Source organism: Mycolicibacterium arcueilense, from assembly GCF_058536225.1.
Map to the genome: position 1 here is coordinate 172118 of NZ_JBZTYL010000036.1, position 46874 is coordinate 218991.

The 46874-nt window shown below is 65.0% G+C and carries 57 protein-coding genes and 11 tRNA genes (1 of these 68 cut by a window edge); 27 read left to right on the forward strand and 41 right to left on the reverse strand.

Annotated features, from left to right (window positions below; translation table 11 throughout):
• Positions 1-570, forward strand: the 3' portion of a protein-coding gene (locus tag AC4LGL_RS31290; protein ID WP_491842149.1) for an SDR family oxidoreductase. Its footprint begins 99 nt before the window's first position; only the last 570 of its 669 coding nucleotides appear in the window; its start codon lies beyond the left edge, outside the window; the stop codon is at positions 568-570.
• A gap of 12 nt (positions 571-582) precedes the next feature.
• Here AC4LGL_RS31290 and AC4LGL_RS31295 read toward each other — a convergent pair whose 3' ends face one another.
• The 3 genes from AC4LGL_RS31295 to AC4LGL_RS31305 all read right to left on the reverse strand — a co-directional run bounded on the left by AC4LGL_RS31295 (position 583) and on the right by AC4LGL_RS31305 (position 2861).
• Complete coding sequence (locus AC4LGL_RS31295; RefSeq protein ID WP_491842150.1) at positions 583-1677, reverse strand: tartrate dehydrogenase; 1095 nt, start codon at positions 1675-1677, stop codon at positions 583-585.
• An 83-nt stretch (positions 1678-1760) separates the two neighbouring features.
• A complete protein-coding gene (locus tag AC4LGL_RS31300; protein ID WP_088305190.1) occupies positions 1761-1928 on the reverse strand; it encodes a hypothetical protein in 168 nt (55 codons plus the stop codon).
• Positions 1929-2117: 189 nt separating this feature from the next.
• The gene (locus AC4LGL_RS31305; protein WP_491842151.1) at positions 2118-2861 is read right to left on the reverse strand and encodes a helix-turn-helix transcriptional regulator; all 744 of its coding nucleotides are present in this window, start codon (positions 2859-2861) and stop codon (positions 2118-2120) included.
• A gap of 109 nt (positions 2862-2970) precedes the next feature.
• Here AC4LGL_RS31305 and AC4LGL_RS31310 point away from each other — a divergent pair, with 109 nt between their 5' ends.
• Both AC4LGL_RS31310 and AC4LGL_RS31315 read left to right on the forward strand, forming a co-directional pair.
• Positions 2971-4134 carry an LLM class flavin-dependent oxidoreductase gene (locus tag AC4LGL_RS31310; protein ID WP_135360523.1) on the forward strand — a complete coding sequence of 388 codons (1164 nt, stop codon included), beginning with the start codon at positions 2971-2973 and terminating at the stop codon, positions 4132-4134.
• Positions 4135-4288: 154 nt separating this feature from the next.
• The gene (locus AC4LGL_RS31315; RefSeq protein ID WP_491842152.1) at positions 4289-4840 is read left to right on the forward strand and encodes a VOC family protein; all 552 of its coding nucleotides are present in this window, start codon (positions 4289-4291) and stop codon (positions 4838-4840) included.
• Positions 4841-4849: 9 nt separating this feature from the next.
• On the opposite strand, the gene AC4LGL_RS31320 is transcribed toward AC4LGL_RS31315, so the two are convergent.
• Positions 4850-6013, reverse strand: coding sequence for an aromatic ring-hydroxylating oxygenase subunit alpha (locus AC4LGL_RS31320; protein ID WP_491842153.1), 1164 nt, complete (start codon positions 6011-6013; stop codon positions 4850-4852).
• Positions 6014-6082: 69 nt separating this feature from the next.
• Between AC4LGL_RS31320 and AC4LGL_RS31325 the strand changes: the two genes are divergently transcribed.
• Positions 6083-6703: a TetR/AcrR family transcriptional regulator gene (locus AC4LGL_RS31325; RefSeq protein ID WP_491842154.1), complete on the forward strand. Its 621-nt coding sequence runs from the start codon at positions 6083-6085 to the stop codon at positions 6701-6703.
• Here AC4LGL_RS31325 and AC4LGL_RS31330 read toward each other — a convergent pair.
• Entirely contained in the window at positions 6679-7185 is a 507-nt protein-coding gene (locus AC4LGL_RS31330; RefSeq protein WP_491842155.1) for a hypothetical protein, read from the reverse strand. The two genes, AC4LGL_RS31325 and AC4LGL_RS31330, sit on opposite strands and share 25 nt — an antisense overlap.
• 486 nt (positions 7186-7671) lie before the next feature.
• Here AC4LGL_RS31330 and thiD point away from each other — a divergent pair, with 486 nt between their 5' ends.
• Positions 7672-8478, forward strand: coding sequence for a bifunctional hydroxymethylpyrimidine kinase/phosphomethylpyrimidine kinase (thiD, locus tag AC4LGL_RS31335; protein WP_055110875.1), 807 nt, complete (start codon positions 7672-7674; stop codon positions 8476-8478).
• A 6-nt stretch (positions 8479-8484) separates the two neighbouring features.
• On the opposite strand, the gene AC4LGL_RS31340 is transcribed toward thiD, so the two are convergent.
• The 3 genes from AC4LGL_RS31340 to AC4LGL_RS31350 form a co-directional block, all read right to left on the reverse strand.
• Complete coding sequence (locus AC4LGL_RS31340) at positions 8485-9366, reverse strand: TIGR03620 family F420-dependent LLM class oxidoreductase (protein ID WP_491842156.1); 882 nt, start codon at positions 9364-9366, stop codon at positions 8485-8487.
• A 102-nt stretch (positions 9367-9468) separates the two neighbouring features.
• Positions 9469-9753, reverse strand: coding sequence for a hypothetical protein (locus tag AC4LGL_RS31345; RefSeq protein WP_491842157.1), 285 nt, complete (start codon positions 9751-9753; stop codon positions 9469-9471).
• A gap of 96 nt (positions 9754-9849) precedes the next feature.
• Positions 9850-10431 carry a TetR/AcrR family transcriptional regulator gene (locus AC4LGL_RS31350; RefSeq protein ID WP_491842158.1) on the reverse strand — a complete coding sequence of 194 codons (582 nt, stop codon included), beginning with the start codon at positions 10429-10431 and terminating at the stop codon, positions 9850-9852.
• 117 nt (positions 10432-10548) lie between these two features.
• Here AC4LGL_RS31350 and AC4LGL_RS31355 point away from each other — a divergent pair, with 117 nt between their 5' ends.
• Entirely contained in the window at positions 10549-11487 is a 939-nt protein-coding gene (locus tag AC4LGL_RS31355; protein ID WP_491842159.1) for an SMP-30/gluconolactonase/LRE family protein, read from the forward strand.
• On the opposite strand, the gene AC4LGL_RS31360 is transcribed toward AC4LGL_RS31355, so the two are convergent.
• On the reverse strand, positions 11480-11881 hold the full coding sequence (locus tag AC4LGL_RS31360; protein ID WP_491842160.1) for a RidA family protein: 402 nt from the start codon (positions 11879-11881) through the stop codon (positions 11480-11482). The genes AC4LGL_RS31355 and AC4LGL_RS31360 overlap by 8 nt on opposite strands.
• Before the next feature lie 55 nt (positions 11882-11936).
• Positions 11937-12419, reverse strand: a complete 483-nt coding sequence (locus AC4LGL_RS31365; RefSeq protein ID WP_491842161.1) for a VOC family protein — start codon at positions 12417-12419, stop codon at positions 11937-11939.
• Between the two features lie 188 nt (positions 12420-12607).
• Between AC4LGL_RS31365 and AC4LGL_RS31370 the strand changes: the two genes are divergently transcribed.
• Positions 12608-13237 carry a hypothetical protein gene (locus AC4LGL_RS31370; RefSeq protein WP_491842162.1) on the forward strand — a complete coding sequence of 210 codons (630 nt, stop codon included), beginning with the start codon at positions 12608-12610 and terminating at the stop codon, positions 13235-13237.
• Positions 13238-13243: 6 nt separating this feature from the next.
• Here the strand turns inward: AC4LGL_RS31370 and AC4LGL_RS31375 are convergent, their stop codons facing one another.
• The 3 genes from AC4LGL_RS31375 to AC4LGL_RS31385 all read right to left on the reverse strand — a co-directional run bounded on the left by AC4LGL_RS31375 (position 13244) and on the right by AC4LGL_RS31385 (position 16653).
• Positions 13244-14221: a glycoside hydrolase family 6 protein gene (locus AC4LGL_RS31375; RefSeq protein ID WP_491842163.1), complete on the reverse strand. Its 978-nt coding sequence runs from the start codon at positions 14219-14221 to the stop codon at positions 13244-13246.
• Between the two features lie 63 nt (positions 14222-14284).
• Positions 14285-15547: a sulfotransferase family protein gene (locus tag AC4LGL_RS31380; RefSeq protein ID WP_491842164.1), complete on the reverse strand. Its 1263-nt coding sequence runs from the start codon at positions 15545-15547 to the stop codon at positions 14285-14287.
• Positions 15544-16653 carry a DUF1214 domain-containing protein gene (locus AC4LGL_RS31385; protein WP_491842165.1) on the reverse strand — a complete coding sequence of 370 codons (1110 nt, stop codon included), beginning with the start codon at positions 16651-16653 and terminating at the stop codon, positions 15544-15546. The genes AC4LGL_RS31380 and AC4LGL_RS31385 overlap by 4 nt, the downstream gene beginning before the upstream one ends.
• 67 nt (positions 16654-16720) lie before the next feature.
• Here AC4LGL_RS31385 and AC4LGL_RS31390 point away from each other — a divergent pair, with 67 nt between their 5' ends.
• Complete coding sequence (locus AC4LGL_RS31390) at positions 16721-17383, forward strand: TetR/AcrR family transcriptional regulator (protein ID WP_491842166.1); 663 nt, start codon at positions 16721-16723, stop codon at positions 17381-17383.
• Here the strand turns inward: AC4LGL_RS31390 and AC4LGL_RS31395 are convergent.
• Complete coding sequence (locus tag AC4LGL_RS31395) at positions 17323-17886, reverse strand: TetR/AcrR family transcriptional regulator (protein WP_491842206.1); 564 nt, start codon at positions 17884-17886, stop codon at positions 17323-17325. The genes AC4LGL_RS31390 and AC4LGL_RS31395 overlap by 61 nt on opposite strands.
• Positions 17887-18003: 117 nt before the next feature.
• Positions 18004-19263 carry a lipase family protein gene (locus AC4LGL_RS31400; RefSeq protein ID WP_491842207.1) on the reverse strand — a complete coding sequence of 420 codons (1260 nt, stop codon included), beginning with the start codon at positions 19261-19263 and terminating at the stop codon, positions 18004-18006.
• Between the two features lie 172 nt (positions 19264-19435).
• On the opposite strand from AC4LGL_RS31400, the gene AC4LGL_RS31405 reads away from it, so the two are divergent.
• The 3 genes from AC4LGL_RS31405 to AC4LGL_RS31415 are packed head-to-tail and all read left to right on the forward strand — an operon-like array spanning position 19436 to position 20785.
• Positions 19436-20128, forward strand: a complete 693-nt coding sequence (locus AC4LGL_RS31405; protein ID WP_491842167.1) for a thioredoxin domain-containing protein — start codon at positions 19436-19438, stop codon at positions 20126-20128.
• 46 nt (positions 20129-20174) lie between these two features.
• Complete coding sequence (locus tag AC4LGL_RS31410) at positions 20175-20405, forward strand: type II toxin-antitoxin system Phd/YefM family antitoxin (protein ID WP_491842168.1); 231 nt, start codon at positions 20175-20177, stop codon at positions 20403-20405.
• Positions 20406-20416: 11 nt separating this feature from the next.
• Positions 20417-20785 carry a type II toxin-antitoxin system VapC family toxin gene (locus AC4LGL_RS31415; protein ID WP_491842169.1) on the forward strand — a complete coding sequence of 123 codons (369 nt, stop codon included), beginning with the start codon at positions 20417-20419 and terminating at the stop codon, positions 20783-20785.
• 8 nt (positions 20786-20793) lie between these two features.
• On the opposite strand, the gene AC4LGL_RS31420 is transcribed toward AC4LGL_RS31415, so the two are convergent.
• Positions 20794-21171: an ArsR/SmtB family transcription factor gene (locus AC4LGL_RS31420; RefSeq protein WP_055110904.1), complete on the reverse strand. Its 378-nt coding sequence runs from the start codon at positions 21169-21171 to the stop codon at positions 20794-20796.
• A gap of 67 nt (positions 21172-21238) precedes the next feature.
• Here AC4LGL_RS31420 and AC4LGL_RS31425 point away from each other — a divergent pair, with 67 nt between their 5' ends.
• Complete coding sequence (locus AC4LGL_RS31425; RefSeq protein ID WP_491842170.1) at positions 21239-21658, forward strand: DUF5313 domain-containing protein; 420 nt, start codon at positions 21239-21241, stop codon at positions 21656-21658.
• Between the two features lie 7 nt (positions 21659-21665).
• Here the strand turns inward: AC4LGL_RS31425 and AC4LGL_RS31430 are convergent, their stop codons facing one another.
• From AC4LGL_RS31430 to AC4LGL_RS31445, 4 genes are all read right to left on the reverse strand, one after another.
• Positions 21666-22604, reverse strand: coding sequence for a M56 family metallopeptidase (locus tag AC4LGL_RS31430; RefSeq protein ID WP_491842171.1), 939 nt, complete (start codon positions 22602-22604; stop codon positions 21666-21668).
• Positions 22601-22975 carry a BlaI/MecI/CopY family transcriptional regulator gene (locus AC4LGL_RS31435; protein ID WP_491842208.1) on the reverse strand — a complete coding sequence of 125 codons (375 nt, stop codon included), beginning with the start codon at positions 22973-22975 and terminating at the stop codon, positions 22601-22603. Before AC4LGL_RS31435 ends, AC4LGL_RS31430 begins: the two co-directional genes overlap by 4 nt.
• Before the next feature lie 86 nt (positions 22976-23061).
• A complete protein-coding gene (locus AC4LGL_RS31440) occupies positions 23062-23901 on the reverse strand; it encodes a cytochrome c biogenesis CcdA family protein (protein WP_491842172.1) in 840 nt (279 codons plus the stop codon).
• The gene (locus AC4LGL_RS31445; RefSeq protein WP_491842173.1) at positions 23898-24635 is read right to left on the reverse strand and encodes a DsbA family protein; all 738 of its coding nucleotides are present in this window, start codon (positions 24633-24635) and stop codon (positions 23898-23900) included. The genes AC4LGL_RS31440 and AC4LGL_RS31445 overlap by 4 nt, the downstream gene beginning before the upstream one ends.
• Positions 24636-24781: 146 nt before the next feature.
• On the opposite strand from AC4LGL_RS31445, the gene AC4LGL_RS31450 reads away from it, so the two are divergent.
• Complete coding sequence (locus AC4LGL_RS31450) at positions 24782-25657, forward strand: L,D-transpeptidase (RefSeq protein ID WP_491842174.1); 876 nt, start codon at positions 24782-24784, stop codon at positions 25655-25657.
• Here AC4LGL_RS31450 and AC4LGL_RS31455 read toward each other — a convergent pair.
• On the reverse strand, positions 25649-27253 hold the full coding sequence (locus AC4LGL_RS31455) for an FAD-binding protein (RefSeq protein WP_491842175.1): 1605 nt from the start codon (positions 27251-27253) through the stop codon (positions 25649-25651). The two genes, AC4LGL_RS31450 and AC4LGL_RS31455, sit on opposite strands and share 9 nt — an antisense overlap.
• A 90-nt stretch (positions 27254-27343) precedes the next feature.
• Here AC4LGL_RS31455 and AC4LGL_RS31460 point away from each other — a divergent pair, with 90 nt between their 5' ends.
• The 6 genes from AC4LGL_RS31460 (at position 27344) to AC4LGL_RS31485 (ending at position 31701) form a co-directional block, all read left to right on the forward strand.
• The gene (locus tag AC4LGL_RS31460) at positions 27344-27943 is read left to right on the forward strand and encodes a TetR/AcrR family transcriptional regulator (RefSeq protein WP_237165885.1); all 600 of its coding nucleotides are present in this window, start codon (positions 27344-27346) and stop codon (positions 27941-27943) included.
• 54 nt (positions 27944-27997) lie between these two features.
• Entirely contained in the window at positions 27998-28507 is a 510-nt protein-coding gene (locus AC4LGL_RS31465; protein ID WP_491842176.1) for an RNA polymerase sigma factor, read from the forward strand.
• 56 nt (positions 28508-28563) lie between these two features.
• Positions 28564-29115: a methylated-DNA--[protein]-cysteine S-methyltransferase gene (locus AC4LGL_RS31470; RefSeq protein WP_491842209.1), complete on the forward strand. Its 552-nt coding sequence runs from the start codon at positions 28564-28566 to the stop codon at positions 29113-29115.
• Entirely contained in the window at positions 29112-29834 is a 723-nt protein-coding gene (locus tag AC4LGL_RS31475) for a 2OG-Fe(II) oxygenase (RefSeq protein WP_491842177.1), read from the forward strand. Before AC4LGL_RS31470 ends, AC4LGL_RS31475 begins: the two co-directional genes overlap by 4 nt.
• Positions 29831-30112, forward strand: a complete 282-nt coding sequence (locus tag AC4LGL_RS31480) for an Ada metal-binding domain-containing protein (RefSeq protein ID WP_491842178.1) — start codon at positions 29831-29833, stop codon at positions 30110-30112. Before AC4LGL_RS31475 ends, AC4LGL_RS31480 begins: the two co-directional genes overlap by 4 nt.
• A gap of 119 nt (positions 30113-30231) precedes the next feature.
• Positions 30232-31701, forward strand: a complete 1470-nt coding sequence (locus AC4LGL_RS31485) for a glyceraldehyde-3-phosphate dehydrogenase (RefSeq protein ID WP_491842179.1) — start codon at positions 30232-30234, stop codon at positions 31699-31701.
• Here AC4LGL_RS31485 and AC4LGL_RS31490 read toward each other — a convergent pair.
• The 16 genes from AC4LGL_RS31490 to AC4LGL_RS31565 all read right to left on the reverse strand — a co-directional run bounded on the left by AC4LGL_RS31490 (position 31677) and on the right by AC4LGL_RS31565 (position 36651).
• Positions 31677-32369, reverse strand: a complete 693-nt coding sequence (locus AC4LGL_RS31490; protein WP_491842210.1) for an MspA family porin — start codon at positions 32367-32369, stop codon at positions 31677-31679. The two genes, AC4LGL_RS31485 and AC4LGL_RS31490, sit on opposite strands and share 25 nt — an antisense overlap.
• Positions 32370-32432: 63 nt before the next feature.
• The gene (locus AC4LGL_RS31495; protein ID WP_491842180.1) at positions 32433-33113 is read right to left on the reverse strand and encodes an MspA family porin; all 681 of its coding nucleotides are present in this window, start codon (positions 33111-33113) and stop codon (positions 32433-32435) included.
• Between the two features lie 318 nt (positions 33114-33431).
• The gene (locus AC4LGL_RS31500) at positions 33432-33998 is read right to left on the reverse strand and encodes a hypothetical protein (RefSeq protein ID WP_491842181.1); all 567 of its coding nucleotides are present in this window, start codon (positions 33996-33998) and stop codon (positions 33432-33434) included.
• An 82-nt stretch (positions 33999-34080) separates the two neighbouring features.
• A complete protein-coding gene (locus AC4LGL_RS31505) occupies positions 34081-34995 on the reverse strand; it encodes a ribonuclease Z (RefSeq protein ID WP_491842182.1) in 915 nt (304 codons plus the stop codon).
• A 50-nt stretch (positions 34996-35045) separates the two neighbouring features.
• Positions 35046-35119: transfer RNA gene (locus tag AC4LGL_RS31510), tRNA-Arg, on the reverse strand.
• 11 nt (positions 35120-35130) lie between these two features.
• Positions 35131-35204: transfer RNA gene (locus AC4LGL_RS31515), tRNA-Arg, on the reverse strand.
• Positions 35205-35215: 11 nt separating this feature from the next.
• Positions 35216-35292: transfer RNA gene (locus AC4LGL_RS31520), tRNA-His, on the reverse strand.
• A 2-nt stretch (positions 35293-35294) separates the two neighbouring features.
• Positions 35295-35383 (reverse strand) — tRNA-Ser (locus AC4LGL_RS31525).
• Positions 35384-35394: 11 nt separating this feature from the next.
• Positions 35395-35465, reverse strand: a tRNA-Glu gene (locus AC4LGL_RS31530).
• Between the two features lie 10 nt (positions 35466-35475).
• A tRNA-Glu gene (locus tag AC4LGL_RS31535) sits at positions 35476-35546 on the reverse strand.
• Between the two features lie 4 nt (positions 35547-35550).
• Positions 35551-35624, reverse strand: a tRNA-Gln gene (locus tag AC4LGL_RS31540).
• 7 nt (positions 35625-35631) lie between these two features.
• Positions 35632-35716, reverse strand: a tRNA-Tyr gene (locus AC4LGL_RS31545).
• Positions 35717-35823: 107 nt separating this feature from the next.
• The gene (locus AC4LGL_RS31550) at positions 35824-36318 is read right to left on the reverse strand and encodes an HNH endonuclease (RefSeq protein ID WP_491842183.1); all 495 of its coding nucleotides are present in this window, start codon (positions 36316-36318) and stop codon (positions 35824-35826) included.
• A 35-nt stretch (positions 36319-36353) separates the two neighbouring features.
• Positions 36354-36429: transfer RNA gene (locus AC4LGL_RS31555), tRNA-Gly, on the reverse strand.
• 8 nt (positions 36430-36437) lie between these two features.
• Positions 36438-36512: transfer RNA gene (locus tag AC4LGL_RS31560), tRNA-Lys, on the reverse strand.
• A 54-nt stretch (positions 36513-36566) separates the two neighbouring features.
• A tRNA-Leu gene (locus AC4LGL_RS31565) sits at positions 36567-36651 on the reverse strand.
• A 641-nt stretch (positions 36652-37292) separates the two neighbouring features.
• Between AC4LGL_RS31565 and AC4LGL_RS31570 the strand changes: the two genes are divergently transcribed.
• Entirely contained in the window at positions 37293-37949 is a 657-nt protein-coding gene (locus AC4LGL_RS31570) for an HAD family hydrolase (RefSeq protein WP_491842184.1), read from the forward strand.
• On the opposite strand, the gene AC4LGL_RS31575 is transcribed toward AC4LGL_RS31570, so the two are convergent.
• Positions 37878-38606 carry an alpha/beta fold hydrolase gene (locus AC4LGL_RS31575; RefSeq protein WP_491842185.1) on the reverse strand — a complete coding sequence of 243 codons (729 nt, stop codon included), beginning with the start codon at positions 38604-38606 and terminating at the stop codon, positions 37878-37880. The two genes, AC4LGL_RS31570 and AC4LGL_RS31575, sit on opposite strands and share 72 nt — an antisense overlap.
• 296 nt (positions 38607-38902) lie before the next feature.
• Between AC4LGL_RS31575 and pyrE the strand changes: the two genes are divergently transcribed.
• Positions 38903-39442, forward strand: coding sequence for an orotate phosphoribosyltransferase (gene pyrE, locus AC4LGL_RS31580; RefSeq protein ID WP_491842186.1), 540 nt, complete (start codon positions 38903-38905; stop codon positions 39440-39442).
• Positions 39443-39472: 30 nt separating this feature from the next.
• Here the strand turns inward: pyrE and AC4LGL_RS31585 are convergent, their stop codons facing one another.
• The gene (locus tag AC4LGL_RS31585) at positions 39473-39991 is read right to left on the reverse strand and encodes a hypothetical protein (protein ID WP_491842187.1); all 519 of its coding nucleotides are present in this window, start codon (positions 39989-39991) and stop codon (positions 39473-39475) included.
• An 88-nt stretch (positions 39992-40079) separates the two neighbouring features.
• On the opposite strand from AC4LGL_RS31585, the gene AC4LGL_RS31590 reads away from it, so the two are divergent.
• From AC4LGL_RS31590 to AC4LGL_RS31610, 5 genes are read left to right on the forward strand one after another with little or no spacing between them, the layout of a single operon-like run.
• The gene (locus tag AC4LGL_RS31590; protein ID WP_491842188.1) at positions 40080-40775 is read left to right on the forward strand and encodes a response regulator transcription factor; all 696 of its coding nucleotides are present in this window, start codon (positions 40080-40082) and stop codon (positions 40773-40775) included.
• Positions 40768-41898, forward strand: coding sequence for a sensor histidine kinase (locus AC4LGL_RS31595; protein WP_491842189.1), 1131 nt, complete (start codon positions 40768-40770; stop codon positions 41896-41898). The genes AC4LGL_RS31590 and AC4LGL_RS31595 overlap by 8 nt, the downstream gene beginning before the upstream one ends.
• A gap of 34 nt (positions 41899-41932) precedes the next feature.
• Positions 41933-42148, forward strand: a complete 216-nt coding sequence (locus tag AC4LGL_RS31600) for a hypervirulence associated TUDOR domain-containing protein (protein WP_491842190.1) — start codon at positions 41933-41935, stop codon at positions 42146-42148.
• Positions 42141-42686 (forward strand): DUF488 domain-containing protein, encoded by a 546-nt coding sequence (locus AC4LGL_RS31605; RefSeq protein WP_491842191.1) that lies wholly within the window; start codon positions 42141-42143, stop codon positions 42684-42686. Before AC4LGL_RS31600 ends, AC4LGL_RS31605 begins: the two co-directional genes overlap by 8 nt.
• On the forward strand, positions 42683-43027 hold the full coding sequence (locus tag AC4LGL_RS31610) for an MGMT family protein (protein WP_491842192.1): 345 nt from the start codon (positions 42683-42685) through the stop codon (positions 43025-43027). Before AC4LGL_RS31605 ends, AC4LGL_RS31610 begins: the two co-directional genes overlap by 4 nt.
• 24 nt (positions 43028-43051) lie before the next feature.
• On the opposite strand, the gene AC4LGL_RS31615 is transcribed toward AC4LGL_RS31610, so the two are convergent.
• Together AC4LGL_RS31615 and AC4LGL_RS31620 are read right to left on the reverse strand one after the other, a co-directional pair.
• Positions 43052-44827 (reverse strand): molybdopterin-dependent oxidoreductase, encoded by a 1776-nt coding sequence (locus AC4LGL_RS31615; protein ID WP_491842193.1) that lies wholly within the window; start codon positions 44825-44827, stop codon positions 43052-43054.
• A gap of 282 nt (positions 44828-45109) precedes the next feature.
• On the reverse strand, positions 45110-45358 hold the full coding sequence (locus AC4LGL_RS31620; protein WP_491842194.1) for a hypothetical protein: 249 nt from the start codon (positions 45356-45358) through the stop codon (positions 45110-45112).
• Positions 45359-45956: 598 nt separating this feature from the next.
• On the opposite strand from AC4LGL_RS31620, the gene AC4LGL_RS31625 reads away from it, so the two are divergent.
• Positions 45957-46649 (forward strand): response regulator transcription factor, encoded by a 693-nt coding sequence (locus tag AC4LGL_RS31625; RefSeq protein WP_491842195.1) that lies wholly within the window; start codon positions 45957-45959, stop codon positions 46647-46649.
• The last annotated feature ends 225 nt before the right edge of the window (positions 46650-46874 follow it).

The following is a 46874-nucleotide window of genomic DNA, read 5'->3' on the forward strand; positions in this document are numbered from 1 at the left end:
GTCGTCGTCAACTACCGCGAGAAGGCCAAACGCGCCAACACGGTCGTCGACGCCATCCGCCGCGCGGGTGGCCGCGCCTCCACTCTGGGGGCCGACATCACCGACGAGGCTGCCGCCGCCGCGATGATCGAGCGCGTGGGCCGGGAGTTCGGCCGCCTCGACGTCCTGGTGCTCAACGCGTCGACCGGGCTGCAGCTGGGCACCGATCCGGGCTACGCCATGCGGCTGAACCGCGATGCCCAACGCCGGCTGGCCAAGCTGGCGCTGCCGCTGATGCCGGTGGGCGGTCAGATCGTGTTCGTCACCAGCCATCAGGCCCACTTCTACCCGAACAAGGCCGTGCCGAAGGGTTACGCGGCGACCGCTGCAAGCAAGCGCGCCGGCGAGACCGCCCTTTATGCCATGCGTTCGGAATTCGACCGGCGGGGAATCGATTTCACCGTGGTCTCCGGCGAAGTGATGTCCGACCGCGAGTTGGCGACGACCATCGCACGGGCCGCGTCCGCGCCGTACCCGTCCGGGATCGTCTACGCCGGCGGGTCCGACTTTCTGTGCCAGATGTCGGCCTGACCTGTAGCAGAACTACTGCGAAGCAGCGAGATTCGACTGCAGCTGATCGCGGACGGCAGTACCGAGCGTGCTCGTCGTCGCGGTTCCGCCCATATCGGGGGTCAGGACGTCCCCTCCGTGGGCCAGCACGTCTTCGACGGCTTTCAGGATCGCTGCTGCGGCGTCAGGTTCACCCAGATGGTCGAGCATCAATGACGCACTCCAGATCTGCCCGATCGGATTGGCGATACCACGTCCGGCGATGTCGGGCGCGGATCCGTGAACCGGCTCGAACAGACTCGGAAATCGCCGTTCCGGGTTGATGTTTCCGCTGGGGGCTATGCCGATGGTGCCGGTACACGCGGGCCCCAGGTCGGACAGGATGTCACCGAAGAGGTTGCTCGCGACAACCACGTCGAACCAGTCGGGATGCAGGACGAAATTCGCGGCGAGGATGTCGATGTGGAACTTGTCCACCTTGATGTCGGGAAACCGCTCACTCATCTGCTCGACGCGCTCGTCCCAGTACGGCATCGTGATCGAGATACCGTTGCTCTTCGTCGCCGAGGTCAGGTGCCTGTCGGGACGGCGTTGGGCAAGCTCGAACGCATACTTGAGGATCCGGTCGACGCCGACTCGGGTCATCACCGTCTCTTGCATTACCGTCTCGCGGTCGGTGCCCTCGAACATCCTGCCACCGATACTCGAGTACTCACCCTCGGTGTTCTCCCGGACGACGACGAAGTCGACGTCGCCGGGCTCTCGGCCGGCCAGCGGACTTCGCACCCCCGGCATCAATTTGACCGGCCGCAGGTTGACGTACTGGTCGAAGTGCCGACGGAACTGCAGGAGGCTGCCCCACAGCGAAATATGATCGGGGACAACGTCCGGCCAACCGACGGCGCCGAAGAAGATCGCGTCGAACCGGCTGAGTTCGTCGAACCACCCGTCGGGCAGCATGGCGCCGGTGTCGGTGAAGTACTCGGCGGACGCGTAATCGAACTGCTCATAGTCGACGGCGAAACCGAAGGCGGCCGCTGCCGACTCCAGCACCTTGAGGCCCTCGGGGACCACTTCCTTACCGATACCGTCGCCCGGGATCACTGCAAGCCGGTGGGTGGTGGTCATTCCGCCACCTTACGTTTCGGCGATTGGCTGCCAACGAAAGCGAGGGGCACCCGGTGTGGGTACCCCTCGCTCGTTGTCGGGTGTCAGCGGCCGTTGCCGAATGTCGGTGTGACGGCGCCAGTGCTCGCATGCTGCTGGATGTCGTGCACCCACTGATGATGGGTGATGTCGGCTTGCGCCGGCGCGGCCAGGCCGACGATGGCGGCGGCGAAACCGGTGGCGATCATGCTCGCAAAACCAAACTTCTTCATGTCGAAGCCCTTCGTCCTGGGCGTTCGAGCCGTGGCGTGAGTGTCGCGGTTCGGACGTCTCGTCCACCGGTTCGGGGAATTCCTACCCGGTCTGGCTCTCACAACGCACTGGTCAAAGCGGTTAATTCCGCTGGCAGAAATTGACCGGCGGTTGGCAGCAATGACCAACCCACAGGTTCGGGCAGGACCTCAGCGCGTCGCGGCCAGGACCGCGAGCTCCGTGCGCGACCGACAGCCCGTCGTCGCCAGCGCCCGGCTGACGTACTTCTTGACGGTGTCCTCGGTCAGGCACAACGTCGTCGAGATCTGCGCGTTGGTCTGCCCGCGGGCCAACAACGCGACCACATCGCGCTGCCGCTGCGGCAGTTGCGCCAGCGGATCCACCCGGGCCGCGGGCATCAGCGGGCGCGCCAGGCCGCGTAGGCGCCGGCACAGTAATCGCAGCGCCGAGGCGTCGCGCGCATCGACCGCGTCCGGGTCCGGATCGAACAGCCCGAGCAGACCGTGCGCGGTACCGCCGATCGGGAACGTGAACGCGTTGCACGACTGCAGGCCGGCCCGGTACAGAAACTGCTCGACGTAGGCCACGGCGGACGCGGGCACAGCCAGCTCTCGCAGGCTGACCGACCCCGCCGTATTCAGCTGCTGCAACGCGATCGGGGTGGCGAAGACGTCGTGCCCGCGCCATCTGGCCATGTAGTCGTCCAGCAGCGCATTGTCGTAGTCGGTGGTGATGGGATCGGTATCCGCGAACGCGCCCGCCACGGTCGGTCCGGCGAAGAACGTGACCCCGCGGACCTCGAACACTTCACTGATCGCGTCCACGACCGCCCGTCGGAACTCAGGGAAGTCAGCCGCCTCGTCACAGGCGTCGAGCACCGCGAACACCTTCTCGTAGTCCGCGACCTGCAGCTCGGCTGTGGCTCGCCTCACCCGACGAGTAAACGACGGCGGGCGCCGAATTGTCCACCTTCGTGCACTGTTGGCGACGGAGCCGCGGGACTAGCTTTCTGGCAAGCACACTTCGCGGCAAGGAGGCCCCGTGTCCCGACTCCGGTTCGGTTATTTCATCGCCCCGTTCCATCGGCCCGGCATCAACCCCACGTTGGCGCTGCACCGGGATCTGGAGTTCGTCGAGCATCTCGACGCCCTCGGGTACGACGAGGTCTGGATCGGTGAGCACCACTCGGCAGGTAGCGAGATCATCAGCTCGCCCGAGGTGTTCATCGCCGCGGCGGCCGCCCGGGCCAAGCGGATCACGTTCGGCACCGGCGTGATCTCGCTGTCGTACCACAACCCGCTGTGGGCAGCCGACCGGCTGATGCTGCTCGACCACCTCACCCACGGCCGCATCATCGGCGGCGTCGGGCCGGGCTCCCTGCCCACCGACTCGGCCATGATCGGGCTGAACCCCACCGACACCCGCGAACTCCTCGAGACCAACCTGGACATCATGGTGCGTCTGCTCGCCGGAGAGACGGTGAGCGCCAAGACCGCCACGCACGAATTGTTCGATGCCAAACTGCAATTGGCCCCGTACTCCGAGGGCGGGATCCCACTGTCGGTCGCTGCAGTAGCGTCTCCGACCGGCGCGCGGCTGGCGGGCAAGCACGGCATCGGGTTGCTGTCGATCGGCGCGACGTTGAGCGAGGCCGGTTTCGACGCACTGGCCCACCACTGGAACATCGCCGAGGAGCGCGCCGCGGCGTTCGGCAGCACGATCGACCGCCGCAACTGGTCGCTGGTCGGACCGTTCCATGTCGCCGAGACCGATGCGCAGGCCCGCGCCGAGGTCCGCCACGGCATCGAGGCGTGGTTCAACTACTTCCAGAAGGTCGCGGCCTTCCCGCAGATGACCATGCCGGGAGACACCATCGACGGAATGATCGACACGATCAACGAACGCGGTGCCGGCGTGATCGGAACGCCGGAACGGGCGCGCGCGCAGGTACAGCGGCTATGGGAGCAGTCGGGCGGTTTCGGATCCATGTTGCAGATGGCCGCGGACTGGGCCAATCCCGCCGCCACCCGACGCTCGGCGGAACTGTTCGCCGAAGAGGTCATGCCGCACTTCCAGGGGCAGGCCCAGCCCACCCTGGACGCCGCGGCGCGTGCCGGGCAGGTGCGTGACGGGCTGGCCCAGTCTCAGATCGATGCGATCGCGCATATGGCACAGAAGTACGAAGCTGAAAAGGCTGACAACTAAACAGGTTTGATGCAGTTGTCGGCGCGCCGTTTCTACCGCTGGGCCGTTTCTCCGTAGGCATCGCGACCCGGAGGTGGAAAACGGCGCGCGCAGCCCCTTCACAGCGCGGCTTCTGAGTACTACATTCGGTAGTAGACAACTCTTAGGGGGCCGGATGCGGTGGCGGGGTGTAAGTCATGTCGAGTTCGCGGTCTTGGACTACGACGAATCGATCAAGTTCTACGACGCGATGTTGGGCTGGCTCGGATACCACAGCTTCTCCTCGCTGAACATGGAGTACCAGTCGATCTACTACATGACGCGATTCCTCAACCCGCACAGCTACATCGGGATTCAGCCCGCATTCACCGGCGACAAGCTCACCCATACCGACCAGGCCGTCGGGATCAACCACATCGCACTGTGGGCCCGAAACCGCAAGGAAGTCGACCGCTTTCATCGCGAGTTCCTGATCGCCCGGGGCATCCCCGTCACCGATGAGCCCAAGGACTACCCGCAATACTGGCCCGGCTATTACGCGGTGTTCTTCGACGACCCGATCAACGGCATCCACTGGGAGTTGGCCTGGGTGCCGAAAGTTCCATCCCCGCGCCAGGCCTGGTCTTTCTACCGGACCATGCGGGCCTTCGGTAAGCAGCGTCCCGACCTCGCAAACTCGGTGCCCGGCATCACGCTGCAGGCGACGCGGACGCTGCCGGGAAAGTGACCGCCGCACTCACGCCAGCGCGACACCCAATTCCTGGGCGAACACCTTGATCATGTGCTGGACCGCAATTTCGTTGCGGCCGATGATCATATGGTCATGCTGACCATGCCGGACACCTTCACCGCACTGCGGCAGCATGGCGAAGTCCTCATCACGCACCGCAGCGTGGACTCCTTCGTAGACCGCGTCATAGCCGGCCCGCATGTCGTCGGTCGTCGCCGGGACTCGGCCCATCCAGCTGTGCCGGACCGTGCAGCGGGTGGGCTCCCCTTCGGGCAGCATGTCGATGATCTCCACGCCGACCGGGCTGTTCGCCAGGATGAGGTTGGGATACACCCAGTAGATGACACCCATGTTGGCCGACGGGTCGAATGAGCCACTCGGATCATCGGAGAGATTCTTGATCCAGTTGAACGGGAAGCCAATTCGGTGATGCTTGCCGAATTCGTCGTAAATGGCGGTGTTCGGCAGGGTGTTCTGCCCGATCAGGCTCTCACCGTGGACGAACGGGAAGTGATACCCCTCCGCGAACGCCTCGAGCGCACCTTTCCACGACACTTCCGAGGAGAACTCGCGGTCGGTGTGATAGCCATAGGCCTCGTAGTTCCATTGCGCCAGTTCGGGACCCAGCGGCCCCAAGTGAGCGTCGAGGTCGATGGCCGCATCCGCGGTCAGCACCGCCCAGACGAAGCCGTGACGCTCCTCGGACGGCAGTTCCACCAGTCCGTATTCGGCGGTATCCATCGTGTCGAAGCCGACCTTGCCCGGCACCATGAACAGCTCACCGGTGTTGCGGTAGGTCCATGCGTGATACGGGCAGACGAACCGGGACGCGTTGCCTGATCCACAGGCCGGCATGGCACCGCGGTGACGGCAGTAGTTGAGGAACACGTGGCTGGCGCCGGTGCGGTCCCGGGTGACCAGCAATGAGTCCCCGAGCACGGAGCGGACGACGAAGTCGTTCTTCTCGGCGATCTGAGCCGACGGCACGATCGCCAGCGGGACCCGGCGCAGGATCTGGGATTCCTCGATCTCGGTGATCTTCGGGTCGCGGTAGTAGTGCAGGGGCACCTTCAGCACCCGGTCTGCCATATCCGTCGTCCCCTCGACGGCATGCCGCAGAGCGCGACGGGTCAGTTCTTCATCGGTGCTGCTCACCGGGGCGACAGTCATGAGCTGACCATACAGTGACCATCGACTGTATTGTCAAGATTTTTGTGCCAACCGTGCGACGATCAACGGATGCGCAGGCACGGCTGGTCGGGAGACATTCCCGCCGACGACGACGAAGCCGTCCGCCGCATCATCGGTGCGGCCCGGCAGGCGATCGATGCGCGCGGCACCGTGAGCGTGTCCGAAGTGGCCCAGGCACTCGGGGTGACGCGCCAGACGATCTACCGCTACTTCCCTACGCTGGAGAGCCTGATGGCCGCCACCGCCGTGTCGTCAGTGGACGGCTTCCTCGATCGCCTGGCCGAGCAGCTGGGTTCGATCACCGACCCCAGCGAAGCCGTCGTCGAAGGCATCGCCTACACGGCGGAGCAGATTCCGCACGACCGATATCTCAGCCTGGTCCTACAGCCCGGCAAGGCCAGCGCGTTCACGGCGGGAGTTACCTCTGACCTCGCCATCGAATTCGGTAAGTCGATTCTGCGCCGATTCGACATCGATTGGGCCACAGTCGGATTCGATGGCGATGCGCTCGATCAGCTGGTCGAGTTCATGCTGAGGATCCTGCAGTCGTTCATCATCGACCCGGGTGGACCATCGCGCCACGACAGAGGACTGCGTACCTACCTACGAGACTGGGTGGCGCCGGCAGTGTCGGCCCGTACGACCTATCCGTCGTCGCCGGCCCCGTGATTCGGATTGGTGCAGATGGTGCCTTCACACGGCACGTCTGAGCCGTCTCCGTTCGGGTTGGGCATCACCGCCCCGCCGTTCTCATCCGGATTGTCACCAGCCCCGTGATTCGGATTGGTGCAGATCGTGCCTTCACACGGCACGTCTGAGCCGTCACCGTTCGGGTTGGGCATCACCGCCCCACCGTTCTCATCCGGATTGTCACCAGCCCCGTGATTCGGATTGGTGCAGATCGTGCCCTCACACGGCACCATCGAGCCATCCCCATTCGGATTGGGCATCATCCGCTGCGTCGTTTGCCCAGGCCCGGCGGGCGCCGGCGCGGTAGCCGGAGATTTGACCGGGCCATGCTGACTGGACGTGGACTCGGCAGGGACAGGGCTGGTGGTCGGGGCCTGATCAGTCGACGAGCTGCTGCATGCGGCGGCACCAAAGACCGCCAGTGCAGCCGCGGCTGCGGCCATACGTTGCACGAGCTTCATGAGCGCGACGGTATCAGCTAACTACAAAACACACTGCCGATTGCCGGTAAACTTCCGAACAAAGAACCAAACGGGTGGTTTCACAACCCAATTCGGGATCAGATCGGACGAGACCACAGCGCGACCCGGGCTTATACAGCAACCGACGAGATCCCCACTGGGATCTGAGCCACGCCGCGCGAGATAACAAGCGGTCACCCGCCACGCTTTCGAATAACTGTTGAATTGTCAACAACCTTCGTACCCGACGCACCGTCAAGCGCGCGGACGCTGTGACCAATCACCTTGGGTCGCAACATGGAACATCGCCTGCAGCCAATACGTTGCCACCGTCATCAAGTTGGATTCCTTCTGGCAGTGGACGAACCGATAATGCACCGACACATTGCGGGCTCATTCGTCCCACCACTTTCGAACCCAGCAACGTACGCCGATATCCGCTGGGTTCATGTCGGATGTCCGTAGCGCAGGCGTACGCTCACCCACGTGGTCGACCTCTCGTATGTCATCGCCGGATCCGAAGCCACCGGCGGCGCCGGCCTGCAAGCCGACCTGCGCACGTTCCAGGAGTTCGGCACCTACGGTGTGGGCACGGTGACCTGCATCGTGTCGTTCGACCCCAAGGCGGACTGGGGCCACCGGTTCGTCCCGGTCGATCCACAGGTCATCGCCGATCAGATCGAGGCGGCGACATCGGCGTACAACCTCGATGTCGTCAAGATCGGCATGCTCGGCACCCCCGCAACCATCGACGTCGTCGCCGAGGCTCTCGCCCAGCAATCGTGGCGGCACATCGTCGTCGACCCCGTCCTGATCTGCAAAGGACAAGAGCCCGGTGCGGCTCTCGATACCGACACCGCACTGCGCAGCCAGATCCTGCCGCTGGCGACGGTCACCACGCCGAACCTGTTCGAGGCACGCACCCTCGCCGGGATGGACGACATCTCCTCCATCGACGATCTCGTCGAGGCAGCCCGGCGCATCGCCGACCTCGGGCCCACGTATGTCCTGGTGAAGGGCGGGGTCGAATTTCCCGGCGACGACGCGGTCGATGTTCTCTTCGACGGCAAGGACGCCGAGGTTCTACGTGCGCCGAAGGTCGGCGACGCCCGCGTCGCCGGTGCGGGATGCACGCTGGCGGCAGCGATCACCGCCGCCCTGGCCAAGGGATCCAGTGTCCCGGAGGCGGTGCGCCTGGCCAAGGACTTCACCACCGCCGGAATCGTCGACCGGATCAGCGGCAATGCTCCGTTCGACACGGTGTGGCAGGGTGCGGGCCGCGCACCTCGCTGATGCCGGTCACCTGGGCGCGATGTCCAACGCCCCGGCCAGGGATTCGTAGATCCTGAACGTGTCCTCGTCATAAACCTGCAGCAGAACCTCGGGCATCTGGGGGTGCGGCGCCGAGTGCTCACCTACCACCTGGATCTGCACGTGATTCGCCCCGGCCGCCAGATGCGCGCGCAATCCGTGCGCAACCGTCGCCGCGTCACCGTGGACGGCGAGCTGGTCGATCAACCGGTCGCTGCCGTCGCCGGCCAGATCCTCATCCGTGAAGCCGAGTCGCCGTAAGTTGTTGGTGTAGTTCACCAATCCGAGGTACGGATGCTTGATTCGCGGACGGGCGAGAGCCCGGGCCCGTTCAGGGTCGGACTCCAGAACCACCTTCTGCTCAGGCGCCAATAGCCGCTGAGACCCGAGCGCCGCCCGCGCCCGCCGGGAGTGCTCGGGCGTGACGAGGTACGGCACTGAACCGGCCGCCCGCTCGGTCGCCAGCGCCAGCATCTTGGGCCCCAGTGCGGCAAGCATCCGCTTCTCGCGGGGAATGCCGTGCTCATCAAGACCATCGAGGAACCCGTTCAGGGCAGGCATCGGGCTGCGGTAATTGCCGACCTGTTCAGGGTGTCCCACGCCGAGGCCCAGCAGCAGGCGGTCCGGATATGACCGCTGGACACGGCGGTACGCTGCTGCCAACGTGACCGCATCACCGCGGTAGATGTTGTAGATGCTGCTGGCCACCACCAAATGGTCCGTGGCGCCGAGCAGTTCATCGATGCCCGACAGGTCAGGTTCCGGGCCACCCAGCCACAGCGTCGTGTAGCCCAGGCCCTCGATCTGCTTTGCCATCTCGGGCGTTGTGGCATATGCCGGTTGCCAGACACCGAATTCACCGAGATTCACTGCATACCTCCAGTCACGCGTCGTTACGTCACGAGCGTGCCTGGATAAAAATGGACCAGCAAGTCCACATTATTTCACCGTCGCCCGCCGACGACCGGAAGCTCAGGCGGAAGGAAACCTGAAGATGAGGCCGTCGAGCAGGCGTCGCACCTCATTGAGCCGCGCCCGCACCACGCTTTGATGATGAAGGGCTCCTGGACGCCCCTCGTTGACACGTTCATCGATGGCCGTCAATTGTTCTTGGAGGTCGACCATTTCGGCCTCTAGGAGCACCATGAACTCCTGCGCCTGACGGACGTCGGCACTGTGGCGCACCGCCAGATTCGGAAGAGCAGCCGGCAGTGCCACCGGCCGAAGCCAGAGTGGATCAACAGGGTCTGCGGTCATCGTCCCACGGTCTCAGCACCCGTCGCCGATCCAGTTTCCCGGCAGTATCCGTCCGGTAAGGAGCCGTTCACACTGTCGTCAGGCGGTGTGTGAGTTCTACCGGAGCAGCGCACTGGCAATGTCGGCGAAGTGCTTTCGCACCGCCGCCTCGTCCATGTCGAGGATGAGCTGGGAGATTGCCCCGTCATAGACCGTGACCAGCGCCCGCGCCATCTCGTCCGGCGTGGGTAGCGACGCCGGAAGGTCCGGTGCCCGATCGCGGATGTGGTCAGCGAGCATGCGGGCGAAGCCCTCGCGCATCTGCGACCGTTCTGTCGCGAGTTCCAGCTGCACCTCTGGCCGGCGGGCGGCGTACAGGACAAAATCTGTGTTGATCAGCAGCCAGTCCCGGTCGATCGGCAGACCCTGCGCCCAGGCCTGGATCGTGGCCTCGACCGTGTTGAACGGTTCGGCAGCCAGGAATCCGATGGTGTACTCGGCGGCCTGACGTGACTGCTCGCGATAAAGCGCAAGGAACAATTCATCGAGAGTTCCGAAGTTCGAGTAGAACGCCCCCTTGGTATACCCCGAAGCCTGACAGATGTCGTCGATTCGGGTGCGCCCGAACCCTTTTGAGGCAAACACCGAGAACGCGGCTTCCAGCAGCCGCTGACGGGTCTCGACGCGTCGGCGTGTCATCGGCCGTGACTGTTCGACCGATCGACCGTCGTCCTTTTCCACGGGTTCATGATACCTTTTAGAATCCGATACCAAAAGGTATCAAACTTGGTGGGGGAATGACTGAGGGGTGACTTGATGCTGCAGAAGACAATTGGCGCCGCGACATGCGCCATCGCGATGCTTTTCGTGGCGGCTACGCCGACCGCGAGCGCAACGCCCGGCGCGGAAGCTCGGACGGGTACCTGCCAGCGTTGGCAGATCACCACTGTGGCCAGCGGGCTGGGCGCTCTGGAGAACCTCGAACCGGACGGCCGCGGCGGGTTCTACCTGAGCGCGATCAACGACGGTCGACTGCTTCACGTCGACGACCAGGGAAACAGCAGCACGGTGCTGTCTGGTCTCGATCATCCAGCGGGCCTGCGGCTTTCGGGCAACAGCCTGTACTTCCTGACCGGGAACAACCCCGGCACGGCGCGCGGAACGCTGCGACGTCTGGACGTGCACACGGGTGAATCGACGACGTTGCTCACCGGGCTGCCCGCGCCGAATGGTCTGCTGTTCCTCCCGGACGGTGATTTGATCTTCTCGCAACTGACCGTCCCGCCCCGGGGAATCGACCGCTACAGCCCCGCCACCGGACGGCACACCAAGTCTTGGTCCGGCACCCCGTTACCCAATGGACTCGCACTAACTCCCGACCGCAGCGCGCTATATACCGAGAATGTAGCCCTGTCAACGGTTTTGCGGCTGCCACTCGACAAGCCGAACGCCACCGCGACGGTGGCACGTCTGCCCGGCTTGATCGCGGGCTCCGACGACATGCAGGCGACCCGTGACGGAACGTTGTACGTGGCCGGCGATACCGCGGGCGAGGTCTACGCAGTGAACCCCGACACCGGCCGCATCTGCACGATAGCCAAAGGGCTCAGCCAACTTTCCCTGCCGCCCAACGGACCGACCTCGGTGCGGATAGGCCCGGGGCCCGACGGCAATGCCCTGTATGTCACGGCCATCGACGGCAAACTGCGGCGGCTGCAACCCCCGGCCGGGACGGACCTCACGCCGGTCACTTGATCGGGAGCACCGCGATCGCCTCGATCTCGACGAGTTGATCAGGGTACCCGAGGACTGCAACACCCAATAGCGTGCTCGGCGGCCGATGGTCGGCGAAAGCCGACACCACCTCGTCCCACGCCGCGACGAGGTCGTCACGCTGACCACTGGCGACGTAGATCGTCGTCTTCACCACGTCGCGTAACTGGGCACCGCACTCCTGCAAGGTAATCCGGAGATTGCCCGTCGCCTGGCGGGCCTGGGCGGCGATGTCACCGGGAGCGACGACATGCCCCCGATCATCGAGTGGGCAGGCGCCGGCGGTGAAGATCATGCCGTTTCCGGGTGTGATCGCCGCGTAGGCGTAAGTCACGCCCGCGAACAACCGAGAACCCCGCACCAGCTCGATGGCCATGCCCCAGTGTGGCAGTCCGTCCAACCCTCGGTGGGGTGGAACGAAGCAGTGACCGTTACCTTTCTGCGCTGATGTCTGCGCCGCGATGCATTTCATAGCTGCTGCGGGCGCCACCGGGAAACTCGACGAACTCCACCGCGGTGCCATCGGGGTCGTTGACGAAGAACATCCGGACGCGGTCGATCGGGAACGGCTCCTGAACGGGCTGAAAGCCCGCGTCGATCACGGCGCGATAGGTGGCGTCGAGATCGGTGACCGACAATGCGATGTTCTGGTTGCCGACGATTCCTCGTTTCCCGGGTCCAGGCGGGGTCGACGAACCGAGGCTGACCAGTTCGAGCATGACTCCGCCCACCACTCCCCCGACCACACGGCCTTCCTGTTGGCGAGAGGAGTGCAGGACCGCGTCGAACGGCTCACCCGAAATCAACTGGTCGAACACCACATCCATGCCCAACAGGCCACGGTAGAAGCCCAGGGCCCGGTCCATGTCGGTCACGCCGACGACCAGATGGCAGAAACGTAGGTCACTCAACATGGTGTTCCTCGACTTCCTCGTCAGCGCTTGATCATATGAGTTTGCGTGCCAAAATCCGGGCAGACCCTGCTCGCCGGCGGCGGAGCCGGTTCCTTCCGCTAGTTTCCGAACCCGGCCAAATCGCTTGGTCACCCTTGTAGCTTCGGAATTGGAGACCGAAAAGCACGAGCGAACAAGGAGGAAGACCAATGACGAATCGTTCAGGAAGTGCGTTCTCCCGACGCACGTTCATCCGCGGCGCCGCATTCACGGTGCCCGTAGTGGGCGCTGCGGTGCTCGCACCAAGTGCCCTGGCGGCACCACAGGAATGCGGTGATCCATCCGGCAAGGTCGGCAATTGCGCGGCTCACCTGCCGCAGGAGTTCACCTCGACGAGCTTCAGCACGACGGCCATCGCCGGCGGGACCAACTACTCGATCCTGTTCAGCACGAACATCAGACGCGGTCCGCTGATCCCGTCCGGCACCACCGGCTATCGCATCAGAAGTGTCAGCGTGTCCGGCACCAAACTCGACGGCGCCCCGTTCTACCTGACGCCGGGAATCGGTGAGGTCGGCCCGAGGTTGCTCAACGCCCGGTCCGGGTCGTCCCTGGGCTTCGCCCTCGATGTGCCGTGGGATGCGAACCAGCTCGTGCGTTCGTTCCTCTACACCTACGACGTCGAGTTCCTCACCGGGCTGACGGTCAATCAGACCTGCCGTTACACGACGACGATGACGCTGCGCGACAACGGCATGACCCTCGGCGGGGTCGGATCGGTCGACTTCACCACACCGATGCTCGCTGAGTGCGAGGCGGAGGCTCCCCCGCCCCAGTAGGCCGCTCTACCCGTGCGCCTTGCGAACCAGGTCGATGGCGTACTGGTTGACGAAGGTTCCCGCAGAGGCCTCGCCGGTACCGCACGCGCCGTCGGACTCGCCGGGACGCTTCACCCACAGGAACGCGTCGACATTGCCGTTTCCGGTTGCCGTGGTCGGTGCCGCGCCGAGGGCCCGACCGCTCGGGTTGCACCAGTACATCTCGCCTTCGGCCGGTCCGGCACCGTTACGCGAGGTGTCGATGACGTAGGGCTTGCCACCCGTCTGGCCCGAAATCGCGTCGCCGTAACCGATTTCCTCTTCGGTGGTGAAGAAGTTCGCGGTGTTGAGGCTGAATCCGCGCGCCTTGGCGACGCCGACGCGGTTGAGCCTGTTGGCCATCTCGTCAGCGGCCGTCCACCGGGAGTGCCCCGCATCGACGTACACGGCGGTGCCCGGATTGCGGGTCAGCGTGTCGACGGCGTAGCTCATCAGGTTGTAGCGCTCCTCGCGCTGATCACCCGACAGGCAGTCCGCCATGGCGAGCGCGTCGGGTTCGAGGATGACCGCGGCCGGCCCTCCGCCGATGGCGCCGGCGACACCGTCGATCCAGCCCTTGTACGCAGCAGCAGACCCGAAGCCGCCCGCGGCATAGCTACCGCAGTCGCGGTGCGGGATGCCGTAGAGCGCCAGGATCGGCATGGTGCCGGCGGCCTGTGCCGCGGCGATGTACTTGGCGTCCACCGCAGGGCTGGAGACGTTGTCCATCCAGTACGCGGTGGGGGTGTTGGCGATCGCCTGCAGTTCAGGGCTCGGGTTGCCCTGCGCGGCGCGCGCGGCCTTCGACGAGGGGTTGACGTAGAACGAGTGCCCCTCGAGCGGGTTGCCGTCGCTGGCCAGACGGACCGTCGGCCCCGGAGCAGTAGCGAGGCCCGCGGCGACCACCGAGGCGACTGTCAGAAAGGGAGCGATCGACCGCGCGACTGCGCCAACGGCTGAGGACATCACCTCAGGGAAAGTAATGGGGCGACGCGATTAGCGCCAGTCGCTCCCCGACGGGATGGCCCGTCAAGCCTCGATCCGATGCGCGCCGGACGGGTCGAGCGTCCGGGTGTAGAAGTGCATCCGCTCGCGTAACTCGGCAGGGTTGATACCGAATTCCTCGGGCCGGTATCGGTGCGCGCCCTTTCCGCCGCGGGGTTGGGCGCGGTGATGCTCGGCCAGCATTCCCGCGATGTCCGGTAGCTCCATCTGCGCCGCGGCGTAGATACCCCGCACCGTCGCCTCCGGGTCGGCCACCAGGTCGCGGTACTGGACGTCGAGCCAGGTGACAGTGGACGCCGCGGCCCGGGCATCGAGGGCGCGGCGCAGCCACAGTTCCGTCTGCGCGGTCTGAAACCGGCCCACGTCGACCCCGTCGACGTCGTCACTGTAAGTGGACCGGTACGTCGCGAACAGGCTCGCGCCCGACGCCACCGTCTCCACGATGTCGCGGTGCAACTGCACGATGCAGGCGCCCGGATACGTCGCGATGACATGGCGGAGCTCGGCGGTGTGGGCCGGCGCTTTCAGGACCCAACGGCGACCATCCCCGGCGTCGAGGATCTGCAGCATCCGCCGGTGCTGAGCGTACTCGGCGGCGAAGTCCTGGCCGGCGAGCCAGGACGCGTAGCCATCGAGGCGCGTGGTGGCGGTGAAGCCCCAGTTGCGCAGGGTGGTGCCCATGCCGAGCACGCACTCCTCGGGCAGATTCGGGCCGGAGTCGTGCACGGCCGCCATCGTGGGGTTGAGAACGTGCAGCAGGTACTGGCCGGCGGCGGACGCCTCGAGGCGGCGGACGCGTTCGTCGCCGTCGAGGTCGCCGGGTAGCCGCCACGGCGCACCCAGCTCGGCGGGCAGCGGCGCGCGGAATCGGGGGTCGCGGTCGAGTAGCCGGTACAAGAAGGTGGTGCCGGTGCGCCAGCCGCCGGTGATGATCACCGGGGGCAGCAGCGGACGGTGCTCGGCGCTGGGATGTTCCTTCAGATACCGCGCCATCGCGATCCGGGCTGCAAGCCGCCCGGACGCGGTTCGCTGGGCGGTCAACGCGCCGAGGGCGTTGAGCCGTCCGTCCTCCTCGGCCGAGGCCAGGTACTGCTCCACACCCGGACGCCACTCGCCGGGGTCGCCCAGAATGCCCACGCCGGCACCACGGGTGCCGCGGTCGATGACGATGTCGATGGCGTCGGCACCGAGCTGGTAGCGGTCCGGGCGTGCGGCCCGATCCTGCTCGGCCGCCGCGTAGGCGTTCAACGCCTCCGGTGTGCGGGCGGGCGCGATCCAGCCGGTCATGCGCGCTCCGCCAGATCGGTCAGGGACACGATGCGCGTCGTGGGCAGGTCGGGCTGCTGTTCGGGTTGCAGGAACCGCATCACGACGATGCCGAACGCGCGGCCCTCACTGTCGATCCAGTCCCCGGCGGCCGGCCCAGGATCGGTGGCCGAGACCACGAACCGGTAGCGGCCACCATCGAGGTTCGCGGTGGCACCGGTGTAGGAGACCCGCCGGTGCCGGTAATCGAGCGAGTTGAGAAATCTGCTGTACGCCAAGATGTTCCAGTACCGGCACGGCACCAGATCGCCTTCGATGAGCAGCGCTTCGTCGGGACCCAGCTGCCAGACGCCGCGCAGATAGTGGATGGCCGGTTCGGTGAACACCGCTCCCCCGGCCATCTCGGTCCAGTGGTGCAACTGGTTCGGCGACTCGCGATCGGCGGCCACCGCGCCATGCCAGATGCGCGGCAGCACGGCAATGGCCGCCGAGGCTTTCGCCAGGTGCTTGCCGAACCTCAACGGGTCGATCGCCGCCGGGACCGGGGCCGGCTCGGCCGGCTCGATGGCACACCACCCGATGCGATCGGCCTGCGCGTCATTGTGGAAGTGACGCACCCAGATGACGATCGCGCGATCGGGCAGGTCCAGCCAGTCGTTCGCCTGACGGTCACCGCCGACCGTCACCTGGTAATCACCGTTGGCGTCGAACGTGATTGCATCACTGTCGATCCGGGAGTTCGCCTTGGCGGCCGCCCCGCCCGAACCGGAATAGGCGGTGATCGACACGTACGCGGCGTCGCCGCGATTGCCACGGATCAGGTAGCGGCCGCCGGGGCGGACATCAGCGACCCAGTACTGGAAGTCGGGGTTGTCCATCAGGAATTTCTGACGCCAGCCGTTGAATGCGACGAACTCAGGCTTGTCGCGATCAACTTCCCAGCGGCCCAGTTGATTTGACACTGCCCGCAACAGGGCGCGGAATCCGTCGGCGCGTTCAGATTCCGGCAGACCGGCGGTGTCTGCCGCGAGTTGCGCACCGGCCGTGCGCAATCCGTCAACGAACGCGGTCCACGCCGCGACCTCGGGACGAGCCCGGTCTGCGTCACCTTCACTGGGCGCGGTCACTGGGCATCCCCTCACAATCCGGAAGCGGTTGCTTCCCGAATTGGATCGTGCTCGCTATGCTCACGGAATGTCAAGGCCGTACCGTGGCCAGGCCGCCGAAGCACGGTCGGCGGACCGCCGCGCCCGACTGATCCAGGCAGGCGCCAACCTGGTCGGCACCCAAGGGGTCGCCGCCATGACCATGCGCGCCGTCTGCCGCGAGGCAGAGCTCAGCCAGAAGTTCTTCTACGAGAGCTTCACCGACACCGACGACCTGCTCCGCGAGGTCTACCGCAGCACGTTCGAGCACGCGCGCCAGGTCATCTATACCGCCGCCGACCCGGACGCCGATCTGCCCGCCCGGACCCGCGCGGGCGTCGGAGCAGCAGCGCAACTGGCCAAAGCCGATCCCCGGATCTGCCGAATCCTGTTGGTGGAGCCGATCGCTGACGTCAGGCTTCGCCATTTCGTACGAGACGCCGTCGGGGCGATGAGTGGACTGACTGCCCCGACCGATCGCGCGGACACCGCCGCGGCGGCGCGGGTCAAGATGCAGTACGCCACCGTTTTCGGCGCCATCATCTCGCTGTTCATCGAATGGACGGAAGGCAACCTCGGTTCCGACGACGACGTGTTCGTCGACCACGTCAGCGCCATGCTGTTGTCGTCGCCGTTGTTCGACAACGCCGTTCAGGCAGTTCCCTCGGCCGGCCAGCCCGCCAGAACCCCTCGGATCAACCGGTCTAGCTGATCGGCGTTGTCCACCAGCGGTTGTCCGATGACGAACGTCATCATCACGCCGTTCACGAACGAGAACAGGGTTTTGGCCTGCTCGTCGATGACCTCGGGCGCCATCGGATTCTCGTCCGTGGCATGCCATTCCGTCACGACTGCGCGCGCAACCCCGTAGAACCCCTCGACGGACGCGCTCAGCGTTGCCGCCAGTTCATCGTCACGGCCGGCCTGCAGGGCCAACTCGTAGCGGGCCTTGGCCCGGGTGAGCCATGGTTCGGTCGCCGAATACATGACCAGTGTGGCGAACCCGAGTGTGCCGGCGAACTCCGTCGGATCGGCATCGGTGAGCTCGGTGAGCAGGGAGAGGTCGGCGAGGTCGAGTTCGTTGAGGCGTGCGGCAATCGCGTGCATCAGCGCATCTCGGGTCCGGAAGTAGAACGACGTCGTGCCGTCGGGAACCTCGGCCTTCTTGTCGACCTTGGGGTGACTGACGCCGCGCGACCCGTCCTTGCCGAGCAGTTCGATGGCAGCGTCAGCCAGTTCGCGGCGACGCTGGGCGGCGTTGTACTTCCTGCGTTCAGCGATGCCCGCAGTGTATCGAGCGGGCGTTCGAGGACCCGGGAACCCGCCCGACCGTCAGAACTGCCCGCAGTTGGGTGTGGTGGGTTCTCCGTTGAAGCGGGCGGCGATCCACTGCATGGCCGGCTCTCCGTCCACGAGCATGGGGAGCGCGTGGTTGATCACCAGCTTGTTGAGGAACGGCGGTTCCTCGTTGGTGCGGAATTCAACGTCGGCGCCCTGCGCGCACCAGTCCCGGCCCAGCTGGTTGGCCGCGGTCCACGGCACCAGCGGGTCATAGCGGTTGCTGTTGATCAGCACCGGCGCGTTCGGCTTGAACCGGCCGAGCTTCTGCAGGTCGAACAAGCTGCTGAACGGTTCCTCGTTGACGAGTTTGTTGATGTCCTCGTTGAAGTAGGGCTGCAGGTGCCGGAAGGCGAAGTCGACGATCGTCTGCCCCACACACTGGCGTGACACCGACTCGAGCATGTCCTTGCCGCGCTGGGTGAGCTTCGACCGGATGGCGTCGGCGGCTTCCGGGTAGGCGGCGATGACGCCGTTGAGTGCATAGCCGACGACGCCCACGAGCGCACTACCGTCGGCGTAGGGCAGCAGTTCCTTGAGGTCGGCCGGCGGCGCACCAGCATAGGTGCCGACGATGTTCAGTTCGGGTGCGTAGGCCGAGGCCAGCTCCGCCGCCGACGCGGTTGCCCCACCGCCCTGCGAATATCCCCAAAATGCCACGGGGCCATGCGGATCCAGCGATGTCTCGGGCAATTTCATGGCGGCGCGAGCGGCGTCGAGGACGGCGTGGCCTTCGGCCAGGCGGTTCACGTAGGTGTGCATCGAGTCGGTGCCGAGACCCTGGTAGTCGGTCATCAGGATGGCAAAGCCGCGGGCCACCAAGGTCGCGACGAACGCCTCCTCGTAGTTGACCATGATGTCCCAGCCACCCGAGTAGTGGATGCCCTGGTTGAACTGGCGCGACGGTGCGCACTGATTGCCCTGCCCCTGAGTGCCGGGGGCATAGACGATCAGCGGGCGCGGCCCCTTTCCGGGCCAGTCGTTGTCCGGTTCGAAGTAGGTGCCGGTCACGGCGATCGGATTGTTCCGAGAGTCGATGCTGCGGTACATGATCCGGGTTCCGGTCGCCATGATGGCGCCCAGCTGACCGGACGGCTCGAGCACCAGCCGGCTCGGTTCGGTGCGGATCACATCGCCGGGCGCACCGGCCGGCAGCGGGTCCGGCGGGAGATAGAAATCGGCGTACTGCGGCTCGTCCCCCGTGTCGGCAAAGGCCACCGTCGTAGATCCGACGAGCGACCCGATGATCAGCATGAGGACGACCACAATCCCCCCGGCATTGCGCATTACCGGACAGTAACAAGAAACTGTCTCGTTCTGCCACTTTTCCTCTAAGTAACTAGAGAAATACAGCAAACCTGCAGGTGATAGCGGTGCCCGCCCCTGACCTGAGTAGCTTCCGTCTCGGTCAGAGAGGATGGACGCCATGAACGCGAACCCGCATGGACCCGGCACCGCGAATCGCTCGGCATACCGAACGATTCACCTCCTGCTACTGGCCGGCCTGCTCACGATGGCGTTCATATGGGGTCCCGGAGCCGGTCGCGCGCAGGCCGCCCCGGCGTCGTCAGCCGGGGACGTTCTCTCCATCGGCGACCCCGCGGCGCCGGGCCAGATCGACCTCTACCTGGACCCGCTGTGCCCCTACAGCGGGAAGATGGTGCGCGACCAGGGCGCCGAGATCGGCCGGCGCATCGAGGACGGCAAGCTCCACATCAATCTGCGTCTCGTCAACTTCCTCGAAAAGTATTCGGCGAGCGGCAATTACGACAGCCGCGCCATTTATGCCGCCCACATCGTCGGCGACCACTCGCAATCGAGCGACGTCACCTGGAAGTTCGTCGAGCAGATCTTCGCCGCCGATCAACAGCCGAAAGAGGAAGGCGAGACGGATCTGAGCAACGATCAGCTGGCCGGGTTGGCCGACCGCGCCGGCGCACCGCCGTCAGCCCAGGACATGATCAAGCTCGGTCTCCCGATTCCCTACGACGGCCACACCATCGGGGCGAACAACCTTCCGCTGCTGCGAGCATTCCCCGATCCCGGGGTGCCGCTGGTGGCCATCGACGGCGAAGCGGTCGATGGAAACTCCGACTGGCTCGATCGGCTTCCCCACTGATCGTCGAGACCTAGTCCAACTAGACTAAGTCCAGTAGAGTGGCTTCATGTCGACGGTCAACATCCACGATGCGAAGACACACCTGTCGCAACTACTCACGCGCGTCGAAAACGGCGAGAAGATCACGATCGCGAGGGCGGGCAAACCGGTGGCAGACCTGGTCCCACATACGCGCATCGACATCGCATTCGGTGGGCTGGCCGGCCAATTCGGTTACGACACCGAACACTTCGACGACGTCGACACCGACCTCAACGCCTTGTTCGGCATCGAATGAGGGGCGTGTTGGTGGACACCCACGTCCTGATCTGGCTACTCGAAGACAACCCGCGCTTGGGGGCTGCGGCGCGCGATCGCATCGCGCAAAGCCCCGCGGTGTTCGTCTCCGCGGCCAGCACGTGGGAGCTGAGCATCAAGGCGGCGATCGGCAAGATCACCCTGCCCGACGCCCTCGACGATGCGATCGGCCGATCCGGCCTACAGGACCTCCCCATTACGCGACGCCACACCCTCGCCTCAGACATCACCGCGCTGCCGCACAAGGATCCGTTCGATGCGATGCTGCTCGCCCAGGCGACCGTCGAGAGCCTCACCCTGCTCACCGCCGACGCGAAGCTACTCGCGGCAGTACCCGAAGCGGTCGACGCCAGGAAGTGAGAGTTTCGCTATCGCGCCGTGCCGATCGGCGGTAGCGACCCGATGGCGTCGATCTGATCGCGCTGGGCGGCGAGGGTGTCGGCGAGGAACGTCCGGGCGATGAGCAGCAGTTCAGCGATCTTCGGGTGCGCGAGCGTGTAGTACACCGCGTTGCCGACCCGGTGCCCGCTGACCACGTGATGGCGCTTGAGTACCGCGAGGTGCTGTGACAGCAGGGTCGGTTCGATATCGCTGGCAGCCAGGATCTCGCTGACCGGAGTCGGGCCGTCGCGCATCGACAGGATCTCCAGCACCCGGATCCGCGCCGGATGCGCCAGCGCCTTGAACAGGTTGGCCTTGATCTCGTACAACGGCCGCTCGGGACCATCTAGGACGCTGTCGGTCACCGCTGCCCCAATGATTGATGGATTGATGAAATTCGCAATCCATGATACCGAGCGTTACCCTGCTGCAATGCCCACCGGCCAAGCCTCCCGCACAAAACCGGGCCCGCTGCAGTACATCGCGTACTGCTACGGCAAGCGGCTACCCGACTCCATGCGCGAGTGGGTGGCCAACGACCTTGCAGGTCCCGGCGCCACCGTCCGGATGATGGTCCGTGTCGCGATCCCGGCAATCCTGGTTCTGGCGCCGATCTGGTTCATCCCGATGTCGCTCTACCTGCACGCCAGCATGACCGTGCCGATCTTCATCCCGTTCGTCTACTTCTCCCATGCCCTGAACAAGGTGTGGCGGCGTCACATGCTCGTCAAGCACGGGCTGAACCCCGCCCTCATCGACGAGCTCTCGCGCAAGAAGAACGCGCACATCCACCAGGCCTACGCCGAACGCTACGGCCCCCGGACGGGGCCGAGGAGCAGCGGCGACATCTGACCGCCGGTTAGGGCTGCAGGGTGCACAACGTCAGAGCGAAGGCGGGTGCAGCAGCCGTCGCGACGACGATGAGCACCATCGCCAGGGACTGTGGGCGCCACCAGATCGCCCGCTGAGGTTGCAGGAGTCGGGCGACCCGGTCGGCCACCGCCGTCCCCGCCGCCGCCAGCACGCCGTCGGGGAGCCGATGCCGGGTACTCAATGCGACGAGGCTGGCCAACAGCGGCTCACGACCGTGTCTGCGGGTGGCCGCGTCGTCGGCGCACATCTCCAGTAACGCCGGCACCGACCGGGCCGCCGCCCGCATCAGGGGCAGCCGCGGCAGCGCCGCGGCGAGGGTGTTCAGCGTCGCGATGACGTGATGATGGCGGCCCCGCAGGTGCGCTCGCTCGTGGGCAAGGACCGCTGCGAGCGCGGGCGGCCTCAGCAACTCCAACGCAGCCGTCGTGACGACGATCGCGCGGTGCCGGCCGCCGGACACGCAGTATGCCGCGGGCTGGTCCGCCGTGATGGCGATGACGCCATCGTGGCCGGTGGGCCGGCCGATGATCCGGACCGCTTCTGCGTGTTCACGATTGGCGCGCCGCGTTCGGTACAGCGTGACGATCACACGGCGCGTGGTGTTGGTCGCCACTGCGGCAGTGACTGCAAGCAGGGCGACGACCAACACCGTCGCCACGGTGGGCGGTAACGTCACTGCGCCGGCGATCCCCAGTGCCTCGACGCAGAACGTCGGTGCGGTGTGAGTGATCAGGCTGTGGGCGGCACCGGCGATCAGGATCACCAACGCCGCCACCCAGGCGAATGACGCGGTGGCGACGACCACCAGCCAGCCTGCCACCGACAGTCTGGGATGCACGTTGGCCGAGATCGGGCCGGTGAACACCACCGGCGCCAGCCAGCTCAGCGCCATCGCGTAACCGAGGAGAAACGTGACCGCGTTCATCGTGACTGCTCCTCGGTGAACCGCTTGAGCGCCTGCCGGAGTTTCTTCGAGTCGTCGTCGACGATCTGCTCGAGGAAGAAGTTGAGGATCAGCTCACTGTCGCCGCCGGATTCGAACACCGTGCGCATCAGCTGCGCGGAGTGCTCCTCACGGGTCATCACCGGCCGGTAGCTGTACGCCAGACCGATCTTCTCCCGCTCCAACCAGCCCTTTCGGAACAGGTTGTCCATGGTCGACATGACCGTGGTGTAGGCGATCTGTCGCTTGGTGACGAGCTCGTCGTGCACGCTGCGTACTGTCGACGGCTCCGCACGTGACCAGAGCACTTCCATCACCACAGCTTCGAGATCGCCAAATCCTTTGATTCCCATATTCATTTACCGCCTGCGTGGGTGCGCCGTCACCAGTTGGTGGTTCCGCGCATCAAACCTATGTAGCGCGATAGTAGCTTCTCGGCTCATCTGACCGTGCTCTCAGTCTCGGCGCGCTTCCGCCACATCCGGATCGACCTCCACACGATCAGTGCCAGCACGACGCCCAAGATCAGCCGGAGATCACTGACCCCCGACGACAGCTTGCCCAGCCAGACTTGCAGGTCGTACTGCGCGTCGACGGACAGCAGGCCGCCGAGATTCGCGGTGCCGTCGGTGAACAGGAACAGCCCGCCGAGAACGATGAAGATCGCCCCGGTGAGCAGCGAGGTGGTGTGGGTCTCCAGCGGGCCCAACCGCACCGGCCGGCCCCGCAGCCAGGTGCGTTTCGACAGGTTGAAGCGGTCCCACAACCAGGCGAGTAGGAACAACGGTGCCGCCATGCCGAGGGCGTAGACCGCCATCAGCAGTGCCCCGTAGGCCGGGTCGGCGCCCATCGCCGACATGGTCAGGACCGCGCCCAGCAGTGGGCCTGCGCAGAAGCCCGCCAGTCCGTACACAGCTCCCAATGCGAGCACCGACACGGTGCTGGAGATGTTGATCCGGGTCGTCATCCGTTGCACACCCGAAAGGCCGAATCCCTTGCCCAGCAACGTCATCAGGCCGAATCCGATCAGGACCAGGCCTCCGACCATGGTGACTTCACTGCGATAGCGAGTGACGACGCTGCCCAGCGCCCCGACGCCCGCGCCCAACGGCACCAGCACCACACAGAGACCCACCCAGAACGCCACAGTGCGCTGGACCAACAAGCGCGTCCGATCGAAGGCGTAGGCAAAAAACGACGGCAGCAGCAGCGCCGAGCACGGGCTGAGCAACGAGGCCAACCCACCGAGGAAGGCTCCGAGCAGACCGACGCCGCTCATCGCTTGGCCAGCGCCCCGTCGATGGCCCGCACGAAATCGTCTGTGGGCTGCGCGCCGAGCATGGGCACGTCGTCGATCAGGAAGGCCGGGGTGCTGGGGACGCCGATCCCGGTGCCCTGCGCCAGATCGGCATTGATGGCGTCGTCGAAGGTGCTGCCGCGCATTGATGCGGTGAACCGGTCGATATCGGGGACACCGGCCTGCCTGGCGAAACCGATCAGGTCCTCGTCCGTCAGGTCGGCCTTCGACCGCTCCGGCGCGGCCGCGTAGACGGCCCGGTTGAACTCCCAGAACCTGCCCTGCTCGGCCGCCGCGCGCCCGGCGCGTGCTGCCGCCATGGACTGCGGGCCGAAGATCGGGTAGTCACGCCACTCGATGCGGAGTTGGCCGGCGTCGACGTAGCGCTTGACGAGTTCGGGCTCGGAGTCCCGGCTGAACTTGGCGCAGAACGGGCATCGATAGTCGGAGAACACCACCAACGCCACGGGTGCGTCGGGATCCCCCATCGCCAGCGGGTCGCCGGGCTGGCGGCGTTCCACCGGACTGTGCCCCCGGTCGGCGCCGCCCGCCGCCCCGGGCGCCTGCGATGTCGCCGCCGGGTCCGCCGCGGGTGCCGCGGTGACGGAGTCAGTGCCGGGACGTATCAGCAGGTAGGCGATCAGCGCGGCGCCGATGACAATCAGGACTCCGATGAAGATGAGGTCCTTCTTGACACTCTCTCGCCGTCCACTCACTGTGCACCTCCATGCTAGCCTCGCCCTACGTAGCTACGCCGTAGCTACGTATTCCGTTCTAGCACACTGCGCCGCCGGGACGCGGCTGACAGATGGGAGGCGCCGAGATGTTGGCGGCTGTACCGCGGAGGCGACCACTACCGATCATGTCGCTGGCCTTCATCGTCGCCATCGGCGCGACCCTCTGGCTGGCCCGGCCGGCGTCGATGCCCACCGAACTCACCGCCGGCGAACAGACCCAGGTCAGCTTCACCGCGACGTCGGGCGCCACCTTGGTCGATGGAGGGACCTACGGTGTCGGCACGGTGATCGTCGCCAACTTCGACGAACCGGTCGCCGACCGCATCGCAGCGGAAAAGCGGCTGTCGGTGAAAACCGTTCCGTCCGTTGACGGTTCCTGGTACTGGATGGACAACCGGCACGCTCACTGGCGGCCGCAGAGCTACTACCGTCCCGGCACCGAGGTGGTCGTAGCCGCCGACGATAGGGGTGCCGGCCGGGTTTCCTTCCGGATCGGGGAGTCGCACGTATCCGTCGCCGACGATGCCACCAAACAGATCCGCGTCTACCGCAATGACGAGCTGGTCCGCACGATTCCGACCTCCATGGGCATGGGGGGATCAGAAACCGTTGCCGGAAAGACCATTTCGTTCTGGACTCAGCCGGGCTTCTATACGGTGATGGACAAGTCCGACACCGTGGTCATGGATTCCTCGACCTACGGCCTGCCGGTCGCGTCACGCCTGGGTTACAAGGTGACCGTCAACAACGCGGTCCGGCTGACCAACAGCGGAATCTACGTCCACCAACTCGACAGCACCATCTGGGCGCAAGGCAAGACAAACACATCGCACGGATGCCTGAACGTCAATGCCGACAACGGGCGGTGGTTCTACGAGTTCTCCCAACCCGGAGACGTATTCGAAGTGCGCAACACCGGTGGCGATCCGCTGCCCATCTGGCAGAACGGCGACTGGGGCGTGCCGTGGGACAAGTGGCTCGACGGCAGCGCCCTACGGTGACGGCGTGGGTTCCATCGCGACGGCATGTTCTGCGGCGCGACGGCCCGAAAAGACACAGTCGGCGATCGACAACCCACTGACGTACGAGTTCACGCACAATCCGATGGCCGTGCGTCCCGCCGCGTAGAGACCCGGAATCGACTCGCCCGCAGGAGTTGTCACCGCACCGGTGAGTTCGTCGACGATCAGCCCGCCGAGGGTGAACATCGGGCACGGGTTGAGCAGGCTGCGTCTGATCGATATCGAGATCAGTGAGAACGGTCCCTGTTCAACAGGATTGACGAACTCGGCCGGCTTGCCCATCGGATCCGGCAGCCCGCCCGAGGCGGCGGTGTTGTGGGCCGCGACGGTGGCCACCAAACCCGCCGGGTCGACGCCGGCCTTGGCGGCAACCGCTTCCAAGGTGTCGCCCACGACCCGGTCGGTGCGCAACATGGCTTCCATCTGCAGGCGCTGGAACCAGATGGCCTGCTCGGGAAGCTGGGCTCGCGCCTGCTTGAGCAGCCGGTCATCGGCCAGGATCCAGCCGCGACCACCGTGATCGGCAATCATGGCGTGCCCGACGGCGGCGCCGTAACGGGTCTCGTCGATGAATCGCTGTCCGTGTTCATCGACCACGAGGGCACCCAGAAACGCGCTGGGCGGGGTGATGAAGCGCCATGCCGATACGTTGTCGAGGCGATCGACCGCGGCGCCGACCTCGGCGGCCAGCGCGATACCGGAGCCGTCATCTCCGGTGGTGCCCAGCTGCAGTCCTTCGCGGTACGCCGGTGCATGCTCGGCGATGAGCTCGCGGTTGGCGATGTATCCACCCGCACTGAGAATGACCGCCTTGCGCGCATGGATGTCGACGGTGCGGGCATACCGACTTTCCAAGCGGTTCAACCGCTTTTCCATCGCGGCGCGCAGCGGCGGATAGTAGATGCCCGGTTTGACCGCCAGCTCGGCGTACGCGCGGTAGCGGCGCCGAACCCACGCCGGTGCGTGCGCCAGGGTGCTCGTCCGCACACCCACCACCCGACCGCTGGGATCGGTCAACAAAGCGACAGCGCGGGTGAGGAACTGTGTGCGCACGCCGTGTGCCGCTGCCGAGGCAGCGAGGGGCTGATAGATCTTCTTGCCCGAGGCTCCCGGCCCCTTGGCCCGGTGACCGCGTTGCGCCGGCGGGGTGATCTCGCGGAAGCGCCCGGAGTTCTCGCTGCCCGAGTAGTAGAGGTAGTACTTGTTGTTCGGATACGACGTCTTGTACGGACAGACCGAAGCCTCGAACGGCACGCCGTGTTCGGTGAGCCAGTCGATCATCGCGGGACTGTCGTCGACGAAGCGTCGCAGCGTCTCGGGACGCACCGCGTCGCCGATCTCGGCCTGCAGGTAGGCGTACATGGCATCGGCGTCGTCGTCGACCCCGGCCTGGCGCTGAACCCAGGTGCCGCCACCGGCATAGATGATGCCGCCGGATACCTGCGTCGCGCCGCCGCCGTTGAACCGGTCGATGGCCAGGACATCGGCGCCTCTCGAACGCGCCTCCAGTGCTGCGCAGACGCCCGCGGCTCCGTATCCGACCACGAGGACATCGGTTGTCTGCGCCTCTGCCATGACTCTCCTGCACATCGTTATCACCGAACTAGACACCTAGTTTGTACTCAAAGTACAAACTCTGCGCAAGGAGGCTCGTAGACTGCGCTCGTGGCTGAACTGACCGGACGCACCGTGCCTCCTGCGGTGGCCGAAAAGCTGTACGCAGCGACGGACCTCATCGCCACCCGTGGGCTGCAGAAGACCAAGATCGAGGACATCGCTGCGGCATCGGGCGTCCCGAAGGCCACGCTGTACTACTACTTCAAGGGCAAGGACGACATCCTCGCCTTCCTGTTCCGGGATTCTCTCGATGCGCTCGCCCGTGACGTTGCCGCGGCCACCGATGCTCCCGGGCCGGGCAGAGACCGGTTGGCCGCCGTGGTCCAGGTCCAGATTGCCCACACCATGGGCCGGCCGGGCACCAGCCAGGCGCTCGTCGGCGACCTCGGGCGCGCCATCCGCCTGCCCGATCTCGCGTCGGCAGTGCAAGAGGCTTTCTACGAACCCATCGCCCGGGTGCTGAAAGCCGGGGCCGCCGACGGTTCACTGCGAAGTCTTGCCGACCCCGAAAGCTCCGCGATCAGCATCTTCGGGGCGATCATGATGACCGCCGCGCTGCACAGCGTCATCAACTCGACCAAGACCCAGCACGAAATCGCCGAAGAGGTCATGGATTTCATCCTCAACGGCCTCGCGCCGCCGAGTTGACGTCCATTCCAAACTGGGATCTCACGAAACCTGCGGTCGGAGCGTCTACAGAACGTGAAAGCCAAACAGCCCTTCGAGGCAGTGGTCGATGACCACGGCCCCACGGTACTGCGGGTGTGTAGGGCCGTCGTCGGACCGATCGACGCCGACGACGCGTGGTCGGAAACGTTCCTGGCCGCGATGAAGGCCTATCCGGACCTTCCGGCTGACGCGAACATCGAAGCCTGGCTGGTGACGGTCGCTCACCGTAAGGCGATCGACATCACCCGAGCCCGGTCGCGGCACGCGATCCCCACCGACACCGTGCCCGAGACACCCACCGCACCGCAGCACGACCGCGACGACGACCTGGCCGACGCGCTCGAGCGCCTACCGACCAAACAGAAGCAAGCCGTGGCCTACCACTACCTGGCCGGACTGCCCTATGCCGACATCGCGGCCATCCTCGGCGGCAGCACCGATGCTGCCCGGCGCGCCGCCGCCGACGGCATCGCGGCCCTCAGACGTACCTATCGCAGCGGCTCCGCCGCCATCAGTCCCTCCCGGAGAGAAGAAACCCGATGAACACCGACCACGACCTCATCCACGATCTGGCGCAGATCGCCGACGGCACCGACCGCATGGCCACCCTGCGGACCCGACTGGCCGTTGCCGCCGATCGCGACGGCATTCTCGACGTCGCCTACCGAATCGTCGACAGCCCGGTGGGCCCCCTGCTGGTGGCCGCCACCGACCAGGGCCTGGTGCGTGTCGCCTATGCCAGTGAAGACCACGACGCCGTCCTGCAGCAGCTCGCCGACAAGATCAGCCCGCGCATCCTGCGCGCACCGACGCGGCTCGACACCGTGGCCCGGGAACTCGACGAGTACTTCGCCGGTATCCGCCGCACCTTCGACATCGCGCTGGACTGGCGGCTGTCCGCGGGATTCCGCAGCACGGTGCTGCACCACCTCCCGGAGATCGGTTACGGGCATACCGCCAGCTACGCAGCTGTGGCCCAGCTCGCCGGCAACCCCAAAGCCGTACGTGCCGTGGGGACGGCCTGCGCCACCAATCCCCTGCCGGTCGTCGTGCCCTGCCACCGCGTCGTGCGCAGCGACGGTGCGATGGGCGGCTACCTCGGAGGTGTGGAAGCCAAACGACTTCTGCTGGATCTGGAGTCCGCCGCATGAGGACCGCAGGTGGGCCGTTCGCAGGCCGCGTGGGCGCAGCCGACTGGGACGCGATCCGTTCGGACCTCGACAGCGTGGGCTGCGCCCTCACCGGTCCGCTGCTCACCGCTGCCGAGGCCGACCGGATCGCCGCGCTCTACCCCGACGAGCACCGGTTCCGCTCCACGGTCAACATGAGCCGGTACCGCTTCGGGGAAGGCGAGTACCGCTACTTCGCCGATCCCTACCCCGACCCGGTCGTGGCGCTCAAGCACGCGCTCTATCCCCGGCTGTTGCCGATCGCGCGCGACTGGTGGACCAAACTTCGCCGGGAAGCGCCCTGGCCCGACGATCTGGACGACTGGCTGGACATGTGCCACGCGGCGGGGCAGACCAAGACCACCGCGATCCTGCTCAGGTACGAGGCCGGTGACTGGAACGCCCTACATCGAGACCTGTACGGGGAGCTGGTCTTTCCGCTGCAGGTGGTCATCAATCTCACCAGCCCCGGCGTCGACCACACCGGCGGGGAGTTCCTGCTCTACGAACAGCGGCCGCGCGCGCAGTCGCGCGGTACCGCCACCGTCATCCCGCAGGGGCACGGCCTGGTCTTCACCACCCGGGACCGGCCGGTGCCCTCGGCCCGCGGGTGGTCGGCAGCGCCGGTGCGGCACGGGGTTTCCGTGGTCCGTAGCGGTACGCGATTCACGCTGGGGCTCGTCTTCCACGACGCCGCATGACTTCAGACATCAAGCGGTACACCTTGATGGGAGCGGACGGTCGCCCATACCGCAGCGTCACACCCGGAACCCTGGGCGGGCATCGCGGCGGCAAGCTCTACGGCCGTCTGGACTGCCCGTCGGCCCTGCGAACCATCGCGGCCGGCGGATACGTGCGCAACCGGGTCTTCTTCGCCGACGAGGCAACCGCCGTCTCAGCCGGCTACCGACCCTGCGCGGTCTGTCTGCCCGACGACTACCGGATGTGGAAACAAACGGCGCGCCATTTCGCCCTGTGACCTGGGCCACTGCAAGTTCTCACCGGCGAACCGCGACGCATTGTGAAATCGGACAATGGCTACCATCAAGGCGGTACTCATCCGAGGGGCCAGCCCACACGACCCACAGGACGCTTGATTTGAACTCGCCAGAACTCGCCCATTGGAATGCTCAGGAAGCACTCGCGGAGGCGATGATCCCGATCATCGGCAACCTGTACCGGGCGAAGGGCGTGACAGTCCTGCTGCACAGCCGGTCGCTGGTGAACAGGTCCGTCATCAAGATCCTGCGGACCCACCGGTTCGCGCGACAGGTCGGCGGTGAGGAACTGTCGGTCGAAGAGACCTTCCCCTTCCTGCAGGCACTGGCCGAGCTGGACCTGGGCCCGTCGAAGATCGACCTCGGCCTGCTGATCATGGCGTACCGCGCCAGCGATGCGGGGTTGTCGGTACCCGAGTTCACCGCGCAGGTCCTCAGCGACGTGACCGGCGAAAACAAGAGCGAACCCCAGGGTCCGCGGGATGTGGTGCTCTACGGGTTCGGCCGCATCGGCCGGCTCGTCGCGCGCCTGCTCATCGAGAAGGCCGGCTCCGGAAACGGCCTCAACCTGCGCGCCGTGGTGATCCGCAGCAACGGGGAGGGCGACCTCGCCAAGCGGGCGTCGCTGCTGCGCCGCGACTCGGTGCACGGCCAGTTCGACGGCACGATCAAGGTCGACACCGAGACCAACAGCCTGATCGCCAACGGCAACGTCATCAAGTTCATCCACAGTGACGACCCGGCGACCGTCGATTACACCGAGTACGGCATCGACAACGCGATCCTGATCGACAACACCGGCAAGTGGCGTGACCGCGACGGCCTGTCCAAGCACCTGCGCCCCGGCATCGCGAAGGTCCTGCTGACCGCCCCGGGCAAGGGCGACGTCCCGAACATCGTGCACGGGGTCAACCACCGCACCCTCGACCTCGAACAGCAGATCTTCTCGTGCGCGTCATGCACGACCAACGCGATCGTTCCGCCGCTCAAGGCGATGGACGACGAGTACGGCATCGCCCGCTGCCACGTGGAGACCGTGCATTCGTTCACCAACGACCAGAACCTGCTGGACAACTATCACAACGCCGACCGCCGCGGCCGGTCCGCGCCGTTCAACCTGGTCCTGACCGAAACCGGTGCGGCCTCCGCTGTCGCCAAGGCCATGCCGGACCTGAAGGCCAAGATCAGCGGTAGCTCGATCCGCGTTCCCACCCCGGATGTCTCGGTGGCGATCCTGAACATGCAGCTGCACCGCCCGACGACCAAGGAAGAAGCCCTGGAGTACCTGCGCCAGGCGTCCCTGGCGGGACCGTTGAGCCGCAACCTGGACTACACCGCGGCGACCGACGCAGTGTCGAGCGACTTCATCGGCTCACGGGCGGCCAGCATCATCGACGCCAACGCGACGATCGTCGACGAAGACAACGTGATCCTCTACGTCTGGTACGACAACGAATTCGGCTACTCCTCCCAGGTGGTGCGCACGGTGCAGTACCTGTCGGGCATTGAGTACCCGACGTATCCGCAGATTCGGGCCGACGCCGATCAGACGGTCTTGGTCACGCCGTAGTAGGCGACGACGTCTTGGGACCCCGGGGCGGCGCTGGTCAGCTTTGCGAATGACCGCAGAAAAGACTGGCCGACGCACCCATCGATCTTGATGTGCACGTCTTTGAGCGTGACCCGGGAATCCTTGCCTTTGAACTTCATTTCGGTGACCGAGACGTCGATGACCTCGCCAGGTTTCGGTCGCACTTCGACATTGCCCTGAATCGGTGCACTGATCCCGCCGAGGCCGGTCCGGCTGACCGACGAGGAAAGGCCGAGGCTGCCGGTCAGGCGAACCGAGCTCAGCTCGATACCACAGCCGATCTGGTAGCCCGCCTCGAGCGTGCCGCCCTGCAACGACGCAGTGCCGCTGCCGCTGATGTTGCCGGTGAATGTCCCCCCGGCGAGGTACTCACGCGATGAGGTCGCGGTGGTCAGGGCCGGGATCGGCAATTGCGTCTCGTCCTTGGCAGCGAGCTTCAACACCCAACCATCAGGCGTCGTGACCACGGACGGTTCCGCGGAGCCGACGGTCCCGGTGTCCGGCGGTGTTCCGGATTCGGGAGCGGCGGGCGGCAGAGCATCTGCGCTCGGCTCGTGCGGCACGACGGGTTCGGGAGCGGCGGTCGCGTAGGGCGCCGGCACCACCAGCGCACCGGCCAAAAACAGCGCGGCAAGGATCTTGGTCATGTCGGTTGTTGACACCTCTCGGAACGTAAACGATTGAGCGAGTGCGAATTTGAGGTACGGACGTCACACGGCCTTGGTCACGCCCACGTAGGAGACGACGTCCTGCGTGTCGGCGGTGGAGCTGGTGAACGTCGCGTATGAGCGAATGAAGGACTGACCAACGCAGCTGTCGATCTTGATCCGCAGGCCGGTGATCGTCACGCGTGCCGTATCGCCGTCGTATTGGATCTTCGTCACGGGGACGACGGACGCCGTACCCGGCTTGAGAGTGGGGCGGATCTGCGCGAACAGTCCACCTCCGACGCTCGGCACGCCCACAGAGCTCAGCGAGGGCGTGATATTGCCGCCGAACCTGGCATCTACGACATCGGCACTGATGCCACAACCGATCTGATAGCCGGCCTCCAGCGTGCCACCGGCCAGCGCGGCCTTGCCGGAGCCAGTGACCTCGCCCAGAAACGTTCCGCCCACCAGGTATTCACGCGAGGACATGGCGGTGGTCAACGGAGCTACGTCGAGCTGCGTTTCGTTCACCGCCTTGACCGAAAGCGTCCAGCCCTCCGGTGTCGGCAAGATCCCGGGTGCCGCCGACGGGACGGCGCCATTATCCACTTCGGGTGCAGGTGCGACATCGGGCACCGGCGGAGCTGGAATCGGCTGGGCTCCAGCCTGGTTGGCACCGGAAAGAGAAGCAAAGGCGCCGAGAGAACAGGCGACAGCCAGTGGGACAAGAGTTTTGAGCATGGTACGGCGGCAGGCCTCTCAGTATTCGAAGAATTCTTCCCGAGGGAACGTAGCAGCGCCCGTAAAGCCATGTCACCAGCCATCGATCAGTTACCCATAAACAGTTGGGACACCGCATTTCCCGTAGGTGAATGACGGGGAAACTGTGCCTGGACATTAACCAGTCGCAACAAATGGCAAGCCATCACGCTGATGTAATACTGTGCTCCACAGGAATTTTCCGCACCACTGTTGCGAAAACCGTTAGAAATTCAAGTACTGACGCCAGGAGAGACCAGCGCCGATCGAGACGGACGCGGCAAGAGCGACCCGCTGGACCTACGTCCCCAAGCGCCCGGGGGTGACGGCGATCCGGCTGATCGCGATGCCGATGCTCACGGCGATGTACTCGCGGGCCGTCATCGCAGCATCATCGCGGCTGACGGCGGTCACGACTTGATCGAGTTCGGGGATCCGCACCCGGTAGCCGTGCCGCGTGGGTTCGACCTCGATGGTGAAGCGGTGATCCGGTAGCGGCATCGGCCGCGGCCGAAAGAACCTCATGTTCAGAGATTCCAGCAGACAGTCGATCTGGTACTGCTCACGGCGTTTGCGTCTGATGGCTTCACGAAGACGTGGCATCCGACGCCGGTGGCGATCGTCGGCCGAGTGTCTGACGAACAGTTCGCAGTCACGGGCCAACTCCTCTTCGACCTCAGCCCGCTGCGACTCCAGGAGTCCCCGGTAGTAGCGAGCCTGCCGCAGCTCCTGCTGACGGGTCAGCTGGACGACCTCGTCGCGCTCCGTTGCGGTGTCGAGTCTCTCGGGCCCATCGGCAACGCTCAGCGCTCGGATCAATGCAGTGCCGGCACGCTGCTGATCGCAGGAGGGGACCGACATCGTCACCCTGACATTCTGCGGACAATAACGGCGCCCGCCGGTGACTTCATATCAACTTCATGTCATGCGGGCGGGGATCCGTCGCCCCTCATAACCGTCGGGGAACCCGGATCCTGGCCAGGTCCTCGGCCGTGATCACCTCGCCGCCGAATACCTCGGCCGCTTCGTCGTGATGACGCCGAGCGTCGTCGTAGCGCTGAGAGAAATGAGTGAGCACCAGCCGCCGCACGTTGCTCTCGGCTGCGACCTGGCCGGCCTGCCGCGCGGTCAGATGGCCGTAGCGCGAGGCCAGCTCAGCGTCCCCGTTCAGGAACGTCGCTTCGATCACCAGCAGATCGGCATCCTCGGCCAAGGCGTACACGGCGTCGCACAAGCGCGTGTCCATGATGAAGGCGAAGCGCTGGCCCCGCCGAGGCTCACTGACGTCGGACAGCTGTACCTCGCGATCCCCGACGCGCACTCCCCCGGTCTTCTGCAGTTCCCCTACCAGCGGTCCGGCGATCCCGAAATGTGCCAGCGACTCAGGCACCATCCTGCGGCCATCGGGCTCGACGAGCCGGTAGCCGACAGAGGGCACCGAATGATCGAGCGTGCGCACCTCGAGATGGCCGAAGGGGCCATCGGCGACCGGGCCGTCGGCGCTGACCGGGTGTTCCTGCACGTCCAATGTGTCGTGGAAGATGCTCGCGTGCCGAAGCCGGGTGAAGTACTCCTGACCGGACGCCGGGTAATAGGCGTGAAGCGGATGCGACGCCCTGTCCAGCGACATGCGTTGCAGGATTCCCGGAACCCCGAGGCAGTGGTCGCCATGAAAGTGAGTCAGGCACAGCCGGGTGACGGCACTGGCCGAAACCCCTGCGAGGAGAAACTGACGTTGAGTTCCCTCTCCAGGGTCGAACAGCAAGCCCTCGCCATCCCAGCGCAGCAGGTATCCGTTGTGATTGCGGTGGCGTGTCGGCACCTGGCTGGCGGTACCGAGCACGATCAACTCGCGGATCGACACGCTTCCGACAGTACGGTGCAGTTCACCCCGTCGCGCACCGATCGCGTGCGCGCCCGCGGCTGGACTCGAACCAGCAACCTCCTGCTTCGTAAACAGGCGCTCTCTCCATTTGAGCTACGCGGGCATCCCGTGCCGTGCCCCTGGACGGACTCGAACCGTCAACCTTCGCCGTCGGAGGACGACGCTCTGTCCGTTTGAGCTACAGGGGCATAGGCATGAGTGGGGTGGCGGACGGGATTCGAACCCGTAACAACCAGGATCACAACCTGGCGCTCTACCGGATTGAGCTACCGCCACAGCGGAAGTGGAGGGAGTCGAACCCCCAAGCCGCGGGGACGCCGCGACGACGGCTTAGCAAGCCGCTGCATTACCTTTCTGCCACACTTCCCGGACTGCGTGTACCCCGCGCGGGACTCGAACCCGCTCCGCCGCCGTGAAAGGGCGGCAGACTACCCATATCCGAACGGGGCCTGTGCAAGGTAGTCCGTAGGAGAGTCGAACTCCTGCCGTCTGGTTGAGAACCAGGTGTGCTGCCATTACACCAACGGACCTGCGCTGCCCGCTCAGGATTCGAACCTGAAACCATCTGGATCAGAACCAGACGCATCTACCAATTGTGCTAGCGGGCAATAAAAGTGGTCTGCGCGGAGGGATTCGAACCCCCTGAGCCGAAGCAACTGGTTTACAGCCAGCCGTGACACACCGTCGTCACCGCGCGCAGATGCCCCCCCGACTGGCTCTACTACGAGGGAGTTGATCGCTCGGGCGGGCGGGGCAGACGACTTCCGCTCATTGCGTCGTCTGCCCCGCCGGGTAGAGCCTCACTGGTCAGGCCATCGCCGGTACGTAGTAGCGGTCCCGCTCACGCGGCTCGTACGGTTCCCAGAACAACCGCATCCCGGCCTCTTCGGGAGTGCGATTCCTCTTGCGGCCGTTACACGGTGCGCACGCGGCGACGAGATTCAGCCAGGTGTTCTGGCCACCACGCGACTCAGGTACGACGTGGTCCAGCGTGTCGCCGTATCCGCCGCAGTACGCGCAGGTGTAGCCGTCACGTTCCAGAACCCCGACACGCGCTGCCCGATGGCCGGGACGGTACGGCACGTGGATGTACTCGCGTAGCGCGACCGAGGCCGGCAGCTCGATGACCGTCGACGGGCTGTGTATGTGTACGGCTGGGCTGTGGCGCTCGATCGCGTAGACCGAACCCCGCAGCAGCAGCCGTACCGCCTCCTGCCAGGTCACGTGGGTCAGCACGCGGTAGTCGGCGTTATATACCGTCACGGCCTGCTGACGGTTTGTGGGTTGACGAAAGTGCTTCATGACCGCGTGCCTCCTCTCTGATTCTCGTTCTTCTGTGGAGCCGCTGACGGGGCTCGAACCCGCTCTGCCAGTTTGGAAGACTGGCGTGCAAACCTGTTACACCTCAACGGCATGAATATTGGTGCGCCGTGGGGGTTTCGATCCCCCGTCCCCAGATTAAGAGTCTGGCGCTATCCCAACTCAGCTAACGGCGCGTGCATGAGTGCCGGTCGTGGAGAGTGGTACGCGATTCACCGACGACCTGACAGTGCGCTCGGCAGGAGTTGAACCTGCATGCCCGTGTAGGGCACCCGGGTCTGAGCCGGGCGCGTCTTCCAGTTCCGCCACGAGCGCGGATGCCACATTCTGTAGTTTTCAAAGATCCAACGGGACAATGTATTTCGATGTCACGCCGTACTGCACACGTTCATTCGTGCGCCTTGCCGCCATCAGCATGCGCTGCCGAACTGCAATTGTCGAACCTATTTTTTCCCGTAACTCACTACGCCCCAACATAATTGGGCGCAACAAACCACAGAAACGTCAGGCGACGTTCCTGTCAGCGACAACGGTGAGGTTGAGAGATCTGTGAGATTGTTCTTCAGGCCCATGCTCCCGGCTGGGGCGCGCACCCACTGAGCGAGTGGAAGTCCGCAGACGTGCTGGCCGGAAGCAACGGCGATGCCACAGGACATTGCGCTCGACCGACTGCCGGTCAATGTCTTTGGTGCCCTCGAGGCCCACGCACGACAAACTCGCCGTGGATGCGTCGCGCATCCCGGCGAGCAGCACATAGGCGTCGCAGAACGTGGTCACGACGTGACGGTAACACCGCATCGCGAGAGGTCCCAGCGATTTTTGGGTGAGACGTTCATGCCCGAAACCGCCAGCCCGGTGGGTACGGCTTGGGAAGATCGCGAAACTTCAGCGGAGAGACGCGGGTGTGAAACTCTAGGTCTGTGGGCTCGGGGTGGTTGGCACAGATCCGGTGCGTAGTGTTCGACGTCGGCGAGACGTTGGTCGATGAAACTCGCATGTGGGCCGCCCTGGCACAGCAGGTGGGGCTGACGCCGTTCACTCTGTGCGGCGTGGTGGGGGCGTTGATCGCCACGGGCAGGGATCATCACGATCTGTGGGATGTGATCGGTGTGGATCGGCCGATGACAGACTTGGATTCCGGCCAGTGCGATCTGTATCCCGACGCTCTGGACTGTGTCGCAGCGGTGCGCCGGGCCGGTCTGGGTGTCGGTATCGCCGGTAACCAGCCAGCGGAGATCGAACAAGTGCTAGCCGACGCCGGCCTGGAGGCTGACTTCGTTGCCTCGTCTGCTGCATGGGGCGTTGCCAAGCCAGATCCCGCATTCTTCGTCCGACTGATCGCCGAAGCGTGCGTTCCCGCCGCGACCATCTTGTATGTGGGTGATCGCCTCGATAATGACATGCTGCCCGCCCGCGCGGCCGGTATGCGGACGGTGTTCGTTCGGCGCGGCCCTTGGGGTTATCTGCACGCTCTCAAAGATGAAACGGCACTTGCTGATCTGCGCGTCGACTCGCTGCAGGAGCTGACCGCGCTGTTGACATCAGGCGGTACGGCGCTCGATCACAAACCTGCGGATGCTGGCATTGACCTCGTCAGGAAGCTCGATCGGTAGCGCATGCGAGGTGCCGGGCCACAGCTGATACTCCCAGTCAGGCACCACCGCGAGTATCCGCTGGAGCCCTTTTGACGAATTGTGAACCGTGTTGCCTGCCAGGAGAACTTGCGACGGAATACTCACCGAACGTAGGACCCGACCGCTCACGAAGAGCGGAGCCGGCGTTCCCAGGGGTGGCGCGTAGGCCGCGAATCCCGCGAGAAACAGCCCTGCCAGCTCGTCGACAAAGCTGCCCGGCTCAGGGTCACCCGTCACCCACGCCGCGGCGCGTTGAGCACGCGCCGACCGCGGCCATGACGTCGCGATCACCAGGTTCGTCCAGAACTTTGCCGAGATACGGGCGACAGTGCTGGCTGGGTCGATCAAAGTCATCGTTGCCAACCGTTGGGGGAAGCGTGCAGCTGTATGTGTAGCGAGCCAGCCCCCGTATGAGTGCCCGACCAGATGCACATCCTGCAGACCGAGTCCGCCGAGAACGTCGTCAATGCAGCGCGCACAATCAGCTGAAGTGCGCATCGCTTTCGACTGCCTGCTCGCTCCAGGCTGGCCGGGCATGTCGATTGTGTAGACGGTGAAATCGCTTGCCAAACTGGCTACTTGGTACGCCCACATCGCGGAAGTAAGAAAATAGCCGTGTAGAAGCACGATCGGCACTCCACCGACCGGGCCGTGCTGGTACACCCGGACGATGCCGAACTTCGTCGCCACATCGTGCATGGCATCGGCCGGCGGACTCACAGCCCGCAGCTCCTCATACACGTCCAGATAGCGCAGCCGGGCAGGTGCGCTCCTGAATCCAGCGTCAGCACTACCCAACAATGCAGCCCCTCCCACCGACGGTGACACCGTTACAGACGACGCCGTTCCGTACGAGGAATCCAACCCCAGATCTCGCGTGCGTGACAGCCCACGCGCCGCCCCAGTACAGATCTAGTGCCACTATGAACAATATGGACCGCGAACTGCTCGCCGTGGATGTGAACCGCGCCTGCCGGCTTCAGGGACAATTTCAGCTTCGATCAGGCCAGATCTCTCACGAGTACTTCGACAAGTACCTGTTCGAGTCGGACCCTCAATTGCTACGACGCGTGTGCGAAGCAATGGTTCCGCTCATTCCCGCCGAAACCGACCTGCTCGGCGGCCTGGAACTCGGCGGTATCCCTTTGGCCACCGTCTTGAGCCAACTGACTGGCATACCAACACTATTCGTACGGAAAGCCGCCAAGTCCTACGGCACCTGCAGGCTCGCCGAAGGCGCCGACACCGCCGGAAGAACGATCACCCTCATCGAGGACGTGATCACCACCGGCGGTGCCGTGCGCGATGCAGCTCAGGCCCTACGCAATGAGCACGGCAGCGTCTCGACCGTAATCTGCGCGATCAACCGAAGTGCTGATCCCAGCACCGTCCTGAACGACGTTGCACTGACCGTTCGAGCTGTCTTGACCAAGGACGACCTCGACGCCGCCCGACCAAGCGCAACAGATTAACTCGACGTCAACCCCGAGCCTTTTGTTTTCTCAGCCCGGCCGGCCAGTTCCCTGAGGTGGCAGCGCGGCGGCGAAGAAGTCGTGGCACGCCTCGACCGCGGGCTTCAGCTCGGGAATGCTGCCGGCGCTGACGTCGCCACGCATCCTCGAGGTGTCGATGAGCGGATCGCGTGCGGTGGCCGGGTCGGGGAAGTCCGGCACGCCATGGTCGCGCACGCATTGCGCAAACTTGAGTGCCGAAGCTTGCTGCGCGGGCGTGCGCTGGGCGTCGGACCAATCCGAGGGCTGCAGATCCGCACACGCGCCGACCGCGTACTCCCACGTAGCCTTCGGCACGGATATCCCTCCGTAGGGAATTTGACCTTGTGCGTTGGGGTTTGGGAAGTCCGCGACACCGTGGGCCCGCATGCACTCGGAGTACTTCGTTGCCTGTCCGTCCGGGTCGGCGACGGCAGGGGCGGCGACGGCCAAACCAGCCGAGCCGATCAAGGCGGCCACGGCGAGAGTGACGAGCGGGCGTCGGTTGTGTGCTGAGTTGTTGTTTGTCATGGCCGCCAGTCAAGGCCCGACGGCGTTGTCGGCACGTATGCGATTTTCGATATGCCGACGATATGGGCGAGCTCGTAGCGTGGAGAGCATGCGTGTGCTGGTCGTCGAAGATGAGCCCTACATGGCGACGGCCATCCGCGACGGCCTGCGACTGGAGGCGATCGCCGCCGACATCGCCGGTGACGGGGACACCGCGCTGGAGTTGCTGAGCATCAACACCTACGACATCGCCGTACTCGACCGCGACATCCCCGGCCCCTCGGGCGACGAGATCGCTCAACGCATCGTCGCCTCGGGCAGCGGCACACCGATCCTGATGTTGACTGCTGCAGACCGGCTCGATGACTTGGCCTCGGGCTTCGAACTCGGTGCCGACGACTATCTGACCAAGCCGTTCGAACTACGAGAGCTCGTGCTGCGCCTGCGAGCACTCGACCGCAGACGCGCCCAGAGCAGGCCTCCGGTGTGGGAGATCGCAGGCCTACGGCTGGATCCGTTCCGGCGCGAGGTGTACCGCGACGGCCGATATGTCGCCCTCACCAGGAAACAGTTCGCGGTGCTCGAGGTTCTCGTCGCGGCCGAAGGCGGTGTCGTCAGTGCCGAAGAGCTCCTGGAGCGGGCGTGGGATGAGAACGCCGACCCGTTCACCAATGCCGTGCGCATCACCGTGTCGGCGCTGCGCAAACGCCTCGGCGAACCCTGGATCATCGCGACAGTGCCCGGCGTCGGCTACCGCATCGAGAACGCAGCAGGCTCCGGACCGGGGGAACGAAACGATGGATAGAGCACCAGGATTGAGCCTTCGACTCAAACTCACCCTCAGCTACGCCGGATTTCTGATGCTTGCCGGCGCCCTGCTGCTCGCCGCCGTGTGGATTTTCCTGCTGCGGTACGTGCCAGACCGGATGATGATCATCCCGGGCAGTACTGACATCGAATTCCCCAATGACGTGTTCCCCATCCGGTCCAGGCTCCTGCACGTTTTCGCCCCCAGAGCCGCCGTCGTGATGGCGTTCCTGCTTGTGTTCGGTCTGGTCGGCGGGTGGCTGCTGGCCGGCCGAATGCTCGCACCCCTGACGCGCATCACTGCCGCCACCCGTTTGGCCTCGAAAGGTTCCCTGTCACATCGAATCCGGTTGTCGGGCAGACGAGACGAGCTTCGAGAACTCGCCGACGCCTTCGACACCATGCTCGAACGGCTCGAAGCACACGTCGCCGAACAGCAGAGGTTCGCCGCCAACGCCTCCCACGAGCTACGCACCCCCTTGGCGATCACGCAGACCCTGCTCGATGTGGCCCGCAAGGATCAGGACCGTGACACCGATGAACTGCTCGAACGCCTGCACGCCGTCAACACCCGGGCGATCGACCTAACCGAGGCACTGCTCCTACTCAGTCGTGCCGATCAACGGTCCTTCGTCCGGGAACACGTCGACCTGTCCCTCATTGCAGAAGAAGCCACCGAAACACTGCTGCCCCTGGCAGAACGACACGGCGTCGTCGTCGAGACGTCCGGCGACGTGGCGCCCACCACCGGCTCGGCCACACTCCTGCTGCAGCTGGCCACAAACCTGGTGCACAACGCCATCGTGCACAACCAGCCCGAACGCGGAACCGTGTGGGTCACCACGAGCGTTCACCCCACCTCGGTGACGCTTTCAGTGGAGAACACCGGCGACAAGCTCACCGCACCAATGGTTTCCACGCTTGTCGAGCCGTTTCAACGCGGTAGTGAACGCGTGCGTACCCACGACGACGGTGTCGGGCTCGGTCTTGCGATCGTCAACAGCATCACCCGAGCCCACGAGGGAACCCTCACGCTCACTCCGCGCCCCGGCGGTGGGCTGTGCGTGACGGTGCAGTTGCCCACGAAGACAGCGATGACGACGACCGCCAGCCGGCAGTGATGATTGAATGATGCAAGCGTCATAGGGAGTTGCGATGCCTGACACATTCAATGTCGGTGACCACGTGATGTGGAATTCGGAGGCCGGGCACGTCTCCGGCACGGTGACCAAGGTCCACACGCAGGATTTCGAGTACAAGGGCCACACTCATCGGGCCTCACCGGAAGATCCACAGTACGAAATCAAGAGCGACAGGACCGACCACATCGCCGCCCACAAAGGCAGCGCACTGCGGCTCGTCGATGAGTGAACCCATCTTCACGATCGGACACTCCACGCGAACCTTCGCCGAGTTCGCGGAGCTGCTACGCGAACTCGGCGTCCAACTGGTGGTTGATGTCCGTAAACTCCCCGGCTCAACTCGGTATCCGCAGTTCGACCAGGACGCACTTTCGGCCTCCCTCGCCGAGGCGGGCATCGGATACCAGTACGCCCAAGGGTTGACCGGGCGTCGTGGGTTGAGTACCGAAGTGCCCTTCGAGGTCAACGGGTGGTGGAAGAACCGCAGCTTCCACAACTATGCCGATCATGCGCTGTCCGACGACTTCCGCCGCGCCTTCACTGAGCTACGCGGGTGGGGACACGCCTCACGGAGCGCCGTGATGTGCTCCGAGGCGGTGTGGTGGCGGTGCCACCGCCGGATCATCGCCGACTACCTACTCGCCCACGACGAGACCGTGCGTCACATCGTCAGCCCCGGTCATGTCGATACTGCGCAACTCAGCGCCGGCGCCGTCATCGGACCTGCCGACACAGTCACCTACCCAGCCGCCGGATTAGGGCCATGACCAGGCGAGAAGAACTCAATGAGGCGGTATGCGCGGTCCTGGACGATATCGAGCCGGGCTACGTCGCGACCTACGGCGACGTCGGCCGCCGATTGGGGATCTCGCCACGGCAAGCGGGACGCGAAGTGAGCAGAGTGCCCGACGATGTTCCGTGGTGGCGCGCCGTGCGTGCCGACGGCACGCCCGCAACCTGCCGCGGTGGCAACGCTCTTGCGCTGCTCGAATCCGAAGGAGTCCCGATCCGGGCCGGACGCGTCGACCTGACCCAAGCCCGTTATCCGTGGAATCTTCCACGCGTTGAGGGCCATGCTGCTGATTGCGACGATCCTTCCTCGTCGTAGATGTATCGAGGTCGGTGAACTCGTCTAGATCGGCATGCGGTAACCGTAGTATTCGTGGTCCTCGTTGTAGCCACCATGCCCCCAGCCGACGTCACGGAAGTCGGCGACGAATTCGATGGCTTCGATCCATTTGACCTGTTTGAAACCGAGTTCGAGCTCGTTGCGCAACCGCAGCGGGGCACCGTGAGCTTCGCAGAGCGGCTGTCCGTTCATCTCGTAGGCCAATAAGGCCATCGGCTCACGCATGTGCTCGATGCGGTGGCAGTCGTAGTAGCGCCCGTGACCGGGTTCGGCACCCTCGGCGAACGAGTAGAACACCACCCATTTGGCCTCCGGCAGCGGGTGCACCATGGCCAGGATGTCGGCCATCGCGACACCACCCCATTTGGCCACCCCGGACCAGCCCTGAATGCAGTAGTGCTGGGTGATCTGTTCGTGTTTGGGCAGCGCCAACAAACCTGAATACGACAACTCCAGCGGAGTCTCCACCAGCCCCTCGATGCGCAGCATGTACTGCGACCAGCCACCTTGTTGCAGCCAGCGGTAGTGGTCGGAATCGGGCAAGGTGCCGTTGACCCACAGGTAGGGCGAGATGTCCTTGTCGGTGTACGACGCTCGCGGGTGGGCTCGTTCCATCCAGGCTTTGGCCCACCCCACGATGAAGCGGCCGGTGTTTTGCACCACTCTGGGGTACCGGATGGTGACGGGTGATGCCGCCAACCACAGCGTAGTCACCACCGCAGCGGCCACACCGAATATTGCCAGGGCCCAATATGATTCGGTGTCGGTGCCCAGCGTCATGTGATTGAGGTTTTCCACCGCGCCGGTGGTGAACACCATGGTCACGTGGGCCACAATGAAGGTCACCATCCACAGCCACACGGCGAAGTGCACGGTGCGGGCGGCCTGTCGGTTGAGGGGTCCGCGTCCGGTGCCCAACCGCGCAGCGACAGCTGGCGCCTGCAGCAGGCCAGTGAGAAACGCCAGCGGTGCGGCGACAAACACCGTGATGAAGTAGGCCAGCATCTGCAGCCCGTTGTAGGCGATGAACCCGTGGTTGTCGGGAAAATCCAGCGAGGCGTACTGCACCGCGGTGGACAGCGCATTCGGGAACACCTCCCAGGACTGAGGCACGATCCGCTGCCATTGCCCGGTGCTGAACAACAGCACATAGAACAACACCCCGTTGACCAACCACAGCAGGTCGAAGCTGAGATGCCACCACCGGGCCAGCCCGACTGAGTGACGAAAACCAGGAATTCCCAACCACTTCGGCAGTGTTACCGCATCATCCTTGGAGGTCCACACCTTCGGCGGGTCGCTCTTGTCCCTGCGGTCGGCGGGCACTTCGCCACGCATCCGCAGCCACTCCGTGCCGGGACGGCAGCCTGCGTTCAGATAAAGCCGGGGATGGTCAGCCAGGATCTGCAAGCCTGACCGCAGGATGAACATCATGAAAATGATGTTGAAGAAGTGTTGCCAGCGCAGCCAGGCTGGGAAACCGCTGGTCACCTCGGATGCAAAGCTCGGCGAGGTACCCGGATAGCGGGTGATGAAGTCCTGCATCCAGCCGTACTCGCGCAGTTCCTGGGCCACAGCGACGACCAGTATCAGCACAGTCACACCGATCGGCAGCAGCCACAAGGCGCTGATCCAGTGCCGCCCCAGTCGGACCGTTGGGAATCGGGCCGGCACTTGGGGGATGCCGCCGCCGAACTGACGCTCATCGATGTGGTCACGCAACACAGCCCGGGGCTCATGCGGATCCCACAACGTCGCCAGCCGATTACTCGTTGTCATATCCCCGACCTCCTGCACGCGACCACATATGTCGGCCAATCATGTGGTTTCCCAACCGGGTTGACCTCAAGCGTCCGCCGTCAGATCCAGCCAATCGATCGCAGATCCGGCTGCGTGGAGTGCACGGTCGGCCAGCTTCCATACGTTTTGATACGGCTTCTGCCAGGCTAGTGCTGCGACCTGAGTGTTGCCTGTGGCAAGCCTGGCTGGATGAAAGGGTGCAGGAGGGCGGCGTCCACGACGGTTCCCCCGCCACCGTGGACGCCGCCGCTGGTCAAGCGGTTACAGGATCCACGGGAAGGACCCGTACATCGGGAAGTTGTTGACGAACGGCGGAGCGTCGTTGATCTGCGCGTTACCCGGCGAGACGCAGACACTGCCCGCATTGGTGGAGTTGCAAGTCTGCGGGGCCGGCTGGATGTGCTGGACCGCCGCCGGTGCATCGCCCGGCGTGGCGCCGGCCAGCGGAGCCACAATGACTGACCCGGCCACGCTGACCGCGCCCAGCACGGACAGAACGGTTATTCGCATAATGAGCCACCTTCCCTATGCCAGCAAGGTCTCACCGCCCGCCAGGCTCGGACGTTGCGTGTGCCGTATTAGCGCAGCGGCGGTACGTTGCCCCACGATCCGTAGGGACCGTTAGCGCCGACGCCCATTCCGGGGCTCGTACTGGGCGGCTCTGAGTACACCTCAGCATTGCCCGGACTCTCGCACACCACTGAGCCGCCACCATGCGTGCAGTTGGACGCGGGTTCTGCCAAAGCACTTGGTGCGACGGCGATTCCCATTGCCAAACCAACACCTGCGACTGCCGACGCCACGGCAACCGGCATCATCGATCGTTTGGGCACTGTGTTCACAATCCACGCTCCTTCGTCGATTTTGCCTCTGCCATCCAGGGTTCCCATCGAGGGCGTCGAAATCACTGGTGCTGGCCCCCGACTCGGACCCGGCTAGCAGGTAGAGCACCACCAGGTGACCCGGCAGTCGTCCGCCGCCACGCCTGCGGTGATCGCGCGAACCGGCGAGTGGGCGACACCGTGGCGCGGGGAGGAGGAAAATCGTTCGAAACGGGTATTCCCAGCTCAACCAACTGGGGACACGGTCTGTCGTGGAGGGGGGTGCGATGACGGTCCCAACCGATGACTCGTCCTGCTCGACGACGCCTGCAACCGCTGCGCGGGTGATCGTGGCCGGAGACGACGTGCTGGTTCGCGAAGGGCTCGCATGCCTTCTGCAGCATTGGGGTTTCAACGTTGTAGCCAAGGCCAGCTGCGTCGCCCAATTACCACCGCTGGTGCGCATGACTGCGCCTGAACTCGTGGTGATCAGCATTCCCGTGCCGGCCGATCACCCAGACGAATATGAGGCGGCGCGGCTGATCCGCAGCGAATTCCCCCGCGCCGGTGTGCTGGTCCTGTGCGCTCACGTCGAAGTGCAACACGCCATCGATGCACTGTCCGGCGGTGGCGGGATCAGCTACCTGCTCAACAGCCGGGTAGCCGATGTCGAGGATTTCGTCGACATCCTCAAGCGTATCGCCAAGGGCGCCTGCATCATTGGCCCCGCGGTCGCCCAAGCGCTGGTCGCGGCACGCGAAAATCAGGATCCGCTTGCCACTCTCAGCGCGCGAGAACACGAGGTGCTGCGACTGATGGCCGAAGGCCGCTCGAACGCCGGCATCGCCCGCCGGCTCTACCTGGCCGAAGGCACCATCGAAAAACATGTGCACAGCATCATGACCAAGCTCGACATCGTCGAGGCTCCAGATGACCACCGGCGGGTCCAGGCAGTCATCGCCTTCCTTCATGGCCGCTGACCGCCCGGCGTCAGCCAGCCAACTTCCGGCTTAACCGGCGTCGCCATAGGTACCGCACCACGCGTTCGGCACGGGCTCGGTAAGGATTGGCGCAGATGTCACGGCGGTATACCTACCCCGATCAGCCGCTGAGTAATCGGGATGCTCGGCCGGTTTGGCGAGTCCCCATTACTGAGTCCACCCGGTCTTAGAGTCGGGTTTGTTGGATCCGGATTCAGTTGATCT

What these genes read in the sequence shown, in the direction of transcription:
- AC4LGL_RS31295 (WP_491842150.1), bottom strand. Translation starts at nt 1,677, where the DNA reads ATGACCACCACCCACCGGCTTGCAGTGATCCCGGGCGACGGTATCGGT.
- AC4LGL_RS31300 (WP_088305190.1), bottom strand. Translation starts at nt 1,928, where the DNA reads ATGAAGAAGTTTGGTTTTGCGAGCATGATCGCCACCGGTTTCGCCGCC.
- AC4LGL_RS31315 (WP_491842152.1), top strand. Translation starts at nt 4,289, where the DNA reads ATGCGGTGGCGGGGTGTAAGTCATGTCGAGTTCGCGGTCTTGGACTAC.
- AC4LGL_RS31320 (WP_491842153.1), bottom strand. Translation starts at nt 6,013, where the DNA reads ATGACTGTCGCCCCGGTGAGCAGCACCGATGAAGAACTGACCCGTCGC.
- AC4LGL_RS31325 (WP_491842154.1), top strand. Translation starts at nt 6,083, where the DNA reads ATGCGCAGGCACGGCTGGTCGGGAGACATTCCCGCCGACGACGACGAA.
- AC4LGL_RS31330 (WP_491842155.1), bottom strand. Translation starts at nt 7,185, where the DNA reads ATGAAGCTCGTGCAACGTATGGCCGCAGCCGCGGCTGCACTGGCGGTC.
- AC4LGL_RS31345 (WP_491842157.1), bottom strand. Translation starts at nt 9,753, where the DNA reads ATGACCGCAGACCCTGTTGATCCACTCTGGCTTCGGCCGGTGGCACTG.
- AC4LGL_RS31350 (WP_491842158.1), bottom strand. Translation starts at nt 10,431, where the DNA reads ATGACACGCCGACGCGTCGAGACCCGTCAGCGGCTGCTGGAAGCCGCG.
- AC4LGL_RS31355 (WP_491842159.1), top strand. Translation starts at nt 10,549, where the DNA reads ATGCTGCAGAAGACAATTGGCGCCGCGACATGCGCCATCGCGATGCTT.
- AC4LGL_RS31360 (WP_491842160.1), bottom strand. Translation starts at nt 11,881, where the DNA reads ATGGCCATCGAGCTGGTGCGGGGTTCTCGGTTGTTCGCGGGCGTGACT.
- AC4LGL_RS31365 (WP_491842161.1), bottom strand. Translation starts at nt 12,419, where the DNA reads ATGTTGAGTGACCTACGTTTCTGCCATCTGGTCGTCGGCGTGACCGAC.
- AC4LGL_RS31370 (WP_491842162.1), top strand. Translation starts at nt 12,608, where the DNA reads ATGACGAATCGTTCAGGAAGTGCGTTCTCCCGACGCACGTTCATCCGC.
- AC4LGL_RS31375 (WP_491842163.1), bottom strand. Translation starts at nt 14,221, where the DNA reads ATGTCCTCAGCCGTTGGCGCAGTCGCGCGGTCGATCGCTCCCTTTCTG.
- AC4LGL_RS31380 (WP_491842164.1), bottom strand. Translation starts at nt 15,547, where the DNA reads ATGACCGGCTGGATCGCGCCCGCCCGCACACCGGAGGCGTTGAACGCC.
- AC4LGL_RS31390 (WP_491842166.1), top strand. Translation starts at nt 16,721, where the DNA reads ATGTCAAGGCCGTACCGTGGCCAGGCCGCCGAAGCACGGTCGGCGGAC.
- AC4LGL_RS31400 (WP_491842207.1), bottom strand. Translation starts at nt 19,263, where the DNA reads ATGCTGATCATCGGGTCGCTCGTCGGATCTACGACGGTGGCCTTTGCC.
- AC4LGL_RS31405 (WP_491842167.1), top strand. Translation starts at nt 19,436, where the DNA reads ATGAACGCGAACCCGCATGGACCCGGCACCGCGAATCGCTCGGCATAC.
- AC4LGL_RS31410 (WP_491842168.1), top strand. Translation starts at nt 20,175, where the DNA reads ATGTCGACGGTCAACATCCACGATGCGAAGACACACCTGTCGCAACTA.
- AC4LGL_RS31425 (WP_491842170.1), top strand. Translation starts at nt 21,239, where the DNA reads ATGCCCACCGGCCAAGCCTCCCGCACAAAACCGGGCCCGCTGCAGTAC.
- AC4LGL_RS31430 (WP_491842171.1), bottom strand. Translation starts at nt 22,604, where the DNA reads ATGAACGCGGTCACGTTTCTCCTCGGTTACGCGATGGCGCTGAGCTGG.
- AC4LGL_RS31435 (WP_491842208.1), bottom strand. Translation starts at nt 22,975, where the DNA reads ATGGGAATCAAAGGATTTGGCGATCTCGAAGCTGTGGTGATGGAAGTG.
- AC4LGL_RS31440 (WP_491842172.1), bottom strand. Translation starts at nt 23,901, where the DNA reads ATGAGCGGCGTCGGTCTGCTCGGAGCCTTCCTCGGTGGGTTGGCCTCG.
- AC4LGL_RS31450 (WP_491842174.1), top strand. Translation starts at nt 24,782, where the DNA reads ATGTCGCTGGCCTTCATCGTCGCCATCGGCGCGACCCTCTGGCTGGCC.
- AC4LGL_RS31455 (WP_491842175.1), bottom strand. Translation starts at nt 27,253, where the DNA reads ATGGCAGAGGCGCAGACAACCGATGTCCTCGTGGTCGGATACGGAGCC.
- AC4LGL_RS31470 (WP_491842209.1), top strand. Translation starts at nt 28,564, where the DNA reads ATGGCCACCCTGCGGACCCGACTGGCCGTTGCCGCCGATCGCGACGGC.
- AC4LGL_RS31475 (WP_491842177.1), top strand. Translation starts at nt 29,112, where the DNA reads ATGAGGACCGCAGGTGGGCCGTTCGCAGGCCGCGTGGGCGCAGCCGAC.
- AC4LGL_RS31480 (WP_491842178.1), top strand. Translation starts at nt 29,831, where the DNA reads ATGACTTCAGACATCAAGCGGTACACCTTGATGGGAGCGGACGGTCGC.
- AC4LGL_RS31490 (WP_491842210.1), bottom strand. Translation starts at nt 32,369, where the DNA reads ATGACCAAGATCCTTGCCGCGCTGTTTTTGGCCGGTGCGCTGGTGGTG.
- AC4LGL_RS31495 (WP_491842180.1), bottom strand. Translation starts at nt 33,113, where the DNA reads ATGCTCAAAACTCTTGTCCCACTGGCTGTCGCCTGTTCTCTCGGCGCC.
- AC4LGL_RS31550 (WP_491842183.1), bottom strand. Translation starts at nt 36,318, where the DNA reads ATGAAGCACTTTCGTCAACCCACAAACCGTCAGCAGGCCGTGACGGTA.
- pyrE (WP_491842186.1), top strand. Translation starts at nt 38,903, where the DNA reads ATGGACCGCGAACTGCTCGCCGTGGATGTGAACCGCGCCTGCCGGCTT.
- AC4LGL_RS31585 (WP_491842187.1), bottom strand. Translation starts at nt 39,991, where the DNA reads ATGACAAACAACAACTCAGCACACAACCGACGCCCGCTCGTCACTCTC.
- AC4LGL_RS31590 (WP_491842188.1), top strand. Translation starts at nt 40,080, where the DNA reads ATGCGTGTGCTGGTCGTCGAAGATGAGCCCTACATGGCGACGGCCATC.
- AC4LGL_RS31595 (WP_491842189.1), top strand. Translation starts at nt 40,768, where the DNA reads ATGGATAGAGCACCAGGATTGAGCCTTCGACTCAAACTCACCCTCAGC.
- AC4LGL_RS31600 (WP_491842190.1), top strand. Translation starts at nt 41,933, where the DNA reads ATGCCTGACACATTCAATGTCGGTGACCACGTGATGTGGAATTCGGAG.
- AC4LGL_RS31605 (WP_491842191.1), top strand. Translation starts at nt 42,141, where the DNA reads ATGAGTGAACCCATCTTCACGATCGGACACTCCACGCGAACCTTCGCC.
- AC4LGL_RS31610 (WP_491842192.1), top strand. Translation starts at nt 42,683, where the DNA reads ATGACCAGGCGAGAAGAACTCAATGAGGCGGTATGCGCGGTCCTGGAC.
- AC4LGL_RS31615 (WP_491842193.1), bottom strand. Translation starts at nt 44,827, where the DNA reads ATGACAACGAGTAATCGGCTGGCGACGTTGTGGGATCCGCATGAGCCC.
- AC4LGL_RS31620 (WP_491842194.1), bottom strand. Translation starts at nt 45,358, where the DNA reads ATGCGAATAACCGTTCTGTCCGTGCTGGGCGCGGTCAGCGTGGCCGGG.
- AC4LGL_RS31625 (WP_491842195.1), top strand. Translation starts at nt 45,957, where the DNA reads ATGACGGTCCCAACCGATGACTCGTCCTGCTCGACGACGCCTGCAACC.